Origin of the sequence: Marinomonas profundi (assembly GCF_020694005.1) — a bacterium.
In the GTDB taxonomy this organism is placed as follows: domain Bacteria; phylum Pseudomonadota; class Gammaproteobacteria; order Pseudomonadales; family Marinomonadaceae; genus Marinomonas; species Marinomonas profundi.
On the sequence record NZ_CP073013.1, the window covers coordinates 2,881,367 to 2,939,037 of the forward strand.

Consider the following 57,671-nt stretch of genomic DNA (forward strand, 5'->3'; position numbering starts at 1 on the left):
TGGCGGCCATTTTGAGTTCCGTTTTCATAAGGGTATTCCTTGTATTGCATTAAGTAAGAGAGATTCTGTGTATTGTAAGTTTTTTATGAAGAATGTGTAAGCAAAAGAGGGGTGATTAAGGCAGATAGTCATCATTCTGCTTTTCAGCCGCCTTTTGAATGGCGGCTGAAAAGAGATGAAGGGCTTAAAGGGTGAAAGGGCGGTCGCCGTTTTCGTCTTTAATTCGAGTGGGTAAGCCCATTTCGTTTAGCAAGCCTAAGAAAGGTTTAGGGTCTAGCTGCTCTACGTTACGCATTTCTTTTGCATCCCAAGTGCCATTGGCAACTAGGATCGCGGCGGCAACAGGGGGAACACCAGCGGTATAAGAAATACCTTGGCTGCCCACTTCGTTGTAAGCGTCTTCATGATCGGCCACGTTGTAGATGAAGATTTCTTTGTCTTTACCGTCTTTTTTACCTTTTACCACATCGCCGATACAGGTTTTGCCAGTGTAAGCTGGGGCAAGGGAAGATGGATCAGGCAACACGGCTTTTACCACTTTAAGCGGAATAACGTCTAAGCCTTCTGCGGTTTTAACCGGTTGTTCAGACAGCAAGCCAAGGTTCTTAAGAACGGTAAAAACGTTGATGTAATGCTCGCCAAAGCCCATCCAAAAACGTACGTTTGGCACGTTTAGATTTTGTGAAAGCGAATGCACTTCGTCATGGCCTGTCATGTAAGTTGTTTGTGAGCCAACCACAGGAAGGTCGTCGGTACGGCTGACTTCAAACATGCTGTTTTCTTGCCATGCGCTGTCTTGCCAAGAATAAACGCGTCCGGTGAATTCACGGAAGTTGATCTCAGGATCAAAGTTAGTGGCAAAATATTTGCCATGGCTACCAGCGTTCACGTCGATGATGTCGATAGAATCAACGGAGTCTAAGTAGTCGTTATACGCAAGCGCGGCATAGGCGTTTACCACACCCGGATCAAAGCCCACGCCCAGAATAGCGGTGATGCCTTTCTCTTTACAGGCGTCGCGACGTTTCCACTCGTAGTTGGCGTACCAAGGTGGCGTTTCGCAAATTTTGCTTGGGTCTTCGTGGATGGCGGTGTCTAAATAAGCCGCTCCCGTTTCCATGCAGGCTTCCAGTACCGACATATTGACGAAGGCGGAACCAACGTTAATGACGATTTGGGATTCGGTGTCTTGAATCAATTTAATGGTGGCTGGTACATCAAGAGCGTCTAGGGCGAATGCTTGAATACGACCCTCGACTTTCATGCTGCCTTTGTCGAGGACACTGGCCACAATATCGTCGCATTTCGAAACGCTGCGCGAAGCAATTGCAATATTGCCCAGTGCGTCATTGTGTTGGGCGCATTTGTGGGCCACAACACGCGCCACGCCTCCGCCACCAATAATGAGGACATTTTTTTTCATAGTAAGGTTATCTCCAAAAATAAAAAGTGTTGAACCGTCTCAACTTGTGATTAAGACAGGTTATGCTCAAAATCGTTGTAATTAAACTCTCTAACGAGCTCGATGCTGCCATCCAGTTGGCGTATGGCAATAGACGGCATTTTTACACCGTTAAACCAGTTCTTTTTCACCATGGTGTAACCAGCGGCGTCTTGAAAAGACAGGCGGTCACCAACTTGCAGTGGTTTATCAAATTTAAATTCGCCAAAAATATCACCTGCCAAACAAGACTTCCCACAAATCATGTAGTCGTGTTCGCCTTCGCAAGGCGCCATTTTGGCGTTTTCACGGTAGATCAGCAAATCCAACATGTGGGCTTCAATGGAACTGTCCACAACCGCCAAGTTTTTACCGTTGAATAAGGTGTCTAGTACCGTGACTTCTAGTGTGGTGCTTTTGGTAATGCTGGCTTCACCGGGCTCTAAATACACTTGAATGTCATATTTTTCGGCAAACGCTTTTAGACGCTGGCAGAACTTATCAATAGGGTAGCCTTCACCGGTAAAATGAATGCCGCCGCCAAGGCTGACCCATTCAACTTGTTGGATAAGATGACCAAAGCGCGTTTCAATCAGCGTTAGCATCTCGTCAAAGCGTTCAAAATCGTTATTCTCACAGTTATTGTGGAACATAAACCCTGAAATGTCGTTTATCACGGTGGCGATTTTTTCTGGATCCCATTCGCCAAGGCGACTAAATGGACGCGCGGGGTCGGCAATCAAAAACTCAGACGTACTGACTTGTGGGTTAACGCGTAAGCCACGGGTTTTGTCTTGACTGGCGTCTTTGAAGCGATTGAACTGGCCGATCGAGTTGAAAATAATCTTATCTGAGTGTGCTAACACTTCGTTAATTTCATCATCAGAGTAAGCCACGCTGTAGGCGTGCGTTTCGCCTTGGAACTTGGTTTTTCCTAGTTTGACTTCGTACAAAGATGAGGAGGTGGTGCCGTCCATGTACTCTTGCATTAGGTCGAATACCGACCAAGTGGCAAAGCATTTTAGTGCCAGTAATGACTTGGCTCCGGACTGTTGGCGCACATAAGCGATCTTCTCTAAATTCTTCAGAAGCGCCGCTTTATCAATGAGGTAATAAGGTGTCTTGATCATGGCAACCTGCCCGTTAGTCAAAACGGTGTATTCTAGAGCAAAGAAGGGGGCTTTTTCTAGCTTAAAAAAGGTATTTTACAGGGCTTTTTGTGACATTTTAGTGACTCAGCTGCCATGGCGAGAGAAGTTTGTCTGCTAAAGAGATTTTCGGTTGGCTGTTTGCTTTCAATTGGCCGTTTCTATGACCTAAATACCGCTCATGGATAATCAGCGATAGGTCTGCTGATCATTTCACTTTATAATTCGCCATAATTATAGCGCTTAGATTGCAGTAATACGATGCGGCCACCGCTTTTAAGGATGACAGCAAACTTAAAGGTAACCGCGAATAGGTTTTTTAAAGAGTATGAGGAACATCTTAATATGTTGATTTTAATCATGGGGCTAGTGATTTTCTTTTGTGTGCACTCCGTTCGTTTGGTGGCACCGCAGTGGCGTGAGGCCAGTTTTTCACAACAGGGTGCAATGCGTTGGCGGGTACGTTTTGGGCTGATTACCTTATTGGCCACGGCGTTTATTATCATGGGCTATCTGCAAATGCGTGCCGAACCGGTTTGGTTATGGTTTCCGCCCGTTTGGTCGCGCCATTTGGCGGCGTTATTAATGCTGGTCGCGCTGTTTTTTGTTGGCTCTGCGGTGATACCGAATACCACGATGAAAAAGAAAATCGGTTATCCAATGTTGATTGCGGTGAAGGTGTGGGCGTTTGCTCATCTTATCAGTAATGGCAATCTTGCCGATGTTTTGCTATTTGGCAGCTTTTTGGTGTGGTCTATTGTGAGCTTTGTGGTTTATCGTCGTCGTGACCGAAAAGCCGGTGTGGTGCGAGAAGGCGAATCGGGTGTGCCGTTTGATTTAGCGGCTTTTACCTTTGCCATGGTGTCTTGGTTTACGATTGTGTTTTATCTGCATCAGTCGATTATTGGTGTTTCGCCGCTCGTTTAAAAGGTGGCACAAGCGCTTGTAAAACGCCCTGCTAGTCATCTAGCAGGGCGTTTTGGTTTATGGCTTGAGTGATAACCTGATTTATAGCGGTGATTTAAAAAATCACCGCTATTTAAAAAGAGGCCGCTTAGGTTCTAAAGTGGTTGATGTTTTTGGTCAAATCATCTGCCAAGCGTTTTAACTCTTCTGCGCGTGATGCGCTTTCGGTCGCCAGAACCACTAATTCAGTGGAGCCTTGCTGAATGTCTACGGTGTTTTGATTGACCTCGGCGGTAACGCTGGTTTGCTCTTCGGTGGCGGTGGCAATTTGTGCCGCGCGGTCATTGATTGTGGTGACTGCTTGTTGGATTTTATCCAAGCTGTCTTTGGCCTGATTAACGTCTTCCACGCTGCTGTTTGCTCGGGTATGGCTTAATTGAATCTTAGCAACGGCGTCTTTGGTGATGCCTTGCAAAGCCTCGATCATTTTTTGAATTTCTTCAATAGAGCTGTAAGTGCGTTGTGAAAGCACGCGCACTTCATCGGCCACCACGGCAAATCCACGACCTTGTTCACCGGCACGAGCGGCTTCGATCGCAGCGTTTAGGGCAAGCAAGTTGGTTTGCTCGGCGATGGCTGAAATCGTAGTCAAAATAGTGTTGATGCCATCGGCGTTTTTGCTTAAATCGTTGATCACATCGGCCACGCCCTGTATGTCAGCGGCGAGCGTTCTAATGCTGTCTTGGCTCTTGATAACCTGACCTTGGCCAAGATTGCTGGCGGCGACGGTTTCATCGGCATTGACGGCGGTATTGGTGGCGTTGCTGGCAATTTCTTGGGTGGCTTGAGACATCTGATGAATCGCCGTCGCGACCATGGAAATATTATGCTGTTGCTCTGCCAATTTTTGCGCACTGTTATGAGACGAATCATGGGCCGCATTGGCTTCGCCAGCGAGCTTATGACCAATGTCTTTTAGATGCGAAATGGTGCCATGCAATAGCGCCACGAATTGGTTAAAGTTGCCAACCAAGATGGCGATCTCGTCTTTAGAGTTGGTGGTTAAGCGTTGGGTTAAATCTCCGTTCCCTTGAGCAATTTGCGCCATACTGTCCGACACTCGACGTAAGTCTTTCAAAAGGAAGCGAGTGACTTGAACCAGGATCAAAGACGCAATAAGCAATAAGACCAGCACACTAATCACTAAGCTGGTTCCTAGCTTAACCATTGGAGCGTTTAATGTTTGTTGCTTCATCATTAGCCCCAACACCCATGGGCTTCCCTCAATATTACTGGCGTACATCTTGATCGTTTTACCATCGAGTTCTAGCTGAGTGAAACGGGCTTGTTTTTGTGTGCTTTTAAAAAAACGGCTATCGAGAACCGGAGACAGGTCCGCCGCGTCTTTTAAAATAAGATTGCGGTTTGGATGAGCGATGATCTTACCGTCACCATCAAACAGCGTGCTGTAACCATCGCCTGCAACATTCATCGCCATAATGGTGTCCATTAAGCTATCTAAAAAGACAAGTCCACCAATGGCACCAATAAATTTGCCGTTCAAAATGATCGGCTCGACAAATGTCATAGACAGTTTTTGTGTTGAAGCTGAAACATAAGGCGCTGTGACATAGGCGCTGTTTTTGGCTTTTGCGTCAACATACCAACTGCGTTCACGTGGGTCGTAGTCGGCGCTATTTAACGATGGGTCATGTCGATACATGGCACCATTTTCTAAGCCTAAAAACGTCATACCAAAGTTCAAACTGCTCTGAGCCTGCTGAAGTATATTCAGTATGTCTTTTTCGCTGACATCAGGGTTTTGCTGTAAGGACGCTTGGATTTTATTTTTTACCGACTGCATGGTGCCAATACGGTCGTTTGACCAGCTGTTAATGTAGGTTGATATGGTGTCTGCTTGGGAACTGACTTCGGACTGAATTCTAGTGTCGCTGGCGGTCATGAAATTATAAAAAGAAACGCCGCCAATCCCGACAGCGATGACAATCGCAACCAAGATGGATTGTAGGGTGATTTTAGTTTGCAGTGAAAGGCGCATGCCTGTGTTCTCCTAAATATGGCAAGAATGTATTGTTGTACAATACAGGTTCCAATGGGTTGATTCAGTATCAGGGGTATTTTGATACTTCGCAGTCTTTCTGTTATCGTCCGCGCCCGTTATTGTTAACCAATTGGTAGGTAAAAGAAACACTATGATTTGCGGCTTCGATTATGGAACATCCAATTGTGCCTTGGGATTATCCCAAGGCACGTCAGTGCAGCTTGTGCCATTAGAGGGGCAGCACGCATTTTTACCTTCTACTTTATACGCTTTAGATCGAGACTTAATTACCGAATCCGTTATTAGAGGAATGCACGATATTCATTCACGGCATACCTTTGCCGAGTTGCGTCAAAATGCGTTAACACGAGCCAAACGTGCGCGTTATGAAGAAGACATAGCGGATGAAGACCAAACGTTATTTTTTGGTCGTGCGGCGTTTGACGAATACTTTCAATGGCCGGAAGAAGGCTACTTCGTTAAATCCCCCAAGTCATTTTTAGGTGGCGCTGGGCTTCGTACCGAGCATATTCATTTTTTTGAAGACGTTGTCACCGTAATGATGCAAAACATCAAGCAACGGGCTGAAAAAAGTTTGGGTGCCGAGATAACACATACGGTGATTGGCCGTCCGGTTAACTTTCAAGGTCTAGATGCTGACGTGAGTAATCGTCAAGCGCTTGAGATTTTGACGACAGCGGGCAAACGCGCGGGCTTCAAAGAAATTGAATTTCTGTATGAACCCATCGCGGCGGGGTTGGATTTTGAAGTGACCTTAACCGAGGACAAAACCGTGTTGGTTGTTGATATCGGTGGGGGGACAACCGATTGTGCCATGGTTCGAATGGGCCCAGATTACCTTAAAAAAGAAGACCGGCGTGGTGATTTTTTAGCGCACACCGGTGAACGAATTGGTGGTAACGATTTAGACATACAGATTGCAGGCAAACATTTAATGCCGCTTTTTGGCATGGGTTCCTTGCTTAAAACGGGGCTGCCGATGCCCACACAAATGTATTGGAATGCAATCACCACCAACGATGTATCGGCGATTGCGACGTTTAATAGCCTAGCCACCAAGAATCAGATAAACCAACTTAGATTGGACGCTGCACAGCCAAAATTGATTGAGCGCTTCTTACGGATGCGCGAAGAAAAGCATAACTATCATATTGTGCGCAGTGCAGAAGAAGCCAAAATTGCCTTATCCGATGCGCAGAGCTACCTTGCTTCACTCGATTATATCGAAGCGGAATTGGCCGCTACTATTACCCGTGATGAATTGGCGAAATCGATCGCTTCGCCATTGGAGAAAATGTTAAGTCTGATGATGGCTGCAATAGCACAAGCGGGTGAACAACCAGACTTGATCTACATGACCGGCGGCTCGGCTAAATCGCCCGTTATTCGCGCGGCGATTCAACAACGCATTGGCGATATTCCGGTATTGGATGGCGATCACTTTGGCAGTGTCGCCGCGGGATTGACGGTATGGGCCGACCGAATCTTTAAATAACGCGCTAATCCCTTATGTATGAGCTCTTATGTATGAGTGCTGGTATAAAGTGCCAGCACCTCGTTGTTTGTTTGTTTTTTTCATAATATGGTATTTAATCAATGCTATTATGTTTAGCTACTAAACAATTTTCTAGGAGTGTGCTCTTGTTAAAAGCGTTATTTACTCAATTTAAGGCACTGTTTGCATGGAGCGATATTAAGCGCCCTTGGCATCTTGCTGTTCTGGCGGCGTTGTGTGTGGGTATTCCACCTTTAATTGGTGCTGCGGTGGACCAATTTGCAGTAGCGACCTTATCGAGTTTGGGGGCCATGGTGATTTTGTACTTACCCAAAACTCGTATAGCACATCGAATGGTGACCTTGGCCATGTGCTCCTTCGGCTTTATGGTGTGTTTTAGCGTGGGCGCGCTGGCAAGTTTTAACCCTTACCTGTCGGCCTTGGCGTTAGGTCTGTTGTCTTTTGGGGCGATTGTGATCACGCGTTACTATCGCTTGCCGCCGCCGGGCAGCTTTTTCTTTATCTTGGTGTCATGCTTAGCCATTTATTTGCCATTTGACCTGAGCCAATTTTCTCACAACGTTGGCATGGTCGCCCTTGGTGGTATGTTGTCTTGTGTGATGGCGTTTTTTTACAGCCTAATCACTGGTGCAAACGGTTTAGCAGAAACCAAAATCGAAACCGATACCCAAGTCAATGCGATTATTTTAGAAGGCGCCTTAGTGGCGTTTTTTATTGCTTTGTCTTATGCGGTGGCGGTGTTACTGGCATTGCCAAATGCGCTTTGGGTGCCGATTTCTTGCGCCGCTATTTTACAAGGCGCGACCTATCGTATTATTTGGCACCGTAATATTCATCGCATTGTTGGTACGGCGCTGGGTATGGGCGTTGCTTGGTGTTTATTTTCCCTACAGCCAAACTATTGGATGTTGGCGTTTAGCATGATCCTCTTTCAATTTGTTGTGGAATTGTTGATTGTAAAAAACTACGGCGCTGCGGTGATTTTTATCACCCCTTTAACCGTGATTATGGCGGAATTTACCAGCGCGAATACGACCACAGACGTTCTATTGCTTCATCGCTTAATAGACATTTCTATTGGCAGCGCGATTGGCATCATCGGCGGCACTATTTTCCATCGAACCTCTTTTCTTCACTATATCGAATCTAAAATGAATGCCCGCAGCTCGTTGTCTGGCCGTCGGCCTTCTTAGCCTGCTTACGATAGGTGTGAGAGACGCAAAACTGTAGTAACCTTTACGCTTTGCAGACAATGATTTAAATAGGGACAGAGTTGTGGTGGAAAAGGTATTGGTATCATGGATAGGTGAAGCGGATTTAACCTCAGCGAGTGCCAATATTCCAGCAAGTGGGCCGATTTCGTCGACCTTGTCACAGCTTTCTTTTGACCGAGTGGTTCTGCTTTGTTCTTATCCCGCATCTAGAAGCACACCTTATTTTGAATGGCTTCAGCGCCAGACTAACTGCCTGATTGAACACCAACAAGCAAAGCTTGTTTCGCCGGTTCATTTCGAATCCATTTATTTATCCGCCAATGGCATTTTACAGTCTTTAACCGATAGCCAATCGGCTATTTCCATTTTATTAAGCCCTGGAACGCCAGCCATGCAAGCGATTTGGATTCTGCTTGGCAAGGCAAGATACCCTGTGACGTTTTACCAATCCAGTAAAGAACAGGGTGTTCAGCGTGTCGATATTCCTTTTGATATTTCTGCAGAATACAGGCCATTAGCCACACAGTTAAACTCTCAACAGTTTGCGACGTTATCCTTTGAAAGTGAGGTTTCTAACGCCGCCTTTGAAAATATCGTCACTCAAAATCCTCACTTGCAGCGACTCAAACACCAAGCGCACATTCTGGCCGATCGGGATGTACCCGTCTTGATTCAGGGGGAAACCGGTACAGGAAAAGAGCTTTTCGCCAGAGCCATTCATAATGCGAGCGCGCGCTCAGGCAAACCTTTTGTGCCGGTGAATTGTGGTGCATTTCCTACCGAGCTGGTGGATTCTATATTGTTCGGTCACAAAAAAGGCGCTTTTACCGGAGCGATAGCCGATCGACAAGGGTATTTCCAACAAGCCAGTGGCGGCACTCTTTTCTTAGATGAATTTGGGGAGTTAGAACCCAGTGTTCAAGTTCGACTGCTACGGGTGTTGCAAGAAGGCGTGATCATGCCTGTGGGAGCCACTAAAGAAGAAACGGTCGATGTTCGAATCATCACCGCAACCCATCGAAACCTGATGCAGGCGATTCAAGAAGGGCAGTTTCGTGAAGATCTTTTTTATCGCGTTGCCGTAGGTGTGTTAACACTGCCACCATTAAGAGAACGACAGGGTGATGTTATTTTGCTGGCGCAGGCATTATTGCAAGAGATGGCAAAGCAAGACGTAGCATTGAAGAATAAGAAAATTTCTACCAATGCAAAAAATATTATCCTCGCGCACGCTTGGCCGGGCAACATTCGCGAACTACGCTCCACCTTATTACGGGCTTCTTTATGGAGCAGTGAAGAGGAAATATCAGCAGAAGACATCGAGCAAGCCTTGTTTGAAAGACCTCAGAATACTACCCGTTTATTAGATAGGGATATTTCACAAGGGATTGATATTCAAGATATTATTTCTGAAATAGTAAAGCATTATATTCCTAAAGCATTAGCGCATTCCAATGGCAGTAAGTCTAAAGCGGCTGAGTTATTAGGCCTTAAAAACTACCAAACACTCACTAACTGGATGGATAAATACAACGTGAAGTAAGCATTGGCATGCCTTTCGCTATAACACGAGTATGACAACACTATTATTTATGAAATCACAAAATTTTGAGTTTTTACGTCCTGAAAACGAAGCCTTAGCCAATCTTGCTGGGTTGGCCGAAGCGGTGTTGCATATTGACCCTGGTAGTACTTTGACACGCTTACGCAGTTTTGCTGAAGAACTCACCAAAACCCTATACAAAGAGGAAAACTTGCCGCGTATGCCTATGGCAAGTTTTCACGAATTGGCCAGCGACAGCGTGTTTAAAAATTGCACAGACCCTTCCTTGGTGAACTACATCCATATGTTGCGTAAGCAAGGCAATGCAACCGCACACGGTGGTGAAGGGGACAAGCGTTCTGCGCTCATTAATTTAGATATCGCCCATCAGTTATCTATGTATCTTGCCGTTAAATATTATGACAAAAAAGCGTCACAAATCCCTGCCATGAAGGCGATTTCGGACACAAACGTGCTTGCTCTAAAAGTGGCGGGTTCGTTAGTCAAGGCCAAAGAAGAATTAGAAAAACAAAAGAAGCTAAACGACGAGCTGCTTGAAAAAATTGAAAAAGAGCGCACCAAAAACCTCCAGTATTTGGATGCGCCAGCGTTTCCGGATCAGCTGAAACGTAAACAAGAAAGTGAAGCCATTGCCGATAGCTTGCAATGGAGCGAAGCAAAAACGCGCAAACTCTTAATTGATGCCATGTTGGTGCAAGCCGGTTGGAATGTGTCTGATCCAGAGCAAGTCGGCATCGAAGTGGAAGTTGCTTTTGCCAATAATCCATCTGGCAAAGGGTATGTGGATTATGTGTTGTGGGGAAGTGATGGTAAACCTCTTGCTGTGGTAGAAGCTAAGCGCGCAAGTAACGCCTCGGATCAAGCGGGTCGTGAACAAGCTCGACTCTATGCGAACTCGCTTGAGCAGCAATACGGCCAGCGTCCGGTGATCTTCTATACCAACGGCTATGAGACCTTTATTTGGGACGATGTCCAATACAACACGCCGCGAATCGTCTATGGCTTTTACAGCAAAGAGAGCCTTGATTACCTTATTTATCAACGCCAATACCGTGATAACCAGCTTGAACAAAACAACCCAAACTTAAACATTGCCGATCGCCTGTATCAAATTAATGCCATTAAATCGGTGGCTCATACTTTTCAAGAGCAGCGCCGCAAAGCCTTAATTATCCAAGCGACCGGCACAGGCAAAACCCGTGTTTCCATTGCGCTGGCGGATCTCATGCTAAACGCGGGCTGGGCAAAACGCGTGCTGTTTCTCTGTGACCGCAAAGAGCTACGAACCCAAGCCAGTGAGGCGTTTAAGACTAACTTACCCAGTGAACCACGGTGTGAAATCGGTGAAACCAATAAAATCGACGAAAACGCGCGTATTTATGTTTCCACCTATCCCGGCATGATGAACCGCTTTGCTCAGTTAGATGTGGGCTTCTTTGATCTGATTATTGCCGATGAAAGCCACCGCAGTATTTATAATCGTTACCGCGATATTTTTGATTATTTCGATGCATTACAGGTGGGGTTGACCGCCACACCAGTGAAATTCATTAGTCGTAATACCTTTGATATGTTCGGTTGCGAAACCACGGATCCGACTTATCAATTTGGCCTAAAAGAAGCCATCGAGCATGAGCCACCCTATTTGGTAGACTTTAAAGTCAAAGACGTCACCACAGAGTTTCTCCGTGATGGTATTCATTACAACGACTTAACCGACGAGCAAAAGCGCCAGCTAGAAGATGACCTTGGTTTTGACGAAGCGCAAAATGCCAAGTATCAAGGTAAAGACATTGGTCGTAAAATTTTCAGCGAGAAAACCGACCAAGAAATCCTTGAAAACCTGATGAACTATGGCATCAAGGATGAAACCCACTCTCTAGTCGGAAAAACCATTGTCTTTGCCAACAACCAAAAACACGCCGAGCATTTGGAAAAACTCTTCTGCAAGCTCTACCCACAATATGGCAACAAAGTCTGCAAAGTCATCCATAACAAGGTGCCCCATGTTGAGAGCCTAATTAAAGAATTTAAAAAAGGCGCTAATGACTTCCGTATTGCTATTTCGGTCGACATGTTGGACACAGGTATCGACGTGCCAGAAGTGGTGAACCTCGTTTTTGCTAAAACAATAAAGTCGTCAGTTAAGTTCTGGCAGATGATTGGTCGCGGCACGCGCTTATGTGAAAACCTATTTGGTCCCGGCAAAGACAAAACCGAGTTTTTGATTTTTGATCACTATGGCAACTTTGATTTCTTTGAACAAGCATACCAAGAGCCAAGCGATGTGGGCGGCAAACCACTACTGCAAACCTGCTTCGAGGCCCGAGTCAACCTTGCGATTCAAGCCCTCAAACACAACCACAGTGAAGGCTTTGATAGCGCGATTGAGTTAATCAAAGCGGATCTGGCTGATTTACCAAGAGATAGTGTGGCCGTGCGCAAAGTATTGCGCCAAGTGGATACGCTTCTGCAAACCAATAGCTTGCAGCAGCTCGACGCAACAACGCAGCATCTATTATTAGACACCATGGCACCGCTGATGGCGGTTCGTCCTCTCAAAGACAAACACGCCACACAGCTAGATCGTTTGATCGCTACGGTTCAAACCTGCCTGATCGAACACGCCAGCTGCTTTGAAGATGGACGCGACACCCTAATCGAGCATATGTCTACCTTGGCGGTTAACATTCAAGCGGTGCGTCAAAAACAAGCCATCATCGACGAAGTGAACAGCGCCGAATTTTGGCAAGCGCCAAGTATCGAAAAACTCGAAAAGGCTCGTAGCCAACTGCGCGGTATCATGAAATTCCGCCAAAGCGAATCAACAGCGGGCAGAGATCCACTCAAAACTCGCACTCAAGATGGCAAAGTTGTAACAGAGGTGCGCGAGCATAAACTTTATAACAGAGACGAAGTCAGCGTTTACCGTCGACGAGCCAAAGAGCTGCTAGACAACCTAGTTGCGACAAATCCGATATTACAAAAAATCAGAGCCCACGAGCCAGTGTCCGAAGACGACCTTAAAAACCTTACCTCGACTATTTTGACCACGCACCCAACCGTGAGTTTGGATGCCCTGAATGCTTTTTATGGTCGCACCGCTGATCAGCTGCACATGACCTTGCAAGAACTCGTTGGCCTGGATGCAGAAAAGGTGAGCGAACACTTCACCGATTTTGTGCATCGTCACCCCAATTTAACCGCGCAACAAGTGCGCTTTATGGATCTCTTGAAAACCTACATCGCCAACTACGGCTTTATCGACATTGCCAAACTTTACGAAGCGCCTTTTACCAGCGTCAGCCCCAATGGCGTCGATGGCGTATTTAAAGACACAGACGTAGACGACCTTGTATCCGTGCTCAAACCCTTTATCAAACAGGATGTTCAATATGGGAGCAAATAATACACTTCCCGATGTGCTGTATGGGCAAATTGCCAACCTATTACAGCAGGCACGCCTGCAGGTTAAAAAAACCATTAACCATCAAATGGTGTCGACCTATTGGGAAATTGGCCATTTAATAGTAGAGCATGAGCAACAGGGACAAGCGCGGGCAGAATACGGTAAACAGCAGTTGCAACAGCTTTCCAAACGACTAACGGATGAGTTTGGCAAAGGCTTTGATGTGACAAATTTGCGTTTTATGCGTCAATTTTATCTCGCATTTCCAAAACGCGACGCAGTGCGTCGTGAATTGAGTTGGACGCATCATCGCATTTTAATGAATATGTACGTGCGCATGTACGAAGAGCAAAAACGTGCCAGTGATGACAACCCAACCATTGGTTTGATCCTCTGCAGCGAGCGCAACAACACGGTTGCTAAATATTCTGTACTCAACGAAAGCAAACAGCTTTTTGCTTCCAAGTACGTTACTGCCTTACCCACTGAAGAAGAATTGCAACAAGAACTTGAACGCGAGCGCGAACACATACTGCGTATCCAAGAGCAGCGCGCGGCGTATCAATCGACTTCCGCTTAAAACACGATATACAAGAGAGACCTTATGTTAACTGGACCAATCCGTAACGACATCGACAAGCTATGGGAAAAATTCTGGACAGGGGGCATCACCAACCCTTTGACCGTGATTGAACAAATCAGCTACCTGATGTTTGCTCGTATGCTCGATATGCAAGAAGAAGCGGAAGAACGCAAAGCCAACCGTACCGGCAAAGCCTTCGTCCGTCTTTTTCCGGATACCAAAGAAGGTCAATTACTACGTTGGAAAAACTTCAAAAACTTATCGGGCAAAGAACTGCACAAACACCTGAAAAACGAAGTGTATCCGTATTTCTCCAAATTAGGCGAAGTGGCCGACATAGACCAAGCTGAAGAGAATACCCCGGTAAAAGCCATGGGCCACATCAGTGACTACATGGAAGATGCCGATCTTGAAATCAAAAACGAATCTGTGCTGGTGGCCGCATTGGAAATGGTCGATTCCCTACCGCTGAACCAAAGCGATGTAAAAGGCGACATCTACGAATATTTACTAAGTAAGCTGACCACCGCCGGCATCAACGGCCAGTTCCGTACCCCGCGTCACATCATTGACGCTATGATTGAAATTATCGATCCGCAACCATGGGACACCATTTGTGATCCGTCATGTGGTACCGCCGGATTCTTAGCGCGCACCATGGAATACCTTAATCGTAAACACACTAGCCCAGACGCCATCTGGCAGGACGAAGAGGGCAACCAACACTACCCTGGTGACCTACTGGAAAACTACCGCGAACACATCAGTGACGACATGTTCTGGGGCTTCGACTTCGACACCACCATGTTGCGTGTGTCCAGCATGAACATGATGCTACACGGGGTAAACGGCTCTAACGTGCTGTACCAAGACACCTTGAACAAATCCATCCGAGAGAACTTCCCCCAGCAGGAAGAAAACTTCTTTGACGTGATTCTAGCGAACCCGCCTTTTAAAGGCAGCCTAGACGAAACCAACACCAACCCCGAACTGCTAAGCATGGTCAAAACCAAAAAGACCGAGCTGCTGTTCGTCGCGCACATTTTACGCTCGCTCAAATTGGGTGGCCGTGCCGCCGTCATCGTGCCCGATGGCGTGTTATTTGGTTCATCTAATGCTCACCAGCAGCTACGCAAAGAGTTAATTGAGAACAACCAACTGGAAGGCATCATCAGCCTACCCAGTGGCGTATTCAAACCCTACGCTGGCGTCAGCACAGCCATCTTACTCTTCACCAAAGGCGGCACCACCGAGCGGGTTTGGTTCTACGATTTACAAGCCGATGGCTATTCATTGGATGATAAAAGGGCACCCAAAAAAGAAAATGATCTTCCCGACGCCATCGCCCAGTGGAAAGCCTACCGTCAGTTGGTACTCGACAACGCACCAGTAGAGAAAATCCTAGAGCAGTTTGGCAACAAAACCCAAAAAGCTGATGTGCAGGGAAGCACGAATGCCGCGAGCGCAGGAGCGGCCTTCGTCGTCGACGTTGCCGACATCGCCAGCAACAAATACGACCTCTCCATCAACCGCTATAAAGAAGTCGTATACGAAGAAGAAGTCTATGAAGACCCAAAAGTCATCCTCGGCAAACTCATGGCCCTAGAAAACGACATCATGGCAGACCTAAAAGAATTGGAGGGGATGCTGTAATGGCTGAGCTTAGTCATAGCGAATACCAACAATGGCTTGGTTCACTTAAACAAAATTTTCGCCAGCGCCAGCTAAAAGCCGCCGTCGCCGTCAATACTCAGCTTATTGAGTTTTACTGGCACTTGGGAAGCGAGATTGTTGAAAAACAACAGCGTAGTCAATGGGGCGATGGTTTTCTTGATAAGCTCAGCCGAGACTTATCCCTTGAATTTCCAGATGTAAAAGGGTTTTCACTGCGTAACCTGAAGTACATCCGTCAGTGGGTGAGCTTTTGGAATCAAGATGTACTAATTGGGCAACAGGCTGTTGCCCAATTAGTACAAATCCCTTGGGGTCACAATTTGCTGCTGATCAGTAAATGCCGTTCCACCGAAGAAGCACTATTCTATGTGGTTCAAACTCTACAACACGGCTGGAGTCGTGCGGTACTGACACACAAAATGGAAAGCCAACTTTGGCAACGCAAAGGCAACGCCGTCAGTAACTTTGATCAAACCTTACCACTCGTGCAATCAGACTTAGCACAACAAAGCTTAAAAGACCCCTATGTGTTCGACTTCTTAGCCCTAACCGAAGACTACAACGAACGGGAACTAGAAAATTCCCTTGTTAAACACATCACCGATTTCTTGCTAGAACTCGGCGCAGGCTTTGCCTACGTGGGCAAACAAGTCCCCGTGGTCGTGGGTGACAAAGACTTCTATATAGACCTACTGTTTTACCATGTGCGCCTGCATTGCTACGTGGTCATCGAACTTAAAACCGGCGACTTTAAACCCGAGTACGCCGGCAAGCTAAATTTCTACATCAACGCCGTTGATGGAGAGATCAAAACCGAACAAGATCTCCCCACAATCGGCCTGCTACTGTGCCGTGGCAAAGATAAACTCATTGCTGAATACGCCCTAAAAGGCATCGACACCCCCATGGGCATCTCAGAATACCAACTGACCCAAGCCCTACCAACTGAACTACAAGACAAACTCCCCAGCATCGAACAAATCGAACGCGAACTCGCGCGAGAATTTGACAAAGGGGAGAGCAAACAATGAGCGACATCATGCAAGCGGAAATGAAAAAGAAAGCGCAGAAATGGCCGATGGTTTCTATAAAGAGTGTTTCTACCGTTGTTACAGGCAAAACCCCTTCTAAGAAAGAAGCTGATAATTTTGGTGGTGACATCCCATTCGTTACTCCAGTAGAGCTTGGTAAAGAGCCATACGTTTACTCATCTTCACAAACGATAACCAAAAAAGGGGCAAAAGCGATTAAGTTAGTCCCCAAAAATTCAGTGCTAGTCTGTTGTATTGGCTCGTTAGGTAAAACCGCGATAGCAGGATGTGAAGTCGGCACTAATCAGCAAATTAACTCCGTTATTTTTGATGAAAGCAAAGTATTTCCTAAATACGGCTATTACGCTTTAAATCGGCTTAAATCTTTGATGGTGTCCTTAGCACCATCTACAACAGTTGCGATTATAAATAAGAGTAACTTTGAAGCTTTAGAAATCCCACTTCCACTATTAGAAGAACAAAAACGCATCGCCGCCATCCTCGACAAAGCCGATGCCATCCGCCGCAAACGCCAGCAAGCCATAAAACTCGCCGACGACTTCCTGCGTTCTGTGTTTTTGGACATGTTTGGTGATCCGGTTACTAATCCGAAGGGGTGGGAAGTTACTCTACTAGGAAATGTAGTTGAAAGTCAATTGGGTAAAATGCTCTCCCAGAAAGCAAAAGTAGGTAATTCGCCTAAAAAATATCTGCGGAATGCAAATGTCAGATGGCGTCGATTTGATCTACATAATTTACTAAAAATGGATTTTGATTCGAGGGAAATGAAAAAATTTAAGCTGAAAAATGGTGACATTTTAGTATGCGAGGGTGGTGATGTAGGACGTTGCAGTATCTGGAGGGATAATGTATCCGACTGTTATTATCAAAAAGCTTTGCACAGGATTCGCCCTGATCTTAAAGTGTTAACGCCAGAGTATGTTCAGGAATACTTTTACTGGATGTCTAATCGTGGTGGTCTGTCTGATTCGGTATCCGAGGTGACCTTTTCACATTTGACAGCTGAAAAACTAAAGGAGCTAAGAATACCTATACCGCCTGTTGCACTTCAAAACAAATTTTCTGTTCTTTATAAGAGTTTTGAATTACTTGTCTCTAAAAATGAATTGGCTCTTCAAATAGTTGACGAAAAATTCAACTCTATAAGCCAGAAAACCTTTTCAGATGAGCTGTAGCTTTGCCAAAAGTTGATCATATTAGACTGTATTTGCAGTGTGCCCGCAATTACTTCGAAGATCTAGCAAAGCAACAGGAAACTATCTTTTTGAGCGTTTCCCAAAAAATTTCTACGGCGAGTCATACCCTTGGTTGTTTTCTTATCAGCCAAGGCTATGAAAAAGTTTGTTATGCAGCAGGTGAGCGGACAGTAAGCGAACAATACCAGACCCACGCATGGCTGGAGTGGAATGGCTGGATCATCGACATCACCGCTGACCAATTTGCTGATGGGCCAAGCGCAGTGTTTATGGAGCGGGGAAGCGAATTTCATCGCTCGTTTACAAGAGACTACGAGAGTGAGCCGGAGATATCGAGCTGTATCGCAGCGCAGAACCAGAAGTTTTTGCGTTATATGGAGTCTTGATTTTTGAGAGTTTTCGCTAAAGCGGTGGAACCAGTTAGGTTTGAAACGGAAGCCTTTTTAAACAAAAGGCTCAATGAATTTATTGGGTTAAGGAGAATCTAGTGGCATTTGATTTAAGTAATACATTGGTAGTGGGTATTTCTGCTACGGCGCTTTTTGATATGAGCGAGTCAGATCGAATATTTACTGAGGCTCGCAATGCAGATCCCACTACAGCGGTAGAAGTCTATCAAAAGTACATGTTGGAGCGTGAAGATGAAACTCTAGCACCAGGTACTGGTTACCATTTAGTAAAAGCGCTATTAGCGTTAAATGAGCATAAGCAAAAAGGAGATACATCGCCTTTGGTTGAAGTGGTTGTTATGTCCCGTAATAGTCCTGATACTGGCTTGCGAGTGCTGCAGACCATTAGACATGACAAGTTAAACATTACTCGATCAGCCTTTACTGCTGGGGAATCTGTACCAGATTACTTGGATGCGTTTGATGTAGATTTATTCCTAACCACCAATGTAGAAGATGCTCAAAAAGTTATCGACTCACGCCAATGTGCTGCCGCTATTTTAAGGGAACCACCTAAAGACGCGCCAAAAATTCCAGGAGGGCAGGTTCGTATTGCCTTTGATGGAGATGCTGTACTTTTTTCAGACGAGAGTGAGTTAGTTTATAAAACTCAGGGAATGGAAGCTTTTCATGCACAGGAGGATGCAAAGCAAGATATTCCAATGGAAGAAGGGCCTTACGCTAGTCTTCTGAAAAAACTATCAAAATTGCAAGACCGTTTACCTATTCGAGTTGAATCATCTCCCGTTAGAATCGCCATTGTGACTGCCAGAAATAGCCCTTCAGAAATGCGCGTTATTAAAACCCTTCGCGCGTGGGGCGTTTACGTTGACGAAGCATTTTTTCTCGGTGGCGTTGGTAAAGGTAAGGTGTTGAAAGCCTTTAATCCGCATATCTTTTTTGATGATCAAGACATTCATTTAGACGCCGCTTCACAGTTGGTTCCTTCTGCGAAAGTACCGTATCTAAGCTCTTCAAAATTGAGCGAAAAAGGTAATGAAACGAAGGGCAAGAAAAAGAGCAGGTCATAATAAGTTTTATAAAAAATAAAATAAATTATGCTAATTGAGTTGTGTTATTTTTTAAGTGTATGAATTTAAAGAATAAAATATTTGGCACGATCTTCGCTATATACATATTAAATAATATTAGGAGATATGTATGAAGAAAATGTGTTCATTTGTGCTTGTTTTTGCAGCCATCATTCTATTTCTTGGTTTTGCTGTTATAGAATTTTATCCAAGTCTTGAGGAGGCGTCTTACTTCGCGACTACATTTGGTGTTGGAGCGAGTCTGTTTTCTGGTGCCGCGTTGGGTTTAGCAATTTATTCCTTCGTTTTACAGCAAAAGCAGAATGATCAATTTGAGCAAGTAACTTTGAAGTCATTAAACGGTCAAGTTGAAGCACTAGGTCTTTTGAAAAAGGCCATAGATGAGCAAGCGTCAACAGCAAAAGTAACCGCGCTCAATACGTTAATCATGATGGACGAGCGACGAGTACAAGACCTAAAAGAATGGGGTAAAAATGTTGGCGACATCAATAAATACGCGGGTGGAATAAACAAAGCGAAAGCTCGAATTGAAGAAAATAGAGTAAAAATAGAATTAATTAATGATTCAATATAAGGATAAATCGATATGGATGTCACTGCACACATCCCTCATTTAAGCGCTTACTGGTTAAAAACTATGCTGCATAAACGTGGTTTGGAAAAACCGACTTTTAAGCCATTGTTTACGTATCAGCTCACAGATAATGAGTACCAAGAACTCAAGACAGTTCTTAAGCGGCAATCAGCCAGTGGTGAACGAATAAAAAATCAACAGTGGTGTGCTGTTTTTTGTTTATTCTGCTCGGAGTGGTATCGACGTGAATATCAGGCGGGTTGGTCATGGGATGGTATTTGGGAAGCTTTGGATTATAAAGTAGAGGCAAATCAACGACCAAGCTTGATTGAAAAAGGCTTTGTATATTGGGGGCGACGAATTAATCGTTATGAAAGTGAGCGTAATGATTATTTAGGCTCTATTTTCAGTGAAGGTGGTCTCCCTTTTGGTTTGCTTGCCAGTGAAGGGAGCCGTTTTCAGCAGCTATTCAAAAAGCTTTTGGGTGAGTTCGATAAAGCAAAATCGTTTGGCGTGTCACCCATTCCTCTTATCCAAAAGCAATTAGAGCGAATGCCCGATGCATTCAAACAGGACACTACTGTATTGTTGCTTAATGAGATGGTAGAGCGTCTATATGGTTTTATCGATCACTATGAGCTTGACACCCAATCTGATCCAGTAATGCACTTGGATCATTCGTTACCGTTATGGCGTAATAGCTTCCCGATTCCACTAGATGACTCAACGGGCAATGAGTTTTTAGCTGGCCTATTAAAATCTGCTGCGTCGCAACGTAGAGAAACCAAAAAACAGCAGAGGCGGCTAACGCTTACTCAATGGCTTTCGAACTCAGATGAACTGGGTTTTTCAGCGAAAGTTGTGTGCGATAAGCAGGTTCAGATATCGACTGGCCGAAAGGCGTTTTCACACCCAAATGCAGAACTATTGATTTACGAAGGTAAGCAGCAACTTAAAAGCATGGGCCGTGTCCGCTTAGAATGTTCTGAGAACCACACAACACTGCATTTGCGAGCAACAAGTCTTCAGCTATCGAGGAAGCGCTGGGAAGCGCCTTTAAGTCTAGTCGTTATGCAAGATGGTACTATTCGTTATCAAGAGCTGATTCCTAGTTCCGCCATTTTATTATCTGATATGCCTGTTGTGCTTGAGCAAGTTGACGAGGTAAAACAGATAGTAGGGCAGGGTAGTTTTAGTAAGAAAACCCCAAACCTTTGTGTGGTTGCGCCTAGCTATTTTGAAATGTCTAACTCAAATAATTCTGCTGTGATTTTAGATCACACAGAGTTCGACGGAGCATTCCAATATATACGATTTTCTGGTGACCTGACGCTTAACTCGAATATTGAAGGGGAGTCAGATCAGTATAATATTTCTACTAAGATAGATGCTTTTTCTCAAGAGCTTCTTGAGATTGAAGGCCCTGAGCTAGAGTTTGAGACAGTCCAAGGGTATCCAGTTTATAAAGGGCTCCCTAAGCTGAAGTGTTTATACCCAGATGCAAAGCTTTATATAGGTGATCATGAACAAGGTAAATGGGATCGTATTGCCAGCATGTATGGTCGACAGGTTTTACGTGTAAAAGTGGGTGATAAGACGCTCTACAGAAGAAAAATTGCGATTTTACCTGACTGCTTAGAAATTAAAATCCAGCCAGGAAACTCTCCGCGAAGAGGATCATTGTTGCTTAATTGTGAGAAAAAGCTGAACTCCAGAGTTACCTCTGATATCACAAGCAAAGTGCTCAAGACTGAAACGGGTAAACGTTTTGATTTGTCCGTTGATGAGACACCTCCTCCTCACTTGGAGCTTGAAATTAGAGCGAATTTATTAGCCGAACCAATTGCATTAAAAGTACCTTTCCCTGCCCGTGGTGCACTGTTATTTGATGGTGGTGGGAAGCTGTTAGGTCGTCGTATAACGGTAGAAGATTTACTAGGTGCTCGCGCTTTACTATTTTCAGAGCCTAATAAAGGCATCACTAAATTCGATATTGAGCTTAGAGCACCCACGCGCTCAATGGATAGAGTGTCCGTTAACTATAGTTACACCGTGCGCGAGTGTTTCAGTGAAATCAACCTGTATGAATTCAGAGATAAAATCAAAGAGTTGCTGGCGACTTCTGATGGATTGGATGAAACCGTTCGAATGGTTGTGAGTAGTCCAAGCTGTGACTCTATACAGTTTCAAATAGGGCGCTATACGACCAGCCCTCGAAAAGAGGGTTTCATGCTGTCGTTTGATGAGCGGGAAGTTATTGATTTTGGCGATTTGCATGTTGAGCTTATTAATTTAGAAAACCCAGAAGAAAAACCAATAAAACTTCATCAAAGGACTTCTGGTGAGGCTCCAATAGGTAAATTCGAGCTACCTTTGTTAGTTAGTTCGCCAAAACTTGCCGTACCGGCGAAGTCATCAAAAATACCTTTTAGGTCTGTATTCATAGCCGCCAACCATTCTAGCTTGAATGTTGGCAAAGCTAAGACGCTCAATAAAGCGGTTTCAGAGTTTCATCCAGTAACAAATCCGAATGCTTTTTTACCAATTTTTGAGGATATGGTCGTTAATTTTTCGCATTCAGGCTGGTTGTATCTTGATGCATTATTTGAAAATTATGCTTATTTACCCATGCAAACTTTTGAGGTGTGGAAGTCTTTATCACATCATCCTGAGTGTCTTGTGTGCTATCTATTTGTCAGTAAGCACAAAACAGAAGAGCTCATGCAGCGATTTCAAACAGAGTTTAATATTGTATGGGAATTGATTCTCCTGCAAATGTGGCATAGTGCAATATCACGCTATCGAGTATCAATGGCAGAAGAGGCCTACCCTGAAGAGTTAATCAATATTTTTGCTTCGCGAAAAAAAGATGAGCTAGTCAACTTTTTAGGGCTATCTGGGATGTTTACGCTAAGTGTGGCTTACGGTGCCATGTACCCAGCAATTGCCAACAGTTGGCGAGAAGAGTTACTTCGCTCTAACGCTGAAAATGATAATTGGCCAACACATTATTCTTATGCACTTAACCAGTGGGTTTTACAGAATAACTCGGAGTTAATGTGTTTTGACATCCCGCATCAGTTTCAGACTTCTGTGATGCTATTTCCAATTGTGGCAGCGGCGGTTGTTTCAAACCTGACTACTTGGCGTGAGGTATTGGGTGTTCCTGACGTAAATAATTTATTACTAAGACAGATCATGGATTTTGATCATGACTGGTTTAATTCTGTTTTCCAATGTTGTTTATCTATTTTTGCTACGGAGTAAATCATGGAAGGGTATTTTTCAACACTTAAAAAACAAGCTAATTCACGTGCAAAAGAAGCGACATTGAGTGTCCTAGGTATTAATAAACCTAATCTGCGTAACCATTTAAATGATTTATTTGAAAACGATGAGCCTTTTATCCATGGGCCTGTGTTTGAACAAATGTTTGGTTGGGAACCACATACCGCGAAAATCTGTGATCTTACAAATACGCTATCATCAAGAGTCATTGATGCGTTAGACCACGATAATAACGGACGCTATGCCTTTAAAAAAGACTGGTCACCATTCAAACACCAATATCAGGCATGGAAAGACTTGCTTGATGATCAGCCAAAGTCACGGATCATTACCAGTGGTACTGGTTCAGGTAAGACGGAATGTTTTATGGTGCCAGTACTTGAAGATTTGTATCGCGAATCAGTGCAATCGGGGCAAGCCCTCACAGGTGTCAGAGCAATTTTCCTTTATCCGCTCAATGCGTTGATAAACTCGCAACGAGAGCGTTTGAATGCCTGGACTAAGCATTTTGAAGGCGATATTAGGTTTTGTCTTTACAACGGTAAAACGCCGGAAAAACTTAAAAGTAAAGATCGACAAAAGCAAACGGCAAATCCGCAAGATGTGATGAGTCGTAAAGGGATGCGAGAAGACCCAGCGCCAATATTAGTGACAAACGGCACTATGCTTGAATATATGCTGATCCGCCAGGCGGATGCGCCCATCATTGAGCAATCCAAAGGTAAGTTACGCTGGATTGTGCTTGATGAAGCGCACACCTATATCGGCTCACAAGCTGCCGAGCTCGCGTTACAGTTGCGTCGTGTGATGCAAGCTTTTGATGTTAAAGCAGAAGATATACGTTTTGTAGCAACATCCGCCACCATCGCAGGAAAAGACGCAGAAGAGAGTTTAAAGCGTTACTTAGCTAATCTTGCAAATATTTCGGTTGATCAGGTTGCGGTGATTGGCGGCAAACGAGTGGTTCCAAAGTTAACCGAAGTCGATGCTGTTAGTCGTATTATAGATGAAATTGAATCTATTGAACCGGAAGGTCAAAAACCATTAAAGCCAAAAGAAGAACAAAAAGAAGATGTATCTTCCGAACGTTTCAGAGCACTAGAAGAGTCACGAATTGCGGTCGCTCTTCGCAGTGCTCTAACAACTGAAGGTGCGGGGCCAAAGTCAATTGATGACTTGGTATCTGATCTATCAACTTTCAAGCTAAAAGAAAGCGAGATTTATCGCTGGCTTGATCTCTGTACAAACACAAGGCAATCCCCCAAATCCGAAGCTTTTCTTAAAGTTCGATCTCATTACTTTCAACGTACTTTAAGTGGGCTTTGGTCTTGTGTGAATCCAAATTGTACTCATAAGCAGCAGTCAAAATTACAGCAAGATTGGCCTTATGGTTATGTTTACACAAAGCAGCGTCCATACTGTGAATGTGGTTCACCTGTCTTAGAGATTGCATTCTGTAATGAATGTAGTGAACCACATTTGTTGGGCACTATTGACACGCATAACAGCAAGTTAATGCCTTGGATTGACCGCTCTCATGATGAGTTTACTTTAACGGAAGGTGATTCGGATGATGAAGAAGAGGGTGATAACCTAGATAGTTCAGAAGATAGTGCGGACGAACAAAGTCAAACGTCAAAACCTTCTGGTCTTGTTGTTATTGGGGCCAGTTGCTCAGAGGAAAGCCATTATTATCTGAGATCATTTTCAAAAGATGGAACAGAATCTTTTGATGAAGGTGATTTTTCTTTGGCGTTTAGAGACGAGTTAGAAAAAACAGTGTGCTCAGATTGTGGACATACAGGACGAGGGATTCACGGCCAAGCACTAAGGCGTTGTATGTTGGGTGCCCCGTTTTACTCCACAAACGCTGTTCCAACCATATTAGAGTATTGTCCAGACTTTGAGCCAGAGGATGATGCAGAAGTAAAGCGAACACCTGCCGAACTTCCTGCTCGTGGCCGTCGACTGATTACTTTCACTGATAGTCGACAAGGCACTGCCAAAATGTCAGTGAGTATGCAGCAAGAAGCGGAACGCTCTTTGTTACGTGGCATTATGGTTCGCGAATTAAAACAACATATCGAAGAAAAAGTAGATGCTGATCCCGAGCTTCTAGAGCGTGTCAAAGACTTCATTTCCATGTCACCTGAAAAGATAAAGAGTCTTTTGAAATTTATTGAAATGGAAAGCCCTAATGAAGCGAAAGACCTCAAAGCGTATCTCTCTTTATTGAGTGAAGCAAAGAAACAGTCACCTATGTCTGTTACATGGAATGATTTGATTCGCGAGCTTAAAATGGATCAAAATATTTCCCATTCAATGACTTGGGAAAATCGGTACTTAGATCCGGATGCATTTGATAAAAATGACGCAACCAAACTGTCTGAAATGATTTTAACGCGGGAGATCGTCCGTCGCCCTAAATACCGAAACAATGTGGAAACTCAGGGATTAGTTCGTATTGTATATCCTGGTATTGAGGCAATTACTTCTGTACCAGAAAAATGGATAGAGAGTAGCCATACACTTAAAGATTGGAAAGATTTTCTAATCGTCTGCATGAACTTTCATGTTCGAGAGAATTCATTTGTTCAAATAAATGATGACTGGTCTAAGTGGATTGGAATGCGTTTCTTCTCTAAGTCATTAATCAGTCCAGAGTCAAAAGATGATCAAGGAAATAGAGTAAAACCTTGGCCACAAGTGAGGCCAAAAGCCAAACAGCAATCTCGACTTATTTCTTTGTTGGCTAAAGCTAGCAAGTTAGACCCTACGGAAGCAAGATCAGAAGACACAATTAATACTTGGCTAAAAGCGGCCTGGGATTGCTTGGTTAGTGGTCATTCAAAATCGCTTAGTGAGCTATCTGGCAAGCAGTATCAGCTAAAACTAGAAACAGTCAGCTTCGCCTTATTGACGAAAGCCTACGTTTGTCCAATCACAAATAAGTTAATAGATACTGTTTTTAAAGGTATTACTCCATACATACCTTGGAATAAAGACCCTGAGAAATACCTATGTAAGCAGGTCGATTTGCCCAGTATCTGGGAGCTTGATACATCTACTGATAACAGTCGTTATATCTCAGTTATTCGAGAAAATGTAACTGCTAACGAGGCTATCAGTCAGCTACGGCAGCAGAATTTATGGACGGATATCAATGATCGCGTTGTTGAAGGTGGATTTTATTATACGTCTGCAGAGCATTCTGCTCAACAATCAGCAGAGAAGCTTGAGAGGTATGAAGAACGATTCAAGCAAGGACAAAAAAACGTCTTAAACTGCTCAACTACAATGGAGATGGGGGTAGATATTGGTGGTATTTCAGCTGTTGTGATGAATAACGTTCCGCCACACCCTGCTAATTATCTTCAACGGGCTGGCCGTGCAGGGCGCTCTAAAGAGGCACGGGCTATTGGTTTTACGATATGTAAAAATAACCCACATGATCAGTATGTGTTTAACAAGCCAAAATGGCCTTTTGAAACAGTTATTCCAGCCCCACATGTAGCCTTTAGTTCTGCAAAAATAGTTCAACGTCATATTAATGCGTTTTTACTAGGGATATTTTTACGAAATATCATTGGCGAAACAGTAAAAGAAAAGTTTTTCTTAAATTTAGAGTGGTTCTATACAACTGGAGCTTCAGAACGTGCTCCTTGTGCACGCTTTGTAAACTGGCTTGAGGGGAATTCGCTTCAGCTAGAAAAAGAAATTAAAACGCTTACATCACAGACTAAGTTGGAAAATTCAAGTGTAGAAGGCTTAGTCAGAACAACAGTACAAACGATCGAACTTCTAAACGAGAGGTGGTTGAAAGAATATCAATACATTCAAGCTGAGTTTGGTTCAGCGGATAAAGAAAGTGCCTATGCTTATAAACTTAATGGTGATTTAAATCGCCTGTGTAATGAGTATTTGCTTCGTGATCTTGCTTGTCGCGGTTTTCTTCCTGGTTATGGCTTCCCTACAGATGTAGTTAATTTGAATGTGGGGAATCTTGAAGATTATATCCGTGAGAAGGAAAATAAAAACACAAGGCAAGATGACCGTGAAGACAATGTTTCGATCAATAGAGGTTTACCAAGCCGAAATCTCGCAGTAGCTATTCGTGAATATGCACCAGGGACAGAAATCGTTCTTGATGGTCGTGTGCACAAAACCGCTGGTATATCATTAGGTTGGCAGAAAGCTCATGTAGAGGGGCTTAAAGAAACACAAAAGTTTGATGTTGCGTGGCACTGCTCAAATTGTGGACAGACTGGATATGAGCCGGACCTTAGTCAACAAAACAATATAATGTGCAGTAATCCTGCTTGTACCAAACCCATCAAATTAAAAGATCAACGTAGGGTGATTCAACCGATAGGATTTGTAGCAGATTTCTATCAGCCCCCAAGCAATAACGTATCGCAAACGGCTTTCATCCCCGTTCAGAACCCATGGGTTATGGGTAAGGGCGATAAAATATCCTTGCCTAATCCTGAACTAGGTCACATGGTTGTTGATACATCAGGACATGTTTTCTATCACAGTTCAGGTTTACATGGTAAGGGTTATGCTCTTTGTCTTGGTTGTGGGCGTGCCGAATCCATGACGGCCACTGAAGAGAAGCCCAAGGCGATGTCACTTGATAAACCGCATAGGCCACCGATGCCAAATAAATTCCAACGTGATGAAAACGGTAAGCCGGAGTGTGGTGCAACTGGTAAAATAATGGAAAGTATCCATCTTGGTTTTAACACCACTACTGATGTCTTTGAGTTAGTGCTTCGCAACCCAGTAACAGCAGAATATCTAAATGATAAAAATATTGCAGTGACAATCGCTGTCGCTCTTAGAGAGGCATTAGTCGATAACCTTGGTATTTCATCTAACGAAGTTGGTTATGGCACCAGACCTTCAGTTGTAGGACAAGGCAGTAAAGCGCAAGTCATTCAGTTATTTGATACGGTGAGTGGTGGAGCAGGATTCGCGATCTCTGCTGCCGCTTTAATAGATAGTCTTCTTCGAAAAATGATGGTAATCCTTAATTGTAAGGATAATTGTGACCGTTACTGTCACTCTTGTTTGTTGGAGTCTGACTCTCGCCATGACATCGACCGGCTAGATCGTAAGTTAGCATTGTCTTGGCTCGGAGGAGCTGACTTCGCTAATTATATTGATTTGCCAGAAAAATACCGCAATATATTTGGTTCTGAATGCACTAAATATAACCCAATGTCGATCAAAGAAAAATTTGTCGAGCTACAACGTGACAAGCCAACGCTGGTTAAATTTATTCTTTCTAGCAATGTTGATGATTGGGATACCTCGTTAGGGTATTTAACGCATTTCTATGGCTTACTTCAGCAAGGAATGAGCATCGAAGTAGTTGTTCCTAATATGAAATGGGAGAATGAGGTAAGAGATTTTTTAGCTAAGCTTTCAGCTATGGAGAATGTGTCACTTATTGAGGCTAATGTGGTCATCCCAGCAGTGATACAAGTATGTTACGAGCATTCTTGTGAGACGATAGGGTGTCTAGACGATCTATCAAGAACTTTAGGGGATAACTGGTTGTCTTCTTCAGATATTTCAGTCACGACGGATGCTATATCTGAAATAACCGGTAAGATACTGTCTTTTTCGGAACCTCTGACTGTTCAGGGTGCGGTGGATATTCCAATAAAGAACGAGCTAAACGGCCCACTAAAAAGGTTTGGCAACAGACTTATAGAATTACTGGGTAAAAAAGATGCCAGACTTATTAGCTTATTAGAGAACGATAAATTAATCGCGCTTAACTATACTGACCGATATCTACAAAGCCCGTCGAGTCTTTTGATGTTAGGTGAGCTTCTAGGCTCGTTTTCTAATCAAGATAACCATGTTTCAGTGACTACTTGCTTTGATGAGAAAGGTAATAACCCTGGTTATGCGATTCATCATGACTGGATATACGAAGATGACTATGAGGTGATCTTTCAAGCATGGATAAAACGAATCTGCGGACCTAATACGTCTATCCAATTTGCCAAAAAGTCAGACATACCTCATCGTCGTAGTTTAGATTTAGAATTTGGATCTGGGGCTACTGCGCAAATTATTTTTGATCAGGGAGTAGGCTATTGGCGATTAAAAGTAGAACGTGCAATTCATAACTTCGATTTTCGTAGAAGTATACCAGATCAGATAACTAGACTTGGAAACACAAGAGAGGCAGCGACAGTTTCTCACAGCGATTATTGTGATTGGAATACATTTATTACTGTGAACGTGCAGCCATAGGGCTATTCAGCTCACAGCTTCTATTGAGCTGTGAGCTGAATCAGACTTCAGAGGAGTAAAAGTTAGAAACGACCACGGGGTTGTCGTCGCTTACTGTGGCGACGAATCATTATGGTAAGAACCCTGTTATGGTCGAGGCGGGTAGAAAGGCGGCGTTGTCGCGTGCTACGGGCGTGTATACTTTTGATGAACATTTAGAGGGGAAAACCGACGACATACGTGAGCTAACATCAGCGATTCGTGAGTTTATCCTTGGCTTAGACGAGTCCATTGAGGAAGTGCCGAAAAAGTATTACGTGGCCTACAAAGTCTCGCAAAATATCGTCTGCATGGAAGTCAAAGGTCGCAACGTTAAGCTATTTTTGAAGCTTAAACCGTCTGATATACCAGCACAAACAGCCTATTATCGTGATGTGACATCAATAGGACATTACGGTACGGGCGATGTGGAATTTACTCTTGCCTCAGAGGCGGATTTTGAGCCAGTGAAAGCATTCATTCAAATGGCGTATAACAAGGTGGGCGGGTAGAGATCGGTACTGAGCAATACTCCCACAAACCTAGTCTCGAGAATCTATAACAGCATGCTTCAAATTTGTCGCAGAAGCTTTTTGTTTGTTGGTAGATGGCATAGTGTTTTGGTGCAATTCTTGGAATCGCGCCAGCTTAAACGAGTTGCTTGGCACAATTTTGGCGGTTTTTTATTTAAAAGATGTTTAACTGAAATCCAGTGGGGGCGGATCACCACCTTTTATGAAGACTAAGTTAATGAAAAAACGTTATCGTGATGTCACATCAATAAGGCCATTAGGGTGCGGGCAGTGTGGCGTTTAGCATTGCGTCGGAAACGGAGTTTGAGCCAGTGAAAGCGTTTATTTTATCTCCCACTAATATTGCGTACAAGTATTTGTACAAGTACAATTATGGGTACTTATTTTAAGGAGCCTACTATGGATACGTTAAGCTATTCAGCCTTCAGAACAAACTTGGCAAAAACGCTGGACAAGGTAAACGATGATCACAAACCTGTGATTATCACTCGCCAAGGTGGAAAACCAGCGGTATTGATAAGCTTGGAGGACTTTCAAGCTTATGAAGAAACAGCCTACCTTATGGCAAGCCCGAAAAATGCATCTCGTTTAAATGAGGCTATTGCTGAAGTCAACGCTGGAAAAACACAGGTAAGGGAATTGATTGAGGAATGATTTTATCTTGGGCAGAGAGCGCATGGAGTGATTATCTTTATTGGCAACAAAAAGATAAAAAAACACTGAAACGAATCAATACGCTAATCAAAGATATTACTCGCCAACCTTTTGAAGGATTAGGCGACCCTGAACCTTTAAAACACAACTGGTCAGGTTACTGGTCAAGGCGAATCGATAGAGAGCATCGCTTAGTTTATAGCGTTGAGGGAGACACACTTTACATTGTTCAATGTCGATATCATTACTGAAATACAACGTCTCGCAAAATATCGTCTGTATGGAAGTGAAAGGTCGCAGCGTGAAGCTGTTTTTGAAGCTTAACCCGTCTGATATGCCAGCGGGTACACACCATTGTCCTGCTGTGACAGCAATAGGCCATTAGGGTACGGGCAGTGTGGCGTTTAGCATGGCGTCGGAAGCGGACTTTGAGCCAGTGATTAACAATAGCCTCACTTTCTACTGAATGAGTAAATACCGAGTACTGCGTCCACCAGATTCAGATCTAACCAAACAACCTTGTTCAAAATCCCCATCGAGCATGCGATTCAAGATTTTAACCCGCTCTGATGTCGTCAGTTTTTTTGTAACAAGGGGTTGGGGTTATCCAAAAGCCTGCTTTGATTGTCGTATTTTCTTCGTGGTTTTTGTTATCCTCTTATTTTAAATGGATGTCTATTTATAGGATTTGAGATGGCTTACCGTATCACGCTTAGTGTTTTTTTATTGCTGTTTAGTCGAGTGTTATTTGCTGAGGTGATTACCTTCCCAAAAATTGATGACGCTGTCTTCACGCGTCTTAGCCAAGATGAAACACCCTTACTGACAAGAGACAAACTGAAAGAAGTCAGTGATGCAAATCTGCATACGGCGTCTGGTATTTCGTCATATATTCAACTGGTTACTGGCGAGAAAGTAAAAGCACCTTATTTGGTGATCGCTTTCACTAAGCAAGATTATATCGACAATATTGCCAGCTTAGATAAGTGGTTATTACAGAATATTGATAAGTCTAATCGGGCTAGAATGGTGTCACAGAGGCAAAAAGACCCAGTGCGGATTATGATATCTAATATTGTGATGACGGGTAAACAGGGCTCTTGTGACGCACTTCCTATAACGGAGACTCTGTATGTTGGAGATGTCCATAAATTTGACGTGAGCTGCGAATTGAATCGAAAAAGAGATAACGTATTGCACTCCAGTTTTGTATTAAGTTACGCATCGAATTACTCATTTCGTACGATCGGGCGTCAATTACCGTCTATTGATATTTTTGCGAGCGAGCCGAGCGCTTTTTCGCATACCTTTGAGACGGATATTTCCACTAAGGTTAAAATCACTTACAAGCCGTTATGACTTACAAAAAGTTTTAGGGTCAGATGAAAATAGCCTATTGGTTATGCTGGTTTATTTAACTTCTAATGCACGGCGATTTTCGCCGTGCATATTTGAACCTGTAAACTATTGATCTGGGTTTACGGTTGCCTCAGAAGCGAATCTTGAATTGGAGAAGACATTCGTTCAAGTGGTGTATAGCAGAATAGGTGGTTAGTAGGTTCAATGATCGGTATCGCCGGTTTGGTCTTTTTCGTCAGTTAGCGTTGTTTGTTAAAGAAGGTGCTGAAAAGCTGTCATAAATTCTCTATTAAAATTACCATATCGCCTACTGCATACTTGAATGCCCAAAAATAGAGCAAAATATGAATACCAAAATATACAAAGAAGTGCTTTTTTTAGCCAAAGAATTAATGACCTGTGCGAACAAAAAAGACCAAGCGGGCTTTGATGATTATTATCAAGAATTGCAACAACTCTGTGAAGATAACGAGGGGACCGACAAGGATCATCCCGTGCAGTGGGAAACGCTTGGTGACTTCACTGACGATTTAGAGCGGGCTATTGCTGTCTATGATAAGGCTTTGCAAAAAGCCGCAGCGATCAATTCAAAAGACTATCTGTCTTCTATTGGCTTTTCTGCCGCGCAATTGAAAATAGAACTTGGCGATAATGCCGGCGCTATTGAGTATCTGGAGCAGGCTAAAATACACAGTAATAAGATCATCGATAAAGAGCTTAAAGCTGAGATTCATGACTTATTAACGGCACTGAAAGACGCTTAGAAAGAGACAAAAAATGGAACGTCCTAGCAAGGAACAAATCAGCGAGCTGCCCTTATACATTGGCCTTGACCTTTGTGACATTCACATCGTTGAAAACGAGCTCGATGCTGCCCAAGCCATAAAAATACTGCAAAACGAAACTTGCCTTGGGTTCGACACCGAGAGTAAGCCGATGTTCCAAAAAGGCCAAATTAGCCCTGGGCCGTCGCTTATTCAGCTGGCGACCGAAACAAAGGCGTTTCTTTTTCCAATTCGATTTGCGCCAGCGGTTGCGGCGGCTAAAGCCATATTAACCAATCCAGAGATCAAAAAAATCGGCTTCGGCATCAAGGGCGATAACAAAGAGCTGCGTAACAAACTGAATATCGACATCGTCAACACCCAAGATTTATCGATGACCTTGAAACGCCTTGTCGGAGAGAAAAACAGCATTGGTGCCCGTGCGGCCGTTGCTATGATACTGCATAAACGCCTTGGCAAAGGGGCTCAACGGTCCAACTGGGGCGCGTACCCATTGAAAGAAAACCAGATTCTGTATGCCGCCAATGATGCACATTCTGCTCTTTGTGTTGAGAAAGCTTTGGTTAAGGTTTTCTAGGCCTGCTTTACCGCGATAATCGGTACTTATCCTAGTTCAAGCGAAGCCGCTAACGTTGGCGGTTGATGCGCTGTCTATTGGTTTCTTTCATGGTGTACATGCGTTGGTCGGCGAGTGATATCCAGTCGTGGTCTGTGGTGATTTCATTTCGTGTGGCCATGCCATAGCTGGCGTCGATTTTGGTGAAGCCTGCTTGTTGGGTTTGTTTTACGGCGTCTTGCATCCATTGGTCTACCATGCTGACTGGCATGGTGTGGTTGAGTAAAATAGCAAATTCGTCGCCTCCAATTCTAAACAATTCCGCTGGTGCTTGCGCCAATATCTGTTGCATTTGTTGGGCGTAGTGTTTGATCAGTTCATCGCCTTTTTGATGGCCAAAGTGGTCGTTGTAATATTTTAAACCATCGATGTCGGCAATAATCAATAGAGTATGAGTCGGTTTGTCGAGCGCTTGTAAGAAGGCGTGGCGGTTGCCCAGTTTGGTCAGTTGATCTTCGTTGGCCATTTTGTGCAATTGATGGCTCTTGCGACGCAGTTGCAGCAGCATGACGAGAATGGCGGTGGCGATGATGGTTAGAATCAAGGCGGCCCACATCAATACTCGGGTTCGTAGTTGTGCTCGGCTTTCGTTGGCTATTGCAAGTGCCAGTTGTGCTTCTGATAGGGCTTGTTGCTGTGACAGCCGTTGGTTTTCTTGTTGGAATTCTAAGCTGGCAATTTCTATCTGGTTAATGCGCTGATGCTCGTCGACGTAGGCGTTATGGAAGCGATGATAATAGTCGAGGGCGCTTTGATATTGACCCAGCTGCGTGAGCACGTCGACGTAGTCTAAATAGGCTCGTGGCGGGTTGCCTTGACGAATGCCAGAAGGGGAATCGATGGCGTCTTTTAAGAGTTCTTGCGCTTCGGACATGTTGCCAAAGTGAGCTTGTAAAAAGCCCAGTTGGCGTGTGGCGTCTTTTAAGTAATCTTTATTGCCTAGTTCTTGAGCGAGCGCGTAAGTGTCTTGGGCGAGGGTAAGGGCGGCGTCAAATTGCTGCAAGTCTCGTAATACGTCGATGTGGACTAAAGAGAAATACAAAAAATAGTCGCGCCTAGGGTCTACAGGATTGGCTAAGTAACTAGAAATTACCTTCATTGCGTCGTGAGGCCGCTGTTGACGTTCTAATGCGGATGCCAAGATAGCGTGCAGATAGCTGATGGCGTCAACGCGCCCTGGCGGAATAATGTCGAGGGCTTTAAGGGAGAATTGCTCGGCTCGTTCGAAATTTTTGGCGTGTAAGAAGGCTTCCCCCAATAGAATATTAATGACAAAAATAGAGGGGTGATTTTCGTCTATGTCTCTAAACCAAGCTTCGGCTTGATAAAAGTAGGGTAAGGCTTCGGCCACGCGTTTTTGACGTACTAAAAGCTGGCCGTAAATATGGTAAAGGTTGGCTTGTGTGACCTTGCTGTCGTTGGTTGTGGGTGTCCAAGCCTTAATTGCGTCGAGCTCTTGTTCTAGCATGTCCCGAGCCAGAGAAAATTCAGTGAAAAACATGAGGTCGTAGCTGGTGATCATTATCCATCGAAAGCGCACCGCTTGTTGCATGATTTTAGCGGTGTCACTGGTGAGGTATTTTGCTGCTTTTTGCGTGGCGTTTAACTGTTTAGTTTGACGTAATAGTAAACTGGTTTGGGCGCTTATCGCGGTGTAGTCGGCCTCTGATAAGGCGTCAGTGTTGGCGATAAAAGTGGTTAAAGAGTCGCTGACTAAAGACTCGTCACCTGACTGGACTGCTGCGCTAATCTGTTCAAGCGAGGGGCGTGTCTCTTCAGCGTGCGCGACAGGCATTAAAAGGAAAATACAAAGAAAAAACACACAGCGCCAATGGGAGATAGGGCGCGATGCTTTGTTTCCAGCTGAATACATTAATGTCGCCTGAATGCCGTTCTAAATTAGATAACGTTAATCTAATCGCTTTATTCACTCCCTGTCAAAAGCTAAAACACCTAAATTGTTTAAAAGACAGGCTTTTTAAGGTTTAGCAAACGCTTGAAAACAGACGCTCAAAGCCCTTCCTCGTTTAGGTTTGTTATTTTTAAGGGCGCATTCGGTCGTCACAAACAGTCAATCATCGTAAACAATTAAACATCACAAACGGCTTTGAGCAGTGGATCGTTACTTTCAAGTGGGTGCCATTTGGCAGACGATTCCTCTGCGAAGTTTGATGATGCACTGAAAGATTGAGTGAAGTCGGCTCTGGCTTTTTGTACGCAATCAACGATTTGTGGCACGCGTTTGGCCATGTGGCGACGTTCAAAGAAATACAAGTCGACTAGCACGAGGTTTGGGTCGATTTTGTTTTTTGCTGAGTTGGCTACGTCTGCGGCAATAAAACGCATGGTTTGAGGGAATACATAGCTCCAAGGACGCCATGGCGCTTCTTCTTGCACGGCTTTTACCACGACAACGCCTTCTGGTAGTAAGCCTGCTTGGTGATCGTACCAGTCATACTCACCTTGAATTTGAAAACCAAGCATCGCCATACCTGCAAACACTGGAACCAGCCATTTTGGCGCGGTTTGTTTGGTCAATTTTCTTAACAACAGCGCAATACCTGCACCGCCAATACCGGCAAAAACAGTCGCAATGAGTTCCCAAAACATAGGTTTTCTCTTTTTTGATTTTTGTGGATTTTTATTATAAGGAAGTTGGGCCTCACAAAGAAGCGAGGCCCAACGATTTGGAGGTGTTTAGGTTAACTATTAATGGTCAACCGCATTGCCAGCACCTTGAGGATAGCGAACGCTTTCCACTAGATCTTGGATTTCTTTTGGTGGTGGAGGAGTCATAGACGACACAGTGAAGGCAACTGCGAAGTTAATCACCGCACCAATCGCACCGAATGACAATGGTGAGATACCGAACCACCAATTATCTGGGGTATTGGCGAACGACGCCGTACCTGGGACAAAGAACCAGCCAAGGAATAGGAAGATATAAACCAAGGTGGAAATCAGACCCGCTAGCATACCGGCGATGGCCCCTGTGCTATTCACACGTTTCGAGAAAATGCCCATCATTAGCGCTGGGAAGATAGACGCCGCTGCGATACCGAAGGCCAAGGCAACAACCTGAGCCGCGAAGCCTGGGGGGTTCATGCCGAGGTATGTGGCCACCACAATGGCGACGAACATGGATATCCTGGCGACTCTGAGTTCTCCTTTGTCACTAATATTGGGGTTTATCGAGCCTTTGATTAAGTCATGACTGATGGCGGACGAAATAGCCAACAGCAGACCCGCTGCGGTTGATAGTGCCGCCGCTAAACCACCGGCTGCAATCAAACCAATAACCCAACCTGGAAGGTTAGCAATTTCAGGGTTGGCCAATACTAGAATGTCACCGTTTACGGTTAACTCGTTACCTTCCCAACCACGGGCTGTTGCTTCTTCTTGGAAAGCCGGTACGTCGTTATAGAATTGCACACGACCGTCACCGTTTTTGTCTTCAAATTGGATAAGACCTGTCGTTTCCCACGTTTGAATCCAGTCAGGGCGCTCAGCGTATTCTACTGGTTGCTCAGTTGGGCCAGATGGGTAAATGGTGGTTAACAAGTTCAAGCGTGCCATAGACGCAACAGCAGGTGCAGTTAAGTACAACAAGGCGATGAAGATCAGTGCCCAGCCTGCAGACCAACGAGCATCGGCTACTTTAGGAACGGTGAAGAAACGAATGATAACGTGCGGTAGACCCGCTGTACCAATCATCAACGACAAGGTGAACAGAACCATGTTGAGTTTGTTGTCCACGTCAGCCGTGTAATCTCTAAAACCAAGTTCACGAACCACTTCGTCCAGTTTTTGCAGTAATGGCATACCTGATTCGGTGTGATTAGAGAAAAGACCAACAGCTGGAATAAACGAGTCTGTTAGCTGTAAAGAGATAAAGATGGCAGGAATGGTATAAGCGATGATCAGTACCACATATTGCGCAACCTGTGTATAGGTGATGCCTTTCATACCGCCTAATACCGCGTAGAAGAATACAACAACGGCCGCGATCAAAAGACCGGTATTGTTATCGACTTCTAAGAAACGAGAAAAGGCCACACCTGCGCCCGTCATTTGACCGATAACATACGTAACAGACGCAATAATCAAACACGCTACAGCCACTAATCGAGCTGTGCTGCTGTAGAAGCGATCACCGATGAAGTCTGGCACGGTAAACTTACCGAATTTACGTAAGTAAGGTGCTAACAACATAGCCAAGAGTACATAACCGCCTGTCCAGCCCATTAAGTAAGTTGAGTTAGCGTAACCACCCGCGGCGATGATGCCCGCCATAGAGATAAATGATGCTGCTGACATCCAATCCGCCGCTGTTGCCATACCGTTTAATACCGGATGAACACCGCCGCCTGCAACATAGAATTCTTTGGTTGATCCAGCACGGGCCCAAAATGCAATACCGAAGTAGAGCGCGAAGGAGCCGCCGACAAATAAGAGATTGATAGTAAATTGATCCATGCGACTTACTCCTGAAGGCCAAATTCTTCATCAAGCTTGTTCATTCTCCAAGCATAGAAGAAAGTCAAAGCGATGAATACGAGGATGGAGCCTTGCTGAGCAAACCAGAAACCTAAGTCGGTTCCTCCGATATGAATGCCTGAGAGCATGGGGCGAAATAGAATAGCACAGCCATAAGAGGCCAATGCCCAAACCACTAGACTGCCTAGTATCAGCCTGAGGTTTGCTTGCCAGTATTTTTCTGCATTAATGTTATGATCTGACATGGTAGATCTCCTTATAATTATTTTTATACGCCCTGCTAATTTAGCAGGGGGATGTTTAATAAGAAGTCAGACTTTAGTCGCATAACGTGGTTTTTTATCGAAAACCCTTTGTGCTTGGATCATGCAGTAAAACCGATGAAATGAGAATAAAAGCCGTGAATGAAAAAATTAAGAAGAAAATTCTTTTGATTTGTGCCGATAAAATAAAACAAAAAGGCGAAGGCGTTCAGGTGTCGTTTTATGCCTTTTTTGCCAATAAAAACGATGACCCAATGACCTTGATGACTGTTGCTCGCTGGTGGATTGAAGAGCATCAACTGAATCACTTCGAAAAAGCCACCAAGATTTACGCCATGGTGAAAGCCCTATAGGAAGATTTTTACTCAGTGCCTATGTCATAATTGGCAGGTAACAGACTGGGTTAGGCGATAAAAGTCTTAGGAGATAATGGGTGATTCAAGCAATTTTCGTATCGAAAAAGTCCAAGCAGTCTCAAATCGAGATTGATGCCGTCAAGGTGGATGCGGGCAAAGGCATAGTCGGCGATAGATACTACGGAAAAAAAGGCAGCGATGGCCCAAATATCACCTTTGTTGAAAGTGAAGAGATCGCTGCCTTTAATGCGAACTTTGGCCAAAATATTGGTCTGTCAGCGACCAGACGCAACATAGTGACCCAAGGTGTGCGACTTAACCAACTGGTTGGGCAAGAATTTTCTATTGGCGATGTGCGTTTTTATGGCGTGGAACTGTGTGAGCCTTGTGGCTCGTTAGGAAAATCTCTCGCCAATGATTCCATCTCATCGCCGCAGGTGGTGAGAGCTTGGCTGCGCCGTGGTGGTTTACGAGCCAATGTCTTGAGTACCGGTATCTTGCGTACCGGCATGCAGTTTAATCTCTTAGGGTGAATTTCCCGTAGCTTGCTGCGTAAATAGCTAAAATCCAGCTTTGTCATTCCCGCGAAGGAGGCTGTCGCTAAACGAATTCCGTCGATCTTGTAGGTCGTGCTTTAGCGCGTCAAGGGTTTTGGTTTGGTGTTGTCGGTTTTTTGACGGCCTAAAGGCCGACCTACAAAACCCAATATAAATCAATCAATTGCAGGCTAAATAACGTTACACGCCTGATTACGGTCGTACCTCCCTCATCAGGCCTACAACACTTATCAGCAAAAGGTAAAATAGCACCTTTCTGGATCGTCTAATTAAACAAGGTCTTCCGCTAAAACAAAGCGTTTAATGTCGTTGAATTCTTTATTAAAAGGCTGTGACTGTGGTGTGTATTTTCCTGCCAAGCAGCTTTGAACTATCTCTTCTGCTTGCGCTAGGTAAGTACTTCTATCTTCTGTCGTGTTTGGGCTGTGTTCTGCTGTTGGTTGTTGCACTTTTGTTTGCGAGAACAATAGCTCATTGAGTGATTTAGGTGTGGTGGATTTGCCTTGGAAACGCCATAAATCAGAGGTTTGGTCATAGGCGTAATAGGGTAAGATGTTGAGACCCTGTTTGGCGACAAAGTCGATGGCGTCTAAAATAAACATGGCTTCTGCATCGTCTAAGAAATAATTCAAGTTGAATCGTACCCAGCCCGGTTTTACCAGTTTTTCGCCTTTTCGCATTGCTTCTTGAATACGTTCCGATTCAGTTTTGTCTATGCCCAAAAGCTGGTGTCCATAAGGGCCAGCACAAGAGCAGCCGCCCCGTACTTGAATGCCAAATAGGTCGTTTAAAAGTGCGGTGATAAAGCCATGATGCAAGTAGCCAAAGTCGGTGTTGATGCGAAACGCGGTAATCGACAAACGAGCGGCCTCAGCATGACCTAGTCGTTCAATATTGGGGTGGTTATGCCAGTGTTTATCGATCAATTGTACAAGCTCATGCTCGCGGGCTTCTATGACGTTTGCGCCAACGGTTTGTTTGAGCTGAAACACCAAACCAGCACGAATGGATTCGATAATGCTCGGCGTACCGCCTTCTTCTCGGCGTTCGCTAATGGGTAAAAAAGTATGCTCTTCTGGTGTCACAAAAGACACAGTGCCACCGCCAATTAGACTGGGTTTTTGGTTACTGATAATGGCTTTTTTGACCACTAAAATCCCTGGCGTCCCAGGGCCACCAATGAACTTATGGGTTGAGAAAAATATCGCCTCTTTGGCAAGGGTTTGGTCAGCGCTTGGGTTCATGTCTAATGCAACATAGGGAGCGGCCGCCGCGAAATCCCAAAACGCGAGGGCATTATAGCGATGCAGCAAAGCCGTAATCGCGTCCTGATCAGATAAAACCCCCGTGACGTTGGAGGCTGCGCTAAAGCTACCGATGAGGCGTTTATGTTGATTTGCCTGTAATTGCGCTTCTAAGGTAATCAAACAAAGGTTGCCGTCTTTTGATTCCGGGATGCTAACCACCGCAATGCCCAGTTCTCGCCACGGTAGTTCATTGGAGTGATGTTCATAAGGGCCAATAAAAACACATACGTTTGCTTTTTCAGATTCACTCAATTGGCGCAAGCCTAGTTGGCTAATTAACGTGTTAACTGCGCTGGTGGCTCCGCTGCCACAAAATATCACCAAATCATCCGTTGATGCGTTAATGGCTTGTCGGATTTGCTGACGAGCTTGTTCTCGAAAAGCTGTGGTTTGTTGGCCGGTGGCGTTGGCTTCCGTATGGGTATTGGCGTAAAGCGGTAAGACATGGTGGCGAATGGCGTCTTCAATAAAGTCGAGGCTACGACCGGACGCCGTGTAGTCGGCGTAGGTTAAGGTTCTGGCGCCAAAGGGCGTGGTGATTTGTGTGTCTTTGCCAATAATGCCATCACGAATGCGGGCAAACAAAGCCTCTTCGTTAGACAGTGCTTTTGCACTTTGCTCTCGCGTTGTTTGATTTAAAGTGCTTTCTGTGGCCGCAATGGACATGGTTCTTTCCTTATCTTGGCATGCCCCATGACTAACCCGTTAACCTTCTAAGCTTTTGGGCTGGGCAAGGGCAACTGGGTTGTCCACTTGATTTGCTCCATAGCGAAGTTGGAAGTGACGTCGGTTAATGCGGTGGCGCTAATTAATCGTTTATAAAACTGGTCGTACGCTGGAATGTCTTTGACCAGCACACGCAATAAGTAGTCGTATTCCCCAGCCATGCGGTAAAACTCCACCACTTCAGGGAATTCCGCGACAACGCGAGCAAACTCATCCGCCCAGTTTGCGTCATGCTGATTGGTTTTGACTTGCACAAAAACCGATACACCAAGACCAAGCTTGTCTGCGTCTAACAGCGCGACACGACGTTTGATAAAACCAGCGCTTTCGAGCTTTTGAATACGTCGCCAGCAGGGCGTTTTTGATAAGCCAACGTGCTGTGCCATAGACTCTGTGGAAATACTATCATCACTTTGAATTAAGGCAAGTAGTTGCAAATCTATCTCGTCTAAGTTCATTTTGTTCTCTTTAATGTTGAATAATTGGAATAATATTCCTTATTGTGGTGTTTTTTATAAGGCGTTGCAACTTGGTTGCTGATTTTGATGTAAAAGGGGAATACCATCTTCAGATAAAGCCGAAAAAAGCTGAAAAATAAAGCGAAAAAAAAGACGTATTATTGATAAATACGCCTTTCAGGAAGTTATTTTATGGGGTTAATGACTATTTTGATTGGGCTCAGTGACTTGCGGTGGCTGTTTTGTTAGCCGTGCGATAAGCACATGAACATCTTCTTTGATCATCAATAATACGGGGATTAGGATTAAGGTGATCACGGTGGCAAACATGATGCCGTAGGCAAGGGACACCGCCGCGGGGATGAGCATTTGTGCTTGTCTTGAGGTTTCCCAAAGAATCGGAATTAAGCCCGCAAAGGTGGTGAAAGACGTCAGCAAAACGGCGCGCAAACGGCTTCGGCAAGCAAGGCTAATGGCTTTTTTCACATGACTGGTTTCATGGCGCAGGTCGTTAAATCGAGACACCAGCAAAAGGCTGTCATTGACCACCACACCGCTCAGGGCGAGGATGCCGTTTAGGGAGAAAATCCCCAAGGCGAGGTTGTTCATCCAGTGTCCCAATAACGCACCGATAATACCGAATGGAATCGCCATCATGATAATCAGCGGCTGAGAATAAGACTTTAACGGTATGGCTAAGAGTCCATAAATGATCAATAGGGCAATGAGGAACATTTCCGACATGGACGACTGGGTTTTCTCTCTTTGCTCCGCTTCTCCTGAAAAGTAAATAGACACGCCAGTGAATTGGCGCAACATCTGTGGCACCACGGCATTTTGTAAGTATTCCACTACCTCGGTGGAGGACATGATGTCCTTGTCTACTTCTGCTGAAAGGTATTGAGAGCGTTTGCCATCGATGCGGATAATACGTGTCTCGGCGTCGATTTGAGACAGCGTCGCGACAGTTGAAAGCGGGATGCGCGTGCCGTCGTCAAGCACTATCTTGGTGTTCATCACCGCGGCAGGCGATTCTTTTTGATCACTTGGATAGCCCAAATGCACTTCGACTTCGGCATTGTCGCGCTGGTATTTTTGCACCACTTGACCGTCAAAGTTACGCGCCACTTGTGTGGCTAATTGGCTGGTGGATAAGCCTAATAGTCGCCCTTGGTCGGTGAGCGTTAAGGTTAGCCGAGATTCGGTTGGTTCATTGTTTTTTTCTATGCCTGTGACCGCAGGAAGGGTATTAAGCTGTGTTAACAAGGCTTCCATCGCGCCGTTTAAAACGCTGCTGTCGTTGCCTCGCAGCTCTACTCTGAGGGCGTCTACGGATTCACGGGCGCTGCGAATTCTGAGATTTTTCACCCCTTCTGGCATACCAGACAATTGCTGCCATTTACTGGCAAATTGCGCCGATGTGTAAGGGCGGCTGTTGTCGAGCTCGATGCGAATGTTGCCGGATTGGTCATCGCTTGCCGTGACTTGAATGTTTTTGATGGCCACTTCGTCCGGCTTATCAGAGCGCAATGCAATGTCGGCTTGGTAAGCTTTTTCTTCTAATTCCAACAAGACTTTATTGGTTTGTCCGTAGCTGACATCGTTATACATGCTGAGTGAACCACGTACGGTATCGCCAGGAATTTGCGGGAAAAAACTCATGCGTATCGCGCCGGTAAAGGGCATGGAAATGACCAGTACGAAAACAGCAACGAAGAGCAAGCAGATGGCGTATCTATGATGAAGTGAGAAGTCTATCGTGGGGCGATAAATCCGCTCGCTGAACCATTGTAAGCCAAAATCGGCCCCTTGCTGAACCATGGCCCAAGCTTTAGAAATGGGGTTGGTGCGAGTCGATTTTTGCGTATTAATATGCGCAAGGTGAGCGGGTAAAATAAGCTTGGATTCAATAACAGACAGTATTAAACAAATGGCTACGACAGTGGCAAATTGAGCGTACAACTGGCCTAAACGCCCTTCAATATTGGATAACGCCCAAAACGCCGCGACCGTGGTGAAGACGCCAAATAAAGTCGGAATGGCCACCGTCATGGTGCCTTTTATGGTGTTGCCTATGGTGTCGCCTTCCTTGGATCGCACCGTATAGACGCTTTCACCGACCACCACGGCGTCATCCACGACGATCCCCAACGCCATGATAAAACCAAAGGTGGTAAACATATTTAACGTTAGGCCAATGTTTTCTGTGCCCATAAAAAACAAGGTGCCAAAGAAGATAAAGGGCAAGCCCATGGCAACCCAGAAGGCGACGGTGACGTTTAGAAATACCGCCAGCAAGATAAACACTAATAATACACCGGTGATGGCGTTTCCTATCATCAAGTCTAGGCGTTGGTTAATGGATTCACTGCGGTCATACCAGGTGCCCAATTGGACGTTTGCTGGCAGCCGTCCGTTGTCTTGCCAGTCTTGGAGAACCGCTCTGGCTCCGATCACGGAATTGGAGATATCGCTGGTGCCCGTGGTGAGAACCTGAATAGCAAGGCTGTTTTGACGATTGAAACGGGACAAGACAAAGTCATCTTCGTTAAAGGTGTCACGTATGTTGGCAATGTCGCCTAGTAACAGTTTCCCGCCGCTGCTGTTGGTCAGTACGGGGATGCGAGCAAATGCGCTTTTTATATAGGCTTGCTCTGATGCGCTGATGGTTAAATAAATATGTTCATCGCGTAGGGTCGCCACTTGCGCAGGCGACGATTCAGCGTTGATGGCCGTGGCGACATCGGACAAGCTGAGCCCGTAAGATTCGAGTTTGTTTTTATCAATGTCGATCATGATGGTGGGGTCTAACCAACCAGAAATAGAGGTCGCGCTGATATTTTCATTGGCTAATAAATCGGATTCCAGTTCGTCCGTTAGTTTCTGCAAGGTGCGTCGGTCAACGTCACCATACAGCTGGATCCAAATCGCATGTTCTTCCCGTGTGGCTTTGGTGACAACGGCAGGATCGGCTTCATCGGGAAAAGACGAAATCTGATCAACCTTGTCTTTCACATCGTCGAGTAATAGGTCGATATCGTAGCCATCAAGCATTTCTATTGTGGTGCTTGTGGCGCTCGGGGTTGACGAAGTGGTGATGTTTTTGATGCCCGACACCCCTTGTAGGGCTTGCTCCAAAGGAATCGCAATGCCTTCTTCGTTTTCTTTGGCTGAGCCTGTGTCGTTACTGACGGAAATAGCGATGCGGTTTGGTGTCAGGCTGGGGAAAGCTTCTTTATTCAAAGACCCCATGTTGAGAAGTCCTAAGCTGATCACCAGAATGAGCAATAAATTGGCCGCTACTGGGTTATTGGCAAACCATGGAATAATGCCTCTCGGTTGATCCATTGGGCTCATGGTTTAGCGCCTTTGCTTGGGGTTGTGGAAGCGTTAAGCGTTTTGGCAAGCGTGCCTTTCACGTAACTATTATAGGGTTGGACGACCACTTGAACGGTTTTCTCGCGCATGGCTTCAGGCACTTGAATATAAACGTATTGAGAGTCGACAAGGCGCGGTGTGGTTTCAAAAGCCGCCAGTCGACTGTTTTCATCCAGGTACCAAATTTCACTCTTTTGGCTTAAAGCGGTATTGGGAAGACGCCATAAATTGTCGAGTGGCTTGCCTTGAATAGAGACATTAACAAAGGCGCCTGGAATCAAAGCGGGTGTTTGCCCTAAGGGGTTGTTTAGGCTGATGGTTAGGCTGCGCATGCGGGTGGTTTCATTTATGTGCTGATGAATGCTTAACACCTTGCCTTGCCAGGTGTCATTGGCGTCAATGCTGGATATTAACACTGGCCAGCTTTTTTCTAACAAGGTGCGGCTATCAGGCAGTTTAAGCCAGTCGCTATTGGATAAATCAAGCTGAATGTCTGCTCTGTCTGTGCTGTATAAGGTGGCTATGTCGCTGCCCGCGCTTAGGTAAGACCCAGGGGAAATGTTACGAGCAACGATCAGAGCATCAAAAGGGGCGATTAGTTTGCTATGCTCTAATTTGCTTTGTGCGTTAGTCAGCGCGGCTTTGGCGGCTTCGACTTCGGTTTTGGCAGCAGCAAGTTGCGGTGCTCTTAGTACCAAGTCTGAATCAGGTTCGTCGGTGAAGCCGGCGGCTTCCCATTCGGCTCTGGCTTGCTCGCCTTGGCGAATTTCTTCTTTGAGGGCAAGCTCGGCGGCGGCTAGGGTGTTTTTGGCGCTGGCGACGGAACTGTTGAGTTCACGGTTTTGTAGTTGGCCTAAAATATGGCCTTTCTTGACCACTTGGCCGGGCTCAAATTGCTCTGAAAGACGGATAACTTCACCGCTGACTTGGCTGGTCATGGTGAGGGAATACCGTGGTTTAACTAAGCCGGATGCGGTAATTGTCGCTGTATAACGGCCTGTGGTTGTGGTCGTTGTGGAAAGTTCAACCGCTTGTTCTGGTGCTTTTGGGCGTGGGGTTTGTATTCTGTTTTTTTGGGCTTCGACAGCGTGCGTGACGTAAAAATAAACGCCTGCAATGGCGATGCCAGCCAGCAGCAAGGTGACCCACTGAGAAAGATATTTCATTAAGGTTTTACTCCAAGCCCGAGTGCGAGCCCTAAATCGACTCTGTTTGATAGGTGTTGGTAAATCAGGTTGTCCAGTTGTGCTTCCAGGTCAAAGGTAGTCTCTTGGACGTTGATTAAATCGTTTAATTCAATGAGTCCTGTACGATATTTTTTCTCATACTGATTGAGGTTTTTTTGTGAGCTCGCCATGGCATCACGAATATGGCGAACTTGTTGTGACAAAACGCGTTCTTGTCCTAAGGTATTTTCCACTTCGTTTACCGCGGTGAGCAGTGTGTCTCGATAATCTTGATAGGCTTGAGCGGTTTGTAATTTAGCGATTTCCGCCGCGGCCTTTAGTTGCCCACCCTTGTAAAGGGGTTGGGTGATTTGTGCGAGCAAAGACCAAATAGGCGAGCCAAACAAAGCCGCTCTTGGCGACTCAGCGGTGTCACTTAACGTCGCGCTTAAGCTGATGCTGGGTAACATGTCTTTGTAGGCGACGGAAGTGTTTAAGTCGGCGGCTTCAATCGCCAGATAGGCGGCTTTTAAATCGGGTCTGCGCTGTAGGTTTTGCTTGGGCAAATCGGCAAAGCTTAGGCTGACCTCGGGGTAATTGGCATTGGCGGTAAAACGCATCGGGTCGGTACGGCCTAAATAAAGCTGCAGGTTGCGTATTTCGATTGCCAAATTCTCTTGGTATTCCGCTAAATCGGCTTTGGATTGTGAGGCAGAGGTACGTGATTCATCCAATTCTTCTAAATTGCCTAGGCCGTTTTTAAAACGTTTTAGGATCAGTTTTTCGTTGGCTTCTAATAGCGCTAAACGCTTTTGTTCGATGGCTATAGCGTGTTGCTTCGCGGTGATAGCCAGCCAAGATTTAATGACATTCGCCACTAAGGTGTCGCGGCTGGCTTGAAAAAGAGCTTCGTCGCTGGCAAGGGTTTTGGCCGAGGCTTGTTCTGCTTGCGCTAGCTTTTGCCATAAATCGGCTTCCCAGCTAATGCCGATATCAGCCTTATAACGGGTGTTACTGCCTTCGGACTTATTAGCAGAGAAACCGGCTTCGACGCTAGGCAGAGAGTCGCCTCTTTGGCTGTTTAGGCGCCATAAACTGGCTTGCAGTGTCAGTTGTGTTTTTTGCAAACTTGGGTTGGCTTGCAGGGCGTGTTGAATTAAATCTTCCAGTTGTGGGTCTTGAATCAAGTCGGTTAGAAAACTGGCAGGCGCGACCTGATCCATTACTTGCCACTGGGAAGCGTTAGATTCGCTGACGGCGTCTAAGTCATCTTGTGCCAAATTGGCGTAGTTTTCGCGTTTCTGGGTCGTGCCACACGCGGCGAGTGTCATGCTTAGGCAGAGTAACCCTATGATGTTCAAGAAAGACCGAGTGATCATTCGTTGTCCTAATTAAAGAAAGCCAGTTAAAGAAAGCCAGTTAAAGAAAGCCAGTTAAAGAAAGCCAGTTAAAGAAAGCCAGTTAAAGAAAGCCAGTTAAAGAAAGCCAGTTTAATAATGTTACGCTCTATCTATGGCATAACGTGATCAAGTTATTGGATTATTGCGTTTTTATATCAAGGCTTTAAGTCTATTTGCGTTTCTTTACAGTTGCTTGGTGTTGTCAGTGGTGGCGTGTTAGCGGATTGACTTCTATTAAGTACGACAAAGTAGGGCGGTTTGGTTCACCCTGCTTTGGCTCGTAACTCAGAGTTTTGTAAAATATTGGCCAATGTTTTGATGGCCCATTCGCGTCTTTCTGCGTTTTGTTCACTAAAATTGAGTCGGAAACCGTTACGGTATTTTCCTGTGGCAGAGAAAAGTGGGCCAGGAGCGAAGTCAACGCCTTCTTCACGGCAGCGTTCTACTAGCTTCATGCTGTCAATGCTGGCGTGGAGTTCGACCCATAAAATAAAGCCGCCATCGGGAAAGCTGACTCGGGTGTCGCTGGGAAGATAGGTTTTAATGGCGAGCAGTAGGTGGTCGCGCTGCTGCTCGTAATGTTGTCGCATTTGGCGCACGTGTTTGGCGTAGCCACCTAGGCGAATGAATTTCGCGATGGCAAGCTGGGGCATAACCGGGCACATGGAGCTGCTGACGTATTTAATGTGAGTAACCTTGTCTCGATAGCGCCCCGGTGCAATCCAGCCAACGCGCATACCAGGCGCGATGGTTTTGGAAAAAGACGAGCAGAGTAGCACGCGTCCGTCTTCGTCAAAGGATTTGATGGTTTTAGGGCGAGGGAACTGATAGGAAATATCGCCATAAATATCGTCTTCTATGATGGCAATATCGTAGCTTTGTGCCAGTCGATAAAGCTGCTCTTTTTTGTCCTCTGGCATGGTGTAGCCCATGGGGTTATTGCAGGTTGGCGTGACAAAAATCGCTTTGATGGGCCATTGATCCAAAGCAAGTTCTAACGCTTCTAAACTGATGCCGGTTTCGGGGTGAGTGGGGATTTCCATGGCTTTAAGATTGGCCGCTTTGATGGCTTGCATAGAGCCATAAAAACTGGGCGATTCAATGGCAATAATATCACCGGGCTCGGTGACCGCTCGTAAGCAAACAGAAAGGGCTTCTTGGCAACCTGAGGTGACGACTAAGTCGTCTGGGTGTAATTGACAGCCGGAGGCAACCGCAAGGCGGCAAAGCTGAGTACGTAACTCTTCTGAGCCACGAATATCGGCATAGCCTAACCCCAACTCGGGTTTTTGCTTAGCAAGATCGGCTAAGGTTTTGAGCAGGGGTTTTAGCGTTGGTGCTTGCATATCTGGCATGGCGTGTTGCAGCTGCACACCGTTGTTACCGCTGCGATTCATCAGCATGTTAAGCACTTCTTCCCATTGTGAGACTTCCAAAGGGCGCTGCGGCGGCCTTGAAATGCTGGGCAAATTGTCCTTTTTTCGCGAACAAACAAAATACCCTGATTTAGGTCGTGCCTCTACCAGCGCGTCTTGTTCAAGTTGTCGATAAGCTTCTTGGACGGTGGAAATGCTCACGCCATGTTCTTGCGCCAATTGACGGACTGAGGGGAGCTTATCGCCGGGCTTGTAAAAGTCGTGTTGGATGTGCTCGCGCAAACGCTTGGCAAGATTTTGGTAAAGTGTCATGGCGTGTCCCTCTTAGTAAACAGTGCCTCTATATGCTGTACATCTATGTGATTTGATTGTAAAACGTTTTCTGTATGGATTTAACCATACAGATCTGGGGTTGTTGCGCCATACAGATAAAACATTCCCGTTCTGTATGCTTAATAAAGTGTTTTTCTGACTCTGTATTGTTTTCTCGGCTTCTTTTAAAGTAGTTATTCATACACATGGCATTGCTGAATTTAGCGCTGCACTTTAATAAGGGAGAAGGTTATGTTGGTCGTCAGTCTAATGGTTTGTCTACAGCACAGCGCTATGCGTTTTAAAACGCGTAAAAAATTGGCGTCTTTGAGCGCTCAACAATTAGCCGATATTGGGATGACAAAAGAACGTCAGAAAATGGAATTGGCACAAGCAAGCGTGAAGGGATTTGTGGTAGATTTGCTGGCTTTTTTTAAAAAATAAGGACGAATGCTATGATCGATGTGTCTTTTTTCTTAGCGTTGGCGATGTTTGCTTTTGTGACTTCGGTGACGCCTGGGCCTAATAATATTATGTTATTGGCGTCTGGGGCGCAGTTTGGTTTTCGTCGAACCCTGCCACATATGTTGGGAATTGTGCTGGGTGTGGCAACCTTGTTGCTGTCTACTTTGCTGGGTTTGGGCGCGCTGTTTACTTTATATCCACCACTCTATAGCGTACTTAAATGGGTTGGGTGTGCTTACTTACTTTGGCTGGCGTGGAAAATTGCCAGTGCACCAGTGGGCGCTTTAGATAGCAAACCGAAAAACGGCAAAAAAAGAGCCTCACCTATGCGTTGGTGGCAGGCGTTGCTTTTTCAATATGTGAACCCAAAAGCATGGATGATGGCGATTGGTTGTGTGAGCACGTTTGCGATTGCGGGTGATCTGTATGTGCAATCGGGGGTTTGGATGATTGTTTTGTTTGCTGCGATGGGGTTTCCGGCGATTGCTGTTTGGGCATGGGCGGGGGTGAGTATTCGCCGTTGGCTAACAGATCAAAGGCGTCAGCGTCTGTTTAATCTTTGTATGGGCATTGCGACGGCTTCGACCTTGTTGTTGATTATTGGTAATTAACTATCCGTTAGGCCAGTAATGGTGAGTAATAAAATAAGAAGATGACTATGACAGAAAACCAACAAGATAAGCGGGTCGAGAAGGATAACGAGTGGAGTCTCTATATGATAAAAACCCGTTTAAATACGCTTTATACAGGCATTAGCACCAATGTCGAGCGGCGTTTCAAAGAACATTCTGGCGGCAGTAAGCGCGCGGCTCGGTATTTAAAAGGTAAGGGGCCATTAGAGTTGGTTTGGCAGCAAACGGTGGGCTCAAAAAGCCAAGCACTGGTGCTCGAAGGGCAAATAAAAAAGCTTAATCGACGCCAAAAATTGAGCCTTATCGAAGGCGGAATCGTACTAAAATCATTACTCGATTAGGTTTTCTAGGCTTGTTTTTGTGGCCAATCATTCGTAGCATGACATTCATTTATTGACAGTCTGAACGATGAGGATAAGGGCGCGATGATACGTCATTTTGGCCATATTGTGTTGACCGTAGCAAACATAGACAGAGCCGTATCCTTCTATCAAACCGTATTGAAGATGGAGCCGGTTTCCTTTGGAGAAAACCAAAAAGCAGTGCGATTTGGTCAACAAAAAATCAATTTTCAACGGCTTGGGCAAGAGTTACGCAATCACGCCATGGAAGGTGCAGGCGATGTCTGTTTGATGACTGACTGGCCGATGGACGAGGTGGTTGCGCACTTGAAAAGCTGCCAGGTTACTATTTTAGAAGGCCCTGTGAGCAAATCTGGCGCACAAGGGCCTATCCAGTCAGTGTATTTTAATGACCCTGATAATAACCTAATCGAAGTCAGTGTTTATGTGCCAGACGTTGAGTGACGGCGTCTGATACGACGACATAGCGTTGTGTTTCATAAACGCCAAAGCCACTCAGTTGGCGAGCTTTTATTTTGGTGAAGATGGGTTGTGTCAATCCGGTCAAGAAGCGCGCAATTAACACGGCGGTAATGGGCGTGGTTGGGCTTTTCGCTTTAATGTGTTGAACAAATTCCTGAACATATTCCGCGAGGTGGTTTTGCCATTCTTGCTCATTGTCTGTGGTTGACGGTTGGAAAACGAGAACATTCCCTCGACAAACGGAGCAATGTCCACAGTGCTCGGGAGCATTTTGATCACCAAAATACCGTGCTAAGTTGTTGTTCAGGCAGCGATCTAACTGAAAGAAGCGAATCATGGTGGCAATGCGCGCAATTTCTGCGCTTTGTTTGTCAGCCACGTATTGATGCAATTGGTTGGCTAATGTCTGATGGTGAAAGTGGTCGGTATGCACTTGGTATACTTCTGTTAGGCCTTTGCTTTCTAATGTAAGAACTTGCTGATCTGCGGCAAATTCCAGCATTTGCAACACGTTGCCGCGTGATAAACCCGCCTCGTTAAAGAGTTTATCAAAATCGGGTGTCCCCCATATTTTCTTGTATTGAATGCCTTTTAATAAAGCCTGATAAGCAGCTTGCCACTCGGCGGGAATTTGGCTGGCAAAGGCGACTCTATCACCTTCCCATTTTAGGCGTACATCGGCGTAATAACTGTATTTTGGGGTGATTGCGCCCAATAATTCGAGCTGAACTAATAGCGTTTTCAAAGGCAAAGAACGAATGTTGGTGAGATTTGACAATCCGTAAAGCTGTGTTTCCCATTCGCCCGTGACTGTTTCCTCTGTAATAGTGCTCAGTAAATTGTCTATGTTCTGAGGCTCTGGCGTGTCGCCATAGACAAAATTTTCTAAGGTGCTTAGTCCTTCTAAACTGGCCAGAAGCACGCATCGGCTTGCTTGGTTGTCTCGGCCTGCGCGGCCAATTTCTTGGCTGTAGTTTTCAATCGATTTGGGCAAATCAAAATGCACGACCAAGCGAATATCCGCTTTATCTATGCCCATACCAAATGCAATGGTGGCCACTATGATGCGGGTTTTACTGGTTATGCTTTTGTCACTCATGAAACTGGCTTGGATTGTGCTGCGAGTCTCACTGTCTAAGCCTGCATGATAGGCTGTCGCTGAGTAACCCTCCGCTTGTAATGCATGAGCAATGTCTTCGGCGGTTTTTTGTAGCGTGACATAAACAATACTGGCGCCTTGGGTTTCGTTTAGGACGCTTTTTAACGCGCTTAGTTTCTCATGGCTTTGTACGGGCATAAGGTCAATATCTAAGTTGTGTCGATAAAAGCCAGTTTGCACTATGTGTTCAGGGTGAATGGCAAACTTTTGCGCCATGTCGCGCTGCACTCGGCGAGTGGCTGTTGCGGTGAGTAGTAAGACTAATGGAATGGCCAATTCTTGTTGGTAAGAGGGCAGTTTCAGGTAATCAGGCCGGAAATTATGACCCCATTCAGAAATACAATGGGCTTCGTCAACCACTAACATAGAAATTGGAATACGTTTGATAAAACGTCGGAAACGTTCGTTTTTAAAACGTTCAACCGAGATCATTAATATCTTGATCGCACCACTTTGTACACCAGACATAACCGCTTGGCTCTCGTCTTTGTTTTGGCTGGAATCCAAACAAGCCGCAGGAATGCCTTTTGACGTTAAAAACGCCAATTGATCGTGCATCAGTGCAATAAGCGGTGATATCACTAAGGTTAAATTGGGTAATTGAGTGGCGGTAAATTGATAACATAGGGATTTGCCGGATCCCGTTGGAAAGACCGCTAGCGAGGAATGTCCTGCTAACAATTGTTCTATGGTTTGTTGTTGTCCTTGGCGAAATTCAGTGAAGCCAAATACGCCATGCAATCCTTGCACTAGTGGAGTCATTTCGACATCCCTCCCCATTCTAATTCACAATTTTTAAGCTCGTTTAAGTGGTTTAGCCAGTAGTCCTCACTGCCAAACCAAGTAAAGGCTTTGACGAACGCCGGATCATGCCAGCGGTTTTGCAGCCAAGCTGCATAGCTAATAATACGCACACATTTGAATACATCAATCAAATCCAGCTCACGTGTGTCAAAAGGCAAATGGCTTTCATAGCCTTCAATCATTTCACTGAGTTGTTGCCTTGGGTTTTCTGTTTGAGTGATGTGTAGCCATAAATCTTGCACGGCGACGCCGTTTTGGCAATCGTCAAAGTCCAATAAATGGAATTGTTCATTGTGCAGCATCAAGTTGCTGCGATGGCAATCCCCATGAATAGGGCGCAGCTTACTGGGCCAATAAGCGTTAATACGGTTTTCGCATAGAGCATGCAAGGTGGCGATTTGTTGTTGATAAACAGGTTTGAGCTTTTCTGGCAGCTGTAATGCGGCAGGCAATGGTGTGTCTTCAAATAAAGTACGTCCGCTCAGAATCTGTTTGGCGGATTCTTGCATTTGCGACAAAGGGGAGACATTGATGCGTTCTTTAAACGGGGTCGTTGTTAGCGTTTTATGCAGCTGGCCGATGAGTTCACCAAGCTGGTACAGCTGATCTAGATTGTCCGCTTCGGGGTGTTGTCCAACCAGTCGAGGAGACAAGCAAAAAAACATCTCGTTATGGCGCAGTAAGCTGTCACCGTTAAACTCTAATGGCGCGACAACCGGCACACCAGCGGCTTTCAGGGTTAATAAGGTTTGGTGTTCTTCCCGAATTTGCGCTTCGCTCCAGCGTCCGGGACGGTAAAACTTTGCGATCACCGGGGCGGCGTCTTCAATACCAATCTGGTAGACGCGATTTTCGTAGCTGTTTAGCGGGTAAATACGTGAATCGCTCCATAAACCAGTCGATTCTACCGCGTCTAAAATGACATCAGGAATAAGAGAAGAAAAAGAGTGCGTGGCTGTCATAGAGAGTCGCTTTTGTGCTGTAAAAAAATGGAAAAATGGCGTGCGATAATAAAGACGCCAACTCAATAAATTAGCGGGTGACAATAACGGGGCAGGGGGATTATAGCAAGTCGAGGTGCGTTAAGTGTGTGCTTTTGAACGGTTGCACAAGGTAAGGTCATCCATGTGCTCAAGCGCAAACGAGATTTTTGTCATCGTTTGCGCTTTTTGCCTAGAGACAAGTCAATAAAGACCTTAATGCAGCAAATTCGCGGTCAGGACAAAAATATCCATATAGCCTTGTTCGCCATCAATCGGTTGGATTGGTTGCGCGCTGTGGAAAAATTTTCGGTCATTGAGTACCACGAATTCGCCTTTATCAAAGTCATGGCTGATTAGCGCGGGGCTGTGTTTGTCTGAATGCACATTGATATGCCCGCCTTGAATATTGTGGCGTTGCATGACGTAAATGCCAATTCGGTCAAAACCGTCTTGATGAACGCCTTCGGGTGCGACTTCGACGCTTTGGTGATCTGCAAAAATGCGTAGTTGGTGGACTTCAATGGGAGTGTTGTCAGCGACCTCCGCCATTTTTTGAAAGTGTTCAAATAACTCAATAAATGCCGGGTCTAGCAAGGTGTGTTCGGTGATGTCTTCATAACGCCGTACGACGTTACCTTGAAAGTGATTGATCTGTTCATCTTGCACAAACGCTTGCGATGGCAGACGCGTGAGGACGCCTTTGTCCATGCAAAAACATGAGTAGCGACGCAAACGGAACTTGCCGTCGGCATAAGGGCTAGAAGGTAAATGGTCGAAGGAAGGGGTCAGGTGGTTAACGCATTCGGAGGTTAACTGCCCTAATTCGAGATAAAAAGGTGCTTGTTGTGACTTGCTGGTTATCATGGTTTACCCTCTGTACTCGTTGGCAGTTCATGCGCAACGGTATTTTTATTGTTGGCTCAGCCTTGTGGGCTGATTTTTCTAGTCTAGTGGGATTTTTTGAGATTTTCTATGCTTTTTATGGGCTTATTTTGTTTTTTTATAGGGAGATTTATTTAAGACGTTGGTTTTTTTGAATAATGATTCTTTTCGTTTGACGGATGGTTATGAGAGATAACAGAAGGGTGACGATGAATCTCGGTGTAAAGGGTTCGACTTTAGTCGTAGTATTTCTATTTTACGTTGACCTTCTTGTCGCAGTCGTTAAACACTAGGGGGAGTGCCTTATTGGTACGCACCGTGTGTTCTATACAATGTGTTCTACAAAATGTGTATTGCAAAAATAGCGTGTGGTTTACAAAAATAAAAATAACGGGAAAGGATGATCAATGTTGTATTTCCAATTAGGCAGTGTGCTCGGGCTTTTGGCGCTTTTTCTTGTGGGTTATTTTCAAGCGGCAATAGCATTACCCTATGTGCTGATTGGTGTCTTGTTGAGCTGTTTATGTGGACTGTTGGCTCGTAAAAAAACAGCTGATGTCACGCCAAGTTTGAGTGTGGAACAAAGCGTGCCAAGTGCTTTTGCTGAGGTCAGTAAAACGGTGACGCATGCTACCTCGAAAATGGCCATGGGGGCCGCGGAAGTGTCGCATTTTGTGGATACCTTAAGTAAAGATATCCATCATACTCGTGACGACAGCGAGCAAATAACACAAGCGGTTGTGACCCTGTCTGATACTGGATTAGCTTTGTCTAATAATTTAGGTCAGTTGGCTCAGACCATGAATTTGACAGCACAATCGAGTCGTACGGCACAAAATGCGCTGTCACAAAGCGTTGAGCAGATCAATGAGCTTACCCAAAAAGTACAGACAGCCGGTGAACAGTTGGCTTTGTTGACTCAAAGTGCGGACGATATAGACAGTATTACCGCGGTGATTAAGGGCGTTTCTGAGCAGACCAATCTGTTGGCGCTAAATGCCGCCATAGAAGCCGCGCGAGCGGGCGAGCAAGGCCGAGGGTTTGCGGTGGTGGCGGATGAAGTGCGTGCTTTGGCCAGCAAAAGCGCTGATGCGTCGGCGCAAATATCCAGTTTATTAACCGATGTGCGTCGTAATAGTGAGTTAACCAACCATGAAATGACGGCGTTAAAAGGCTTAACCGAATCCTTGTCTGGCACCTTGTTGAGTGAGACGGAACGGTTTATTTCGTTAACGCAAGAGGTTCAACACGCCTCTGTTGTTTTGACGGAAGTAGAAAGTGCAGGTGAAGAATTAGGTGCGACAAGCACGCAAATTAATGGCTCTATTTCCCGTATTAGCCATTCTTTGCAAGATATTTCCCAACGTAGTGACCGCCTTTCTAAAGAAGCGGCTACGTTAAGTAACGGCGCTGAAGTGGTGTTTAGAGAATTGGACAAAGTCGATTCATCATTATTCTTTTCCGACTTGCTTAATGTCGGCAAGGCGTCGGCGTTGGCGCTTGGTCATTTGTTTGAAGAGGCAATAAACAAGGGTGAGTTGACTCAGCAGGCGGTCTTTTCGACCGATTATCGGCCGATACCCAACACCAACCCACAAAAATTTAGTACGTCTTACGATGCCTTCAGCGACCGCACTTTTCCTGCCATTCAAGAAGCTGTTTTAGAAAACCATAAAGAGGTGATGTTTGTGGGGGCGGTGGACGTTAATGGTTACTTTCCCACCCATAACAAAAAATTCAGCCAGCCTTTAACTGGGGACTATGAAAAAGATTTGCTAAACAATCGCACTAAACGCATTTTCAATGACGCCACAGGCAGTCGTTGCGGCGCACATACAGACTCGTTTTTATTGCAAACCTACAAGCGTGATACGGGTGAGATTCTGCATGATCTTTCTGTGCCTATTTTTGTCAATGGTAAGCATTGGGGCGGCTTTCGGATGGGGTTTAAATCTGACGTTTAATCTCTTTGGGTTTAATTTCTCGCCGTTTGCGGCGTAAATAACCCCAGCCTTGTCATTTCCGCGAGGAAGGTTGTCACTAAACGACTTTCGTCGATCTTGGTCGCGCCTTTAGGCCGACAATGTAACTATTCCCTCCCCTTATGTCTTCCAAGGGGAGGGCTAGGGTGGGGTTATTGTCTTGTGACTGTTAGACCGATACTCGACTGTAGGCCTGATAAGGGAGGCACGACCGTGATCAGGCGTTAACTCATCAAAGCACTACATAACTTTCTGTCATCTCAAATGTCGCGCCTTTAGGCCGACAAAAAAGCTTGTGACGACACATTGCGTCTTGTCGGGCTGAAGCCGCGACCTACAACACGCTTTTTTCATTTGATCCACTAGAGTTTTCCGACAAAGACGCCTCGGTAAGCACACTGCAGCTCATTGTTTATGGTCGACATTCCTGGTGTTTGATAAAGGGCTTCAATGGCTTGGTTTTCGCTCGGAAAGGGCACATTTAACAGGGTGTCGGCACTGTAGAAGACAAGCCAAAAACGGCTAGCAAGATCCGCAGAGGCGAGTGTTAGGCTAATATAATGACGCTTGTCATCGGCCCAATTTTCGATGGTCATCGGCTCGCTTTGTTCATTGAGCCAATGGATTTTATCCGCTTGTGTGTGTTGATAAAGCGCATCGTCTTCTAAACGAATTTCAGCCAATATTGGGTAGGCTTTGCGCAGCGTCATAAGAGTGGCGATTGTGTCTTGGATGGCGGTTCTGGCATGCGTTTCTT

General features: G+C 45.2%; 45 protein-coding genes (2 of these 45 running past the window's edge). 27 read left to right on the top strand and 18 right to left on the bottom strand.

From position 1 onward, the window contains the following. The 3 genes from J8N69_RS13460 to nspC form a co-directional block, all read right to left on the bottom strand. A protein-coding gene (locus tag J8N69_RS13460) for a hypothetical protein (protein WP_168823163.1) crosses the window boundary here: on the bottom strand, positions 1 to 28 show its start. It extends 1,265 nt beyond the left edge of the window; the window shows 28 of its 1,293 coding nt (coding positions 1-28); the start codon lies at positions 26 to 28; the stop codon falls past the left edge of the window. Between the two features lie 156 nt (positions 29 to 184). After that, entirely contained in the window at positions 185 to 1,423 is a 1,239-nt protein-coding gene (locus J8N69_RS13465) for a saccharopine dehydrogenase family protein (protein ID WP_168823165.1), read from the bottom strand. A 50-nt stretch (positions 1,424 to 1,473) separates the two neighbouring features. Next, positions 1,474 to 2,571: a carboxynorspermidine decarboxylase gene (gene nspC, locus J8N69_RS13470; protein WP_168823167.1), complete on the bottom strand. Its 1,098-nt coding sequence runs from the start codon at positions 2,569 to 2,571 to the stop codon at positions 1,474 to 1,476. 363 nt (positions 2,572 to 2,934) lie between these two features. Between nspC and J8N69_RS13475 the strand changes: the two genes are divergently transcribed. Then, complete coding sequence (locus J8N69_RS13475; RefSeq protein WP_168823169.1) at positions 2,935 to 3,516, top strand: NnrU family protein; 582 nt, start codon at positions 2,935 to 2,937, stop codon at positions 3,514 to 3,516. Between the two features lie 127 nt (positions 3,517 to 3,643). On the opposite strand, the gene J8N69_RS13480 is transcribed toward J8N69_RS13475, so the two are convergent. Beyond that, on the bottom strand, positions 3,644 to 5,554 hold the full coding sequence (locus tag J8N69_RS13480; protein WP_168823171.1) for a methyl-accepting chemotaxis protein: 1,911 nt from the start codon (positions 5,552 to 5,554) through the stop codon (positions 3,644 to 3,646). 154 nt (positions 5,555 to 5,708) lie between these two features. Here J8N69_RS13480 and yegD point away from each other — a divergent pair, with 154 nt between their 5' ends. From yegD to J8N69_RS13575, 19 genes are all read left to right on the top strand, one after another. Next, entirely contained in the window at positions 5,709 to 7,073 is a 1,365-nt protein-coding gene (yegD, locus tag J8N69_RS13485) for a molecular chaperone (protein ID WP_168823173.1), read from the top strand. Between the two features lie 140 nt (positions 7,074 to 7,213). Further along, a complete protein-coding gene (locus J8N69_RS13490) occupies positions 7,214 to 8,287 on the top strand; it encodes an FUSC family protein (RefSeq protein ID WP_227803897.1) in 1,074 nt (357 codons plus the stop codon). An 85-nt stretch (positions 8,288 to 8,372) separates the two neighbouring features. Next, positions 8,373 to 9,851 carry a sigma-54 interaction domain-containing protein gene (locus J8N69_RS13495; RefSeq protein WP_227803898.1) on the top strand — a complete coding sequence of 493 codons (1,479 nt, stop codon included), beginning with the start codon at positions 8,373 to 8,375 and terminating at the stop codon, positions 9,849 to 9,851. A gap of 49 nt (positions 9,852 to 9,900) precedes the next feature. Next, on the top strand, positions 9,901 to 13,281 hold the full coding sequence (locus tag J8N69_RS13500) for a DEAD/DEAH box helicase family protein (protein WP_168823179.1): 3,381 nt from the start codon (positions 9,901 to 9,903) through the stop codon (positions 13,279 to 13,281). After that, on the top strand, positions 13,268 to 13,861 hold the full coding sequence (locus J8N69_RS13505) for a PDDEXK nuclease domain-containing protein (protein WP_168823181.1): 594 nt from the start codon (positions 13,268 to 13,270) through the stop codon (positions 13,859 to 13,861). The genes J8N69_RS13500 and J8N69_RS13505 overlap by 14 nt, the downstream gene beginning before the upstream one ends. Positions 13,862 to 13,885: 24 nt before the next feature. Then, positions 13,886 to 15,517 carry a type I restriction-modification system subunit M gene (locus tag J8N69_RS13510; protein ID WP_168823183.1) on the top strand — a complete coding sequence of 544 codons (1,632 nt, stop codon included), beginning with the start codon at positions 13,886 to 13,888 and terminating at the stop codon, positions 15,515 to 15,517. Further along, on the top strand, positions 15,517 to 16,569 hold the full coding sequence (locus J8N69_RS13515) for a PDDEXK nuclease domain-containing protein (RefSeq protein WP_168823185.1): 1,053 nt from the start codon (positions 15,517 to 15,519) through the stop codon (positions 16,567 to 16,569). The genes J8N69_RS13510 and J8N69_RS13515 overlap by 1 nt, the downstream gene beginning before the upstream one ends. Further along, complete coding sequence (locus J8N69_RS13520) at positions 16,566 to 17,765, top strand: restriction endonuclease subunit S (RefSeq protein ID WP_168823187.1); 1,200 nt, start codon at positions 16,566 to 16,568, stop codon at positions 17,763 to 17,765. The genes J8N69_RS13515 and J8N69_RS13520 overlap by 4 nt, the downstream gene beginning before the upstream one ends. Positions 17,766 to 17,767: 2 nt before the next feature. Further along, on the top strand, positions 17,768 to 18,172 hold the full coding sequence (locus tag J8N69_RS13525) for a hypothetical protein (RefSeq protein WP_168823189.1): 405 nt from the start codon (positions 17,768 to 17,770) through the stop codon (positions 18,170 to 18,172). A 101-nt stretch (positions 18,173 to 18,273) separates the two neighbouring features. Then, positions 18,274 to 19,266, top strand: a complete 993-nt coding sequence (locus tag J8N69_RS13530) for a 5'-nucleotidase (RefSeq protein ID WP_168823191.1) — start codon at positions 18,274 to 18,276, stop codon at positions 19,264 to 19,266. A 130-nt stretch (positions 19,267 to 19,396) separates the two neighbouring features. Continuing rightward, positions 19,397 to 19,861: a hypothetical protein gene (locus J8N69_RS13535; RefSeq protein ID WP_168823194.1), complete on the top strand. Its 465-nt coding sequence runs from the start codon at positions 19,397 to 19,399 to the stop codon at positions 19,859 to 19,861. A gap of 12 nt (positions 19,862 to 19,873) precedes the next feature. Then, positions 19,874 to 23,128, top strand: coding sequence for an STY4851/ECs_5259 family protein (locus tag J8N69_RS13540; RefSeq protein WP_168823195.1), 3,255 nt, complete (start codon positions 19,874 to 19,876; stop codon positions 23,126 to 23,128). A 3-nt stretch (positions 23,129 to 23,131) separates the two neighbouring features. Next, entirely contained in the window at positions 23,132 to 29,422 is a 6,291-nt protein-coding gene (locus tag J8N69_RS13545; RefSeq protein WP_168823198.1) for a DEAD/DEAH box helicase, read from the top strand. Between the two features lie 80 nt (positions 29,423 to 29,502). After that, positions 29,503 to 29,952, top strand: a complete 450-nt coding sequence (locus tag J8N69_RS13550; RefSeq protein WP_211084877.1) for a DUF5655 domain-containing protein — start codon at positions 29,503 to 29,505, stop codon at positions 29,950 to 29,952. Positions 29,953 to 30,372: 420 nt separating this feature from the next. Continuing rightward, positions 30,373 to 30,627 (top strand): type II toxin-antitoxin system Phd/YefM family antitoxin, encoded by a 255-nt coding sequence (locus J8N69_RS13555; RefSeq protein ID WP_168823199.1) that lies wholly within the window; start codon positions 30,373 to 30,375, stop codon positions 30,625 to 30,627. After that, positions 30,624 to 30,878: a Txe/YoeB family addiction module toxin gene (locus J8N69_RS13560; protein WP_168823201.1), complete on the top strand. Its 255-nt coding sequence runs from the start codon at positions 30,624 to 30,626 to the stop codon at positions 30,876 to 30,878. Before J8N69_RS13555 ends, J8N69_RS13560 begins: the two co-directional genes overlap by 4 nt. 442 nt (positions 30,879 to 31,320) lie before the next feature. Beyond that, positions 31,321 to 31,986, top strand: a complete 666-nt coding sequence (locus tag J8N69_RS13565; RefSeq protein WP_168823203.1) for a hypothetical protein — start codon at positions 31,321 to 31,323, stop codon at positions 31,984 to 31,986. A 344-nt stretch (positions 31,987 to 32,330) separates the two neighbouring features. Further along, positions 32,331 to 32,750 carry a tetratricopeptide repeat protein gene (locus J8N69_RS13570; RefSeq protein WP_168823204.1) on the top strand — a complete coding sequence of 140 codons (420 nt, stop codon included), beginning with the start codon at positions 32,331 to 32,333 and terminating at the stop codon, positions 32,748 to 32,750. Between the two features lie 13 nt (positions 32,751 to 32,763). After that, positions 32,764 to 33,348, top strand: a complete 585-nt coding sequence (locus J8N69_RS13575) for a 3'-5' exonuclease (protein WP_168823206.1) — start codon at positions 32,764 to 32,766, stop codon at positions 33,346 to 33,348. A gap of 49 nt (positions 33,349 to 33,397) precedes the next feature. Here J8N69_RS13575 and J8N69_RS13580 read toward each other — a convergent pair whose 3' ends face one another. The 4 genes from J8N69_RS13580 to J8N69_RS13595 all read right to left on the bottom strand — a co-directional run bounded on the left by J8N69_RS13580 (position 33,398) and on the right by J8N69_RS13595 (position 38,129). Continuing rightward, positions 33,398 to 35,260, bottom strand: a complete 1,863-nt coding sequence (locus J8N69_RS13580) for a tetratricopeptide repeat-containing diguanylate cyclase (protein ID WP_168823208.1) — start codon at positions 35,258 to 35,260, stop codon at positions 33,398 to 33,400. A gap of 215 nt (positions 35,261 to 35,475) precedes the next feature. Further along, positions 35,476 to 35,997, bottom strand: a complete 522-nt coding sequence (locus tag J8N69_RS13585) for a hypothetical protein (RefSeq protein ID WP_168823210.1) — start codon at positions 35,995 to 35,997, stop codon at positions 35,476 to 35,478. 99 nt (positions 35,998 to 36,096) lie between these two features. Continuing rightward, complete coding sequence (locus J8N69_RS13590; protein WP_168823212.1) at positions 36,097 to 37,863, bottom strand: sodium:solute symporter family protein; 1,767 nt, start codon at positions 37,861 to 37,863, stop codon at positions 36,097 to 36,099. Positions 37,864 to 37,868: 5 nt separating this feature from the next. Then, positions 37,869 to 38,129, bottom strand: a complete 261-nt coding sequence (locus tag J8N69_RS13595; protein WP_168823214.1) for a DUF4212 domain-containing protein — start codon at positions 38,127 to 38,129, stop codon at positions 37,869 to 37,871. A 155-nt stretch (positions 38,130 to 38,284) separates the two neighbouring features. Between J8N69_RS13595 and J8N69_RS13600 the strand changes: the two genes are divergently transcribed. Further along, positions 38,285 to 38,500, top strand: coding sequence for a DUF6500 family protein (locus J8N69_RS13600; protein WP_168823216.1), 216 nt, complete (start codon positions 38,285 to 38,287; stop codon positions 38,498 to 38,500). Positions 38,501 to 38,580: 80 nt separating this feature from the next. Continuing rightward, the gene (locus J8N69_RS13605) at positions 38,581 to 39,036 is read left to right on the top strand and encodes an MOSC domain-containing protein (protein ID WP_168823218.1); all 456 of its coding nucleotides are present in this window, start codon (positions 38,581 to 38,583) and stop codon (positions 39,034 to 39,036) included. A 293-nt stretch (positions 39,037 to 39,329) separates the two neighbouring features. On the opposite strand, the gene J8N69_RS13610 is transcribed toward J8N69_RS13605, so the two are convergent. The 6 genes from J8N69_RS13610 to J8N69_RS13635 form a co-directional block, all read right to left on the bottom strand. Then, entirely contained in the window at positions 39,330 to 41,033 is a 1,704-nt protein-coding gene (locus J8N69_RS13610; RefSeq protein ID WP_168823220.1) for an aminotransferase class V-fold PLP-dependent enzyme, read from the bottom strand. A gap of 47 nt (positions 41,034 to 41,080) precedes the next feature. Then, positions 41,081 to 41,551 carry an Lrp/AsnC family transcriptional regulator gene (locus J8N69_RS13615; protein ID WP_168823222.1) on the bottom strand — a complete coding sequence of 157 codons (471 nt, stop codon included), beginning with the start codon at positions 41,549 to 41,551 and terminating at the stop codon, positions 41,081 to 41,083. Between the two features lie 198 nt (positions 41,552 to 41,749). Beyond that, positions 41,750 to 44,908 carry an efflux RND transporter permease subunit gene (locus J8N69_RS13620; RefSeq protein ID WP_168823223.1) on the bottom strand — a complete coding sequence of 1,053 codons (3,159 nt, stop codon included), beginning with the start codon at positions 44,906 to 44,908 and terminating at the stop codon, positions 41,750 to 41,752. After that, the gene (locus J8N69_RS13625) at positions 44,905 to 46,095 is read right to left on the bottom strand and encodes an efflux RND transporter periplasmic adaptor subunit (RefSeq protein ID WP_168823225.1); all 1,191 of its coding nucleotides are present in this window, start codon (positions 46,093 to 46,095) and stop codon (positions 44,905 to 44,907) included. The genes J8N69_RS13620 and J8N69_RS13625 overlap by 4 nt, the downstream gene beginning before the upstream one ends. Next, a complete protein-coding gene (locus J8N69_RS13630) occupies positions 46,095 to 47,474 on the bottom strand; it encodes a TolC family protein (RefSeq protein WP_168823227.1) in 1,380 nt (459 codons plus the stop codon). The genes J8N69_RS13625 and J8N69_RS13630 overlap by 1 nt, the downstream gene beginning before the upstream one ends. Positions 47,475 to 47,758: 284 nt before the next feature. Next, positions 47,759 to 49,183, bottom strand: a complete 1,425-nt coding sequence (locus J8N69_RS13635; RefSeq protein WP_168823229.1) for an aminotransferase-like domain-containing protein — start codon at positions 49,181 to 49,183, stop codon at positions 47,759 to 47,761. Between the two features lie 252 nt (positions 49,184 to 49,435). Here J8N69_RS13635 and J8N69_RS13640 point away from each other — a divergent pair, with 252 nt between their 5' ends. The 4 genes from J8N69_RS13640 to J8N69_RS13655 all read left to right on the top strand — a co-directional run bounded on the left by J8N69_RS13640 (position 49,436) and on the right by J8N69_RS13655 (position 51,086). Further along, a complete protein-coding gene (locus tag J8N69_RS13640; RefSeq protein ID WP_168823231.1) occupies positions 49,436 to 49,627 on the top strand; it encodes a DUF1127 domain-containing protein in 192 nt (63 codons plus the stop codon). 11 nt (positions 49,628 to 49,638) lie between these two features. Further along, entirely contained in the window at positions 49,639 to 50,259 is a 621-nt protein-coding gene (locus J8N69_RS13645) for a LysE family translocator (RefSeq protein ID WP_211084878.1), read from the top strand. Positions 50,260 to 50,306: 47 nt separating this feature from the next. Next, the gene (locus J8N69_RS13650) at positions 50,307 to 50,621 is read left to right on the top strand and encodes a GIY-YIG nuclease family protein (RefSeq protein WP_168823233.1); all 315 of its coding nucleotides are present in this window, start codon (positions 50,307 to 50,309) and stop codon (positions 50,619 to 50,621) included. Between the two features lie 84 nt (positions 50,622 to 50,705). Continuing rightward, positions 50,706 to 51,086: a VOC family protein gene (locus J8N69_RS13655; RefSeq protein ID WP_168823235.1), complete on the top strand. Its 381-nt coding sequence runs from the start codon at positions 50,706 to 50,708 to the stop codon at positions 51,084 to 51,086. On the opposite strand, the gene J8N69_RS13660 is transcribed toward J8N69_RS13655, so the two are convergent. From J8N69_RS13660 to J8N69_RS13670, 3 genes are all read right to left on the bottom strand, one after another. Further along, positions 51,058 to 53,025 carry a RecQ family ATP-dependent DNA helicase gene (locus J8N69_RS13660; RefSeq protein ID WP_168823237.1) on the bottom strand — a complete coding sequence of 656 codons (1,968 nt, stop codon included), beginning with the start codon at positions 53,023 to 53,025 and terminating at the stop codon, positions 51,058 to 51,060. The two genes, J8N69_RS13655 and J8N69_RS13660, sit on opposite strands and share 29 nt — an antisense overlap. Then, positions 53,022 to 54,029 carry a serine/threonine protein kinase gene (locus J8N69_RS13665; RefSeq protein WP_168823239.1) on the bottom strand — a complete coding sequence of 336 codons (1,008 nt, stop codon included), beginning with the start codon at positions 54,027 to 54,029 and terminating at the stop codon, positions 53,022 to 53,024. The genes J8N69_RS13660 and J8N69_RS13665 overlap by 4 nt, the downstream gene beginning before the upstream one ends. 234 nt (positions 54,030 to 54,263) lie before the next feature. Beyond that, positions 54,264 to 54,914, bottom strand: coding sequence for a 2OG-Fe dioxygenase family protein (locus J8N69_RS13670; RefSeq protein ID WP_168823241.1), 651 nt, complete (start codon positions 54,912 to 54,914; stop codon positions 54,264 to 54,266). A 425-nt stretch (positions 54,915 to 55,339) separates the two neighbouring features. Here J8N69_RS13670 and J8N69_RS13675 point away from each other — a divergent pair, with 425 nt between their 5' ends. Continuing rightward, positions 55,340 to 56,896, top strand: coding sequence for a methyl-accepting chemotaxis protein (locus J8N69_RS13675; protein WP_168823243.1), 1,557 nt, complete (start codon positions 55,340 to 55,342; stop codon positions 56,894 to 56,896). 380 nt (positions 56,897 to 57,276) lie between these two features. Here the strand turns inward: J8N69_RS13675 and glgX are convergent, their stop codons facing one another. Next, positions 57,277 to 57,671: the 3' portion of a glycogen debranching protein GlgX gene (glgX, locus tag J8N69_RS13680; RefSeq protein ID WP_168823245.1), read on the bottom strand. It continues 1,645 nt past the right edge of the window; only the last 395 of its 2,040 coding nucleotides appear in the window; its start codon lies off the right edge, out of view; the stop codon is at positions 57,277 to 57,279.

Bases quoted from the DNA above. Each gene is read 5' to 3' on its own strand.
- J8N69_RS13650 (WP_168823233.1), top strand. From the start codon at position 50,307: ATGACAGAAAACCAACAAGATAAGCGGGTCGAGAAGGATAACGAGTGG.
- J8N69_RS13480 (WP_168823171.1), bottom strand. From the start codon at position 5,554: ATGCGCCTTTCACTGCAAACTAAAATCACCCTACAATCCATCTTGGTT.
- J8N69_RS13620 (WP_168823223.1), bottom strand. From the start codon at position 44,908: ATGAGCCCAATGGATCAACCGAGAGGCATTATTCCATGGTTTGCCAAT.
- J8N69_RS13625 (WP_168823225.1), bottom strand. From the start codon at position 46,095: ATGAAATATCTTTCTCAGTGGGTCACCTTGCTGCTGGCTGGCATCGCC.
- J8N69_RS13475 (WP_168823169.1), top strand. From the start codon at position 2,935: ATGTTGATTTTAATCATGGGGCTAGTGATTTTCTTTTGTGTGCACTCC.
- J8N69_RS13520 (WP_168823187.1), top strand. From the start codon at position 16,566: ATGAGCGACATCATGCAAGCGGAAATGAAAAAGAAAGCGCAGAAATGG.
- J8N69_RS13570 (WP_168823204.1), top strand. From the start codon at position 32,331: ATGAATACCAAAATATACAAAGAAGTGCTTTTTTTAGCCAAAGAATTA.
- J8N69_RS13545 (WP_168823198.1), top strand. From the start codon at position 23,132: ATGGAAGGGTATTTTTCAACACTTAAAAAACAAGCTAATTCACGTGCA.
- J8N69_RS13610 (WP_168823220.1), bottom strand. From the start codon at position 41,033: ATGTCCATTGCGGCCACAGAAAGCACTTTAAATCAAACAACGCGAGAG.
- J8N69_RS13670 (WP_168823241.1), bottom strand. From the start codon at position 54,914: ATGATAACCAGCAAGTCACAACAAGCACCTTTTTATCTCGAATTAGGG.
- J8N69_RS13560 (WP_168823201.1), top strand. From the start codon at position 30,624: ATGATTTTATCTTGGGCAGAGAGCGCATGGAGTGATTATCTTTATTGG.
- J8N69_RS13660 (WP_168823237.1), bottom strand. From the start codon at position 53,025: ATGACTCCACTAGTGCAAGGATTGCATGGCGTATTTGGCTTCACTGAA.
- J8N69_RS13515 (WP_168823185.1), top strand. From the start codon at position 15,517: ATGGCTGAGCTTAGTCATAGCGAATACCAACAATGGCTTGGTTCACTT.
- J8N69_RS13535 (WP_168823194.1), top strand. From the start codon at position 19,397: ATGAAGAAAATGTGTTCATTTGTGCTTGTTTTTGCAGCCATCATTCTA.
- J8N69_RS13615 (WP_168823222.1), bottom strand. From the start codon at position 41,551: ATGAACTTAGACGAGATAGATTTGCAACTACTTGCCTTAATTCAAAGT.
- J8N69_RS13575 (WP_168823206.1), top strand. From the start codon at position 32,764: ATGGAACGTCCTAGCAAGGAACAAATCAGCGAGCTGCCCTTATACATT.
- J8N69_RS13665 (WP_168823239.1), bottom strand. From the start codon at position 54,029: ATGACAGCCACGCACTCTTTTTCTTCTCTTATTCCTGATGTCATTTTA.
- nspC (WP_168823167.1), bottom strand. From the start codon at position 2,571: ATGATCAAGACACCTTATTACCTCATTGATAAAGCGGCGCTTCTGAAG.
- J8N69_RS13510 (WP_168823183.1), top strand. From the start codon at position 13,886: ATGTTAACTGGACCAATCCGTAACGACATCGACAAGCTATGGGAAAAA.
- J8N69_RS13630 (WP_168823227.1), bottom strand. From the start codon at position 47,474: ATGATCACTCGGTCTTTCTTGAACATCATAGGGTTACTCTGCCTAAGC.
- J8N69_RS13465 (WP_168823165.1), bottom strand. From the start codon at position 1,423: ATGAAAAAAAATGTCCTCATTATTGGTGGCGGAGGCGTGGCGCGTGTT.
- J8N69_RS13500 (WP_168823179.1), top strand. From the start codon at position 9,901: ATGAAATCACAAAATTTTGAGTTTTTACGTCCTGAAAACGAAGCCTTA.
- J8N69_RS13645 (WP_211084878.1), top strand. From the start codon at position 49,639: ATGATCGATGTGTCTTTTTTCTTAGCGTTGGCGATGTTTGCTTTTGTG.
- J8N69_RS13640 (WP_168823231.1), top strand. From the start codon at position 49,436: ATGTTGGTCGTCAGTCTAATGGTTTGTCTACAGCACAGCGCTATGCGT.
- yegD (WP_168823173.1), top strand. From the start codon at position 5,709: ATGATTTGCGGCTTCGATTATGGAACATCCAATTGTGCCTTGGGATTA.
- J8N69_RS13655 (WP_168823235.1), top strand. From the start codon at position 50,706: ATGATACGTCATTTTGGCCATATTGTGTTGACCGTAGCAAACATAGAC.
- J8N69_RS13505 (WP_168823181.1), top strand. From the start codon at position 13,268: ATGGGAGCAAATAATACACTTCCCGATGTGCTGTATGGGCAAATTGCC.
- J8N69_RS13585 (WP_168823210.1), bottom strand. From the start codon at position 35,997: ATGTTTTGGGAACTCATTGCGACTGTTTTTGCCGGTATTGGCGGTGCA.
- J8N69_RS13590 (WP_168823212.1), bottom strand. From the start codon at position 37,863: ATGGATCAATTTACTATCAATCTCTTATTTGTCGGCGGCTCCTTCGCG.
- J8N69_RS13675 (WP_168823243.1), top strand. From the start codon at position 55,340: ATGTTGTATTTCCAATTAGGCAGTGTGCTCGGGCTTTTGGCGCTTTTT.
- J8N69_RS13580 (WP_168823208.1), bottom strand. From the start codon at position 35,260: ATGTATTCAGCTGGAAACAAAGCATCGCGCCCTATCTCCCATTGGCGC.
- J8N69_RS13565 (WP_168823203.1), top strand. From the start codon at position 31,321: ATGGCTTACCGTATCACGCTTAGTGTTTTTTTATTGCTGTTTAGTCGA.
- J8N69_RS13555 (WP_168823199.1), top strand. From the start codon at position 30,373: ATGGATACGTTAAGCTATTCAGCCTTCAGAACAAACTTGGCAAAAACG.
- J8N69_RS13635 (WP_168823229.1), bottom strand. From the start codon at position 49,183: ATGACACTTTACCAAAATCTTGCCAAGCGTTTGCGCGAGCACATCCAA.
- J8N69_RS13595 (WP_168823214.1), bottom strand. From the start codon at position 38,129: ATGTCAGATCATAACATTAATGCAGAAAAATACTGGCAAGCAAACCTC.
- J8N69_RS13540 (WP_168823195.1), top strand. From the start codon at position 19,874: ATGGATGTCACTGCACACATCCCTCATTTAAGCGCTTACTGGTTAAAA.